This is a genomic window from Collinsella aerofaciens (assembly GCF_041537385.1).
Classification (GTDB): Bacteria; Actinomycetota; Coriobacteriia; order Coriobacteriales; family Coriobacteriaceae; genus Collinsella; species Collinsella aerofaciens_BV.
In genome coordinates, this window is sequence record NZ_JBGORS010000006.1 from 57,672 (window position 1) to 107,137 (window position 49,466).

Genomic DNA, 49,466 nt, shown 5'->3' on the forward strand with positions numbered 1-49,466 from the left:
CGAGACAAACGGGTAGCCCGAAGCAGAATATCTCGATCTGTAACATCTAACCCGGTTTTCTACTCCCAACTGTTACAGATTGAGATAATTCGACGACGCCGACGTTTTAATATACCGTGGTACAATTGTGTCCCAACGCAAAGGAGGTACCCATGTCAGCTTGTGTGCCCGTCCGAGATATGAAGGACACTGCTGCATTCACCACGCTTGTTGAGTCTGAGCGCGACGTCACCGTAACTAAGAACGGCTACGAGGCCATGCACTGCATCAGCAGCGACCAGTATCGCCTCATGCAAGAAGAAATCGCCAAGGCAAAACTGCTGTCTCGTATGATGTTGGCAGAAGACGAAATATCGCAAGGCGACTACAGCGACTACGAATCCTTCGCGGCTTCGATACGAGACAAATATGACCTATAACGTCGTAATCCTCAAAAGCGCGCGATATGAGTACGAGAGTATTGTCGGATACCTTGCTCAAATCCTCAAGAATCCGCGTGCAGCGGGCAATTTTGTCGCTGAGTTTGAATATCAGCTTGATCTGCTTCGCGAGCAGCCGCTTTTACGTCCCCTCTCGCACATGCAAGAGCTAGCGGCACGTAATTACCGATCGTTTCCCGTCAACAACTACGTGTGTCTATACAAGTTTGAGCACGAAACAATCTATATCGCCCACATCTTTCATCAGTCACAGGACTACGCCCGCCTGGTCTAGCCCACAAGCTGAATACCTGGCCCGAGCGCATATGCATGTCATTCTGCGCGCCATTGTGAAGCGGTAATCCCCGCGCCGGCAGAGGGCAGACGTATCGCCTGCAGCGTTAGCTAGCAAATGACCTGCGTGTGCTCCTCGATGGCGGCGCGGTTCTCGGCGGCGATACCCGGTTCGCATACCACGGCGTCCAAGCTGTCCAGGCGGCAGAAGGTGTAGAAGTCGCGCTTGCCAATCTTGCTGGAGTCGGCGATCAGATAGCGCGAGTCTGCCTTGCTAAAGGCGAGCTGCTGGATACGGCCCTCGTCCATGTTGGACGTAGACACGTCGCCATCCAGAATGCCGTTGGCGCCGATAAACGCCGCATCGATGCCCAGCGCGCGCAGGGTATCCTCGGCCGTTGGTCCCACAAAAGCGGCGGTACGGCGACGGTACATACCGCCCACGAGGCACAGGTCGCAGTCCTCGCGCGCCTCGAGCAGGTTAAACACCGAAAGCGAATTAGTCACGATGCGCAGGCGAAACGCCGGCAGCAACGAGGCCATCTGCTCAACCGTGGTACCCGTGCCCAAAAAGATAGTAGAGCCCTCCTCGATAAGCTCCACAGCACGGCGTGCGATCTGCAGTTTTTCCTCGGCATGCTTGGTGCGCTTTTCGCTGTGCGAATACTCATGGCGCAACATAGCGTGGGGACGACCCTGCGCACTGCGGGCGCCGCCGTGCACGCGCTCGATCTCACCCAGACTCGCAAGTTCTTCGAGGTCGCGGCGAATCGTCATGTCCGAAACGCCCAGCGCATCCGAAATCTCCTTGACCGAGACCGTGCCCTGCTCCTCGAGCAGCTGACGAACCTTATCCTGTCGCTCTGCCTTAATCACGATGAATCCTCGCCGTTCTTTGCGCGCATATCATTCAAACAGTAACGAACAAATTGTATCAGACTCGTACGCGTCAAAAATGAACGCCCACACAGCTCCAATCATCACTTTTTTGAGAAAAATACCCCCTGCTTTAGTGGGGTGTAGTGATAATCTTGCCTGTTCGCGCTACAGTTTGTCCGGAATACCTCGATGTTAGGAACTAAATGATCACTTCCGAGCTTTTCGGCACCGCGCCGTGCGGTACCCCCGTTCATCGTTACACCCTCAACGGGCCCGAGATCTGCGTTCGCATTATGGACTATGGCGCCACCGTGTTGGGCATCGACGTGCCCGACATCCCCGGCAACGTGCGCGATGTGGTGCTGGGCTTCGATAAGCTCGAGGATTACTTTGACAACCCCGCCTGCTTTGGCGCGACCATCGGCCCTGTGGCCAACCGCACTGCAGGTGCCACGATCACCATCGCCGGCACGGACTGGCATATGCCGGCCAACGAGGGCGCCAACAACCTGCACAGCGACCTTGAGCACGGCCTGCACAAACGCGTGTGGGATGTTGAGCTCGACGAGGTCCATAACGCCGTGCGCATGACCACCTCGCTTGAGGATGGCGAGCTGGGCCTGCCCGGCAACCGAACCTTTACGGCCGTGTTTACCGTTACGCGCACCGGCGTCTTCCGCATCGAGTATGGCTGCGAGAGCGACCGCGCCACTTACGTGTCCATGACCAACCACACGTACTTTAACCTTGCTGGCCATAACGCCGGCATGGACTGCGAACATTTCTTTGTCGCCAACGCCACCCACTACCTGCCCATCAACGAGCAGAACATTCCCACCGGCGAGATCGCTCCCGTCGAGGGCACGCCGTTTGACTTTCGCGAGCTTCGCCCCGTCGCACCCGGCATGGAGGCCGACGACCCGCAGATCAAGCAGGTCCGTGGCTACGATCACTGCCTGTGCATCGATGGCTATCAGTACGGCCGCAACCTGCGTCGCGCCCTACATGTCGAGGAAATGTGGACCGGCCGCGAGCTGGACTACTACACCACTGCCCCGGGCGCGCAGCTCTACACCGGCAACTGGCTGGGTGACGAGCACGCCAAGGACGATGCTAACTATGGCTGGGGTGCCGGCTTTGCCCTCGAGGCCGAGATGTACCCCGACACGCCGCACCAGCCGCTGTTCCCGCAGGGCATCGTGGGCCCGGGTCACCCCTATAGCAATGTGATCGAGTACCACCTTATGAGACACTAAGCCCATAACGCAGCACATCGCACAGCAGCGCCCGCCGGCACACCGCCGACGGGTGTTTTTCTACCTAGTCATTGGGGACGTTCTTGGATGACTAGTTGGATGGGATCGGGGTCGGAGCTGGGGAGTAAGCGGATTTCTAGCTCTATGCCTAGTTCTCGCAGTTCTTCGAGGGCGGCGATGTCCGTATCGTCTACGGCAACTGCGGGCGTTACGGAGCGCTTGCCCTCCCCTAGCCGCATGTGACCTATGCTGATCTTGGTGATCGGCACACCACCCTTAACCAGCGCGAGCGCATCGTCGGGTGAGGCCACCATGATCAGAATCCATTGACGCGGCGTTGCGGTATGAATGATGTCGATGGTCCTTTGCACCGAGAAAAACCGTGTCCAAACGCCTTCTGGCGCCGCGACCCTCATGGGTGCCCATTGGCGCGAATCCGCTGCGATTTCATCGTTGACGATTAGGACAAGGTTGGAGCCCACGGCTTCGTTCCACAGCTCAACGTCTTGTCCGTAAATGAAACGGTCGTCAATGCGTGTGAGAAGAACCTTGGGTTGAGCCATGGCAGCCCCATTCTGTTTGAGACCCGTAAGAGCAAGACATCGCGTCTCCAATATTAGTGCATTTAAAGTGAGAAAAGCCGTCAGAACCCTTGCGCGGATGTGCGATGTCCCGTATCATAGACAGCCGTTGACGCCTCAGTTGCGTCATCACATGGCCGCCAGCGTAGCTCAGTTGGTAGAGCACCGCTCTCGTAAAGCGGGGGTCACCGGTTCGAGCCCGGTCGCTGGCTCCATTGCACAAGATAGCCGCCTTCGGGCGGCTTTTTTGTTGCCATTTTTGAGTGCGTGTGCGCCAACCCAAACACAACGCTGCCGGCAACTCCCCTACTCAACAAAAAGCCCCGCCAACCGCGGCCTCCCAAACGGGAAAACCGCGATCAGCGGGGCTCAAGCGCGCTCCTCCAAGGGAATCGCGCCATCAGACGAACAGCTCAGCCGAGCAGCGCGCTACTCCTCCCAGTAAGCATCTGCAAGCAGCTTAAAGCAGATCTTCTTGACCGGCTGTGCGCCATCGCCCGGGAACTCGAGCGTGGGCATGTGAGGCTCGCCGGCAACGAACAGTGCAAACTTATCGTCAGCAAGATCGCCGGAAATCGAAGCGTCGGAATCGACCAGATCGTAGTCGTCCTTTTCGTCAAACTCCTGGACCAGCGTCAGGCTGCCCGTGGCAACCTTAAAGGCCTCGCGACCCTCGACATCAATCTGCAGGTCGTGATAGCGCTGATGCGTCTCATAGTAAGCCTCGGCCTCGGGACGCGTCGTGGGAGCCATGACGTTCGCATAGACCTTGTCGCCCAGAATCGGATGGCTGCCGACCTCGAGCTCTGCCGGGTCGTTCTCCTCGAGCCAGTCGATCAGCACGTCGAGGCCCTTGAGCATTCCGCGGTACTCCTCGATATCGCCCAGTGCACCGTAAATCATCTAAATCCCCTCTCGGATCGTTTCCTTGGCGGCTACTCGGCAAACGCATTGCCGACGCTGTTGCCGCCCACACACGTCTCGACCAGAGTAAGGTCGGGACTGAACACGACAAAGCCGGCGTCGCGCCCCGGCATAATGCTACCGCACTTGTCGTCGGCTCTAACCACAAGCAAACAACCGATGCCGGGGTCGACGCCCAAGCTCCTACAGCTCGGTCACGACAACGCCGCTATAAACCTCGTCCCAACGATCCATAACCAAGTGGCCAGTCATGGGATCCATGGCGTTGAGCTTGCCGCAGGTGTTGGCGGTACGCAGTACCGTCTCGTCATCCGCACCAGCAGCAATCGCATGCGCGAAGCCGGCAATGGTCGAATCGCCAGAGCCCGTAGCGTTAACGGCAGGGATATCGGGCGTCTTTGCGCGGAACGCACGGCCGTTATGGAAGCCCACGGAGCCGGCGGCACCCATGGACACGACGACCCAGGGGATATCGGAGAAGCGGGCATCAGAGGCGAGCGCGGCGCGGAGCTCGTCCACATCGTCGGTGGTAAAGCTCGTACCCAGAAGGCCGTTGATCTCGGTCAGGTTAGGCTTGACCAGCTCGGGCTTAATTTCGGACTTAAGGGCGGCCTCGAGCGAGGCACCCGAGGTATCGAGCAACACCTTGGCACCGGCGTTCTCGGCAATGCCCGTGATCTTGGCATAGTAGTCCGCCTCGACACCGCGGGGCAGCGAACCCGAGATGGTGACGACGTCGGCCTTGCTCGCAAGCTCGGTAAACTTGGCGGTAAAGGCATCGAGCTCCTCGGGGGCAATTGTCGGGCCGCTCTCGAGCAGCTCGGTCTGGTTGCCGGCATGAAGGATATTGAGGCAGATGCGGGTCTCGCCCTTGATGGGCACAAAGTCGTTGTTAATACCGTTGGCGTCCATGAGCTCGGCCATGTAGGCGCCCATGTGGCCGCCGAGCAGACCGGTTGCCACAACGTCGTCGCCCAGCTGACCCAGCACACGGGCCACGTTGAGGCCCTTGCCGCCGGCGGTCTTTTCGGGCGTCACACGGTTGACGTCGTCGATAACGAGCTCATCGAGCTGATAGCGCGTATCGACAGACGGGTTCATCGTAACGGTGAGGATCATTTTTAGCTCCTTATCTCGCAGGCTCCTTGTGCCTCGCGATACGAGTCGACAAAACGGAATTACAGAGTCTCAATCGTGAACGAGCGAACGATGGTCTCCTTGGGCTTGGCGACAAGGCAGCCGCGCTTATGCTCAAGTACGTCGTCCTCATCGGAGCAGGTCGAGAGGCCGCCCCAGGGTTCAACTGCCACAAAATCGCCCTCGGGCTTACTCCACACAATGAGATACGGGAAGCCCTCAAAGCTCAGGCGAACGCCCTTGTCCTCGCCCTTCTTGGAAAGCGTGACCTGACGACTCTCGAGTACGTCAAAGATGGTCTCCGCAAAATCGAAGAGCTCATGCGACAGGGGCAGAGTCTTTCCCGCCATGGGGTTCTTGGAGCGGTTCGCCACGTCAATCAATCCAGTCGAAGGGACAGCGGTGCAGAGCTCCGCAGCCTCGTCTTTCTCAAAGCGCAGTTCGTAGTTCGTATAGGCCTCGCCCTCATCGAGCGGACACCTAAAGCCGGGGTGCCCACCGATAAAGAACGGCATGTCCTCGGTGCCCTCGTTGGTCACCTCGTAGGAGACGCGTACGGCGGCGTCCTCGAGCGTATAGCGGGCGACAAGCTTAAACGGATACGGATAATCGCTCAGCAATGCAGCGTTATCCTCGGATGCCAGGCACATCGCCAGCTCGTTCGCGCTTTGGCTCAACAGCTTCCACTCTTGCTTGCGCGCAAACCCGTGGCGAGCGAGCTTTACATGATGCCCGGCAAACGTCATGGCATTGTTGTCTCGCAAGCCTCCGCAAATCGGGAAGCAAATCGGTGCCTGGCCGGACCACACGGCGGGATCGCCCTGCCACAAATACTCGCGACCTCCAGCCTCAATCGAGGTAAACGAACCACCAGCTGTGGACACCTTAATAGAAATCGAATCGTTGGAGAGAGCGTATTCCATTGCCCATCCTTTCGAACAACTGCTTTTTTTGCTCGCAAGAACCCGTCTCGGCCCTAACCAAAGGACAAACCCGCACGTTCATCGATGCGTCCGGTATCCCAGCCATACAACGGGGTACCATACAGACATTGATGCAATTACAGCTGAAAGGCCTTCTTATGCGAACCATCATCCTCTATGCCTCACGCCACCACGGCAATACGAAAAAGCTCGTGGACGCCATCGTCGAGGCACACCCCGAGATCGATACCCTCGACGTCAAGGCGCTCGGTAAAAACGAGTATCCCAACCTGCACGAATACCATCTGATCGGTGTCGCCACGGGCATCTATTACTCCGAGATCGACAAGGACATGGCACGTGTGCTCACTAACGTGCTGCAGCCGCAGGACAAGGTGTTTGGCCTTATGACCTACGGTGGCAAAAACAAGTGGTACGGCAAGGACATCGATGGCATCTGCCGCATGAGGCAGGCCATCTTTATGGGTGTCTACGGCTGCCCCGGCTTTGATACGTGGGGGCCGTTCAAACTCACCGGCGGTGTCCAAAAGGGACACCCGACCGCTGAGGAAATTAAGGGCGCCGTCGACTTCTTCGACAAGATCGAAGACGAATATGGCGACATCATCGTCGAAGAGTACGCCAAGCGTGAGAAGCGCCTAGCATACGAGAAGGAGCATCCTGCGGGAGGTCTTGTGGCCGGCGTTAAGCGCACGGCAAAAAAGATTGCTAACAAGCTGTAACTGTGAAGGTGCTATTGAGCGTTTAACCCATACGGCGGGTCCGAGCAGATTCGGGCCCGCCGTCTTTTTCTATCGTTACTCGGTAAAGGCGTTGCCGACGCTCTGGCCGCCAACATACGTCTCGACGAGGGTGAGCTCATGGTCGAACACGACAAAGTCGGCGTCGCGACCCGGCATGATGCTGCCGCACTTATCCTCGATGTGTGCAGAGCGAGCCGGCACCTCGGTTGCCATGCGAATGGCGATATCGGCGCTGGCAATGCCCCAATCGACAATGTTCTTGACGCCCTGGGCAAGCGTGAGCACCGAGCCGGCAATGCTCTTGCCGTCGGCGAGCCAGCACAGGTTGTCCTTCATGATGACGTCCATGCCGCCGCTGGTGTAGCTGCCCTCGGGCATTCCGCCGCAGCCAAGGCAGTCGGTGATGAGCACCGTGTGCTGCCAGCCCTTTGCCTGCAGCAGTGCCTTGATGGCGGCAGGGTTCACGTGCTTGCCGTCACAGATGATCTCGGCGTAGGTCTCGGGCGTGGACATGGCGGCACCCACGACACCGGGCTCACGGTGATGCAGTCCGCGCTGGCCGTTATAGGTATGCGTAAAGCAGCTGGCACCGGCGTTGATGGCGGCGATGCACTCATCGTAGGTGGCGTCGGAGTGACCGATGCTGGTCACCACGCCCTTGGCGTTCAGAGCAGCCGCATAAGCAGCGGCACCGTCGCGCTCGGCCGCCATGGCGCTCTTAACGATGCGACCACCCGCAGCTTCCTGCCACTGGTCGAAGACCTCCTCGGAGGGATCGATCAGATAAGCGGGGTTCTGCGCGCCCACGTGTTTCATGGTAAAGAAGGGGCCCTCCAGGTAGATGCCCTGAATGCGAGCACCGCAGAAGTCGGGGCCGCGGCCCTCGTCCGCCTGGGCGATGGCGGCGCAGGCGTCCTTGATCTGCTCGACGCCATCGGTGAACGTCGTGGGCAGCCAGCTGGTGGTACCGCGACGGGCGAGTTCGGTCGAGCTGATATCGATGCCCTCGGGATCGTTATCGGTAGTTGAGTGGTTGTAGAAGCCATGGATGTGAGTATCGACCATACCCGGTGCGATCCACGATCCCGTGTAGTCCTTAATCTCGCAAGAGGGCTCATCGGCCTGCCAGGCGCCAAAGACGCCATCCTCGACCATAAGATAGCCGCCCAGTTGCGGGCCTGCCGGCAAGAAGAACTTGTCAGCCTTAATTGCGTACGTGCTCATATGCACTCCTCGCTTCTAAAGCAGTTGACTGTGGTGTTGCTTATACCCAGCTCACGTAAAACAAAAAGCGCCCGCCCGCCGTTATGAGCGGACGGGCGCCCTTACAGGGGGACGCGATTAAGCGGTGAAGGGGTGAATCGTCACGCCCTTAACCACGCGGTTGACCGTGCCGGTGGGGCTCGGCGTATCGGGCGTGTTGCCCACGCGCACGGAGTTGAGCAGGCTGATAGCCTGGGCAAACATCACGAACGGCAGAGCAAGGTAGCCCTCGGGAAGCGCCTCGTAGCCCTTAAAGGTGAAGGACTCACCCTCATAGACGGTGGCACCTTCCTGCTGAACGGCGACGGTGTGCTGAGCGATCTTGTCGCCACCGATCTCGTTGAGGATGTCGATGTCGTACTGACGGGTGTAGGCGTCGTTGTTGACGAACACGAAGACGAGCGTCTTATCGTCGACGAAGGACTTAGGTCCATGACGATAGCCCATGGAGGTGTCGTAGGAAGTAGCGACCAGACCGTGAGCGAGCTCGAGGATCTTGAGCTGGCTCTCCTGGGCAAGGCCACCGAAGGAGCCAGAGCCCAAGTAGGTCACGCGGTTGAAGTCGCCAGCCAGGTAATCGGCGATCTCAGGCTCACGAGCGATGACCTCCTCGCCCATCTTGGCGATGGTCTCGACCCACTCGGCCTTCTGCTCGTCAGAGGCAGTGTCGAAAATAAGGGTGGAGAGCAGGGTCATGCAGGAATAAGAACCGGTCATGGCGAAGCCCTTGTCGTTGGCGCGCGGAATGAGCAGCGTCAGCGCATTGGGATCATCGGCAGACTCAACGGCGAGCTTGCCCTCGGGAGCGCAGGTGATGTTGAGGAACTTGACGTTGTGGACGAGCTCCTTGGCAACGGCAACGGCGGCAAGGCTCTCGGGGCTGTTGCCAGAGCGGGCAAAGGAAACCACGAGCGTGGGATCCTCGGCGCGCAGGAAATCGCGCGGAGCGCTCACGATGTCGGTCGTGGCGATGGGCTTAAAGTCGTAGAGATCAGTGTTGCCAGCGTGACGCAGGTACGGGGCGCAGGTATCGCCAACGTAGTCGGACGTACCGGCACCGGTGAAGACAACGGACAGACGGCCCTCGCCCATAGCACGAGCCTCGGCCAGGAAGGCCTCGATGGCCTCCTTGTTCTCGCGATAGATGTTGAGCGTATCACGCCAAAGCTCGGGCTGCTGAGCAATCTCGGCCGTGGTGATCTGGGCGCCGAGCTCGGTGAGCTCCTCGACACTCTTCTCGAACATTTCTAATACCTCTCTCTAGAAGTAATCCTCTGACGTGCAATTATACACTTCGGTTGGTTATCTGGTAGTAACCAGTTAAATGCAAAGAATCACCATATGGAAACGATGCGGACACTAGTTGCTACGCTGGTGGTAAACCTTGTATTTAAACTGATCGGCACGAGCAACCGAGAGTGTATACTCCACAACCTCGTTTGACTCGTTATACGTAGTCCTGACCAAATCGAGCACAGGCGAGCCCTCGACAATTCCCAAAAGGTGGGCGTCGGTGGGACGGGCTATGCTCGCATAGAACTCCTCTTCGGCCACGCGTATCTTTTGCTGAAAGTCTTGCTCAATCACATCGTAAAGCGGCTTACGCTCCAGCAGCGGTCGCTTTAGGGACAGAAATTGACGAACCGGTAGATAGCTGCGTTCGACCATCATGGGCATGTTGTCGGCAGAACGAAGGCGCTTAAGCTTAAAAATGCGATCACCGATACGCAATCCCATATGCTCGGCCAGATTCTTATCGGCCTCCATCTCGCAAAACTCGAGAATCGTGGTCTCGGGGTCGCGACCCATCGCGCGCATCTGCTCGGTAAAGCTGTAGGACTGCATAAGATTGGTTGCCTTTGCCGAACGGTCGGTCACAAAGGTACCGCGACCGTGCTGCCGAACCACCAGTCCTAAACGCTCCAGTTCCTGCAGAGCCAGGCGTACCGTAGTGCGCGAGAGACCATAGCGCTCCGAAAGTTCGCGCTCGGAAGGAATCATGTCACCGGCGCGATATTCATGGTCAATCTTTTCGGTCAGAATATCGACCAGCTGATCGTACAGCGGTTGCTTACGCGCTCCGATCGCCATCCTATCCTCCCTTTTGCTCGAATTCGGCTAACTACCTAGGGTGTTAAGCATTATCAGTCCGCAACACCCGAATCATCAAGAAAACAAAAGCCGCGCGCTCTTTCGAGCACGCGGCTTTTAACATACACATGGCTTAAGGGGTCGGGGTGTGAGCCGCGTAGGGACACACCCCTCAAGCTAGAGCCTTACCAGATGCTCGGCCAGAGACCAAGCGGGCCAGCGCCCAGGATGCCCAGGACGAAGAGCAGCAGAATGCCCTTGGTCGGGGTCCAGCTGTGCTTAGCGAACATGTAGTAAAGCAGCAGCGTAAGCATAAGCGGGACGAGCTTCGGGACGATGGTGTTGAGGGTGTCGGCAACAGAGAAGTTGACCGGATCCTCGGTGACGGTGCCGTAGGTAACGGACTCCATGCCGTTGCCCAGATCGGTGACGCCGCACTCGACAGCGTTGCCGTCGGCATCGGAAGCGGTGAGGGCGTTGCCGTCCTCATCGGTCATTGCGATGGTACCGGCCTCAGCGGTCTCGGTATCGATGCCCTCCATACCGGTGAAGTTCTCGGCCTCCTTCTCGGAGACGATCACGGTAGTAGCGGAGAGGCCACGGGTGGTGCCGTTGGGGATCTGGAGGTTGATCTGGGTGCCACCCATGGTGACGACCAGGCAACCGACGACGAAGACGCCCATGATGGAAGCGGCACGCGTGAAGGCCTGCATGTTGGCGGTCAGAGCGTCAATAGCGCTGGTGCCAAGCTTGTAGGACCAGTTCATGAGCCAGAAGCGCAGAGCGAACTGGACGACGTTGAAGATCACCAGGAAGATGATCGGCGCAGCGGCGTTACCGTTGATGGCCATGTTGGAGGTGATGCCGGCCGTGATAGGCACGAGCGTCAGCCAGAACAGGGCGTCACCGATACCACCGAGCGGGCCCATTGCGGCGACGCGGACGGCGCGGATCGTGGGGATGTCAACCTTGTTCTGCTCGAGCGAAAGCACGATACCCATAACAAAGGTGACGAGGAACGGGTGGGTGTTGAAGAACTCCAGGTTGTGGCTCATGGAAGCCGCGAGGTCGTTCTTGTTGGTGTGGATCTTCTCCAGACCGGGGATGATGGAGTAAAGCCAGCCAGCGGCCTGCATGCGCTCGTAGTTGAACGATGCCTGCAGGAAGCAGGAGCGCCAAGCCATCTTGTTGAGGGTCTTCTGGTCGAGCTGCGGAGCAGGAGTGAGATCCTCGTAGTGCTCCGGGATCACATACTCATTAGATGCCATCTTCGAAGTCACCTCCGTCAGAAACAGCTGCACCCTTCAGCTCGGTCTGCTGCTGGAAGTCCCAGAAAGCAATGCCGAAGCCGATGAGAGCGAGGATGAGCAGGGCAGGGGTTGCCAGAGAATCGTTGGCAACGGTGATGAGCGCGAGGCCAAAGCCCATGAGGAAGAAGCCCCACATATCGCGGTTCATCATAACCTTGAGCAGGACGGCGAAGCCGACGAAGCGCATCATGCCGCCTGCAGCGGACAGACCGGTCTGCAGCCAAGTCGGGATGGCGGAAGCGATGGTCTGACCGATGGTAGCGCCAGCGATGAAGAACAGGGTGACGACGACAGCGAAGATCAGGCCGAGCAGAGCCATGGCGAAGTAGTTCAGACGCTCGATGCCCTTGGTGTCAGCGTTATGAGCCATGTTGTCCGCGGAGGACATGAGGGGCGACATAAGCGTGAAGACCAGGGTAACGCCGAGCTGACCAAGCAGAGCGAACGGAATGGCAAGGCCGACTGCCGCGTTGGGCTCGAGGCCCGTAGCGATAGCGAGAATGGCTGCCATGATGCCGCCGATGACGGCGTTAGGCGGCTGAGCGCCTCCGATCGGCATGTTGCCGATCGTCATGAGCTGATAGGTACCACCCACGAGAAGACCGGTGTTGAGGTCGCCAAGGATAAGACCGATGACGGCGCCGGTGACGATGGGCTGATAGAGAGACTCGAGGAAGTTGAACTGGTCGATTGCCGCGACGAACGTGACGATGAAGACCAGAGCGACCTGGATGATCGAGTATTCCATCTTGCTCCTCCTTTCAAAATGTATGTACGCACTTTGGATATCACGTACAGAACGTCAGGGTTTCAATCCTGACAACGTGGATCACGAGGATTACGAGAAGAGCTTGCTCGTGTCCTCAACAGGCGTGCTCGGAACGCGCCTGATCTCCAACTCCACCCCCAATTCCTGCAGCTCTTTAAACGCAGCGACATCCTCGTCGTTAACTGCGACGGAGGTGGCGACTTGGCGCTTTCCTTCCGACATGTGCATGTTGCCGATGTTTACCTTCTTTATAGGCACACCGCCCTTGACGAGCGTAAGCACGTCTTCCGGTGTTTCGGCCACGATGAAGATCTTCTGGCGCGGGCTCGCCTTGCCAATGACGTCGATGGTCTTCTGCAGGGAGAAGAAACGCGTAGCGACGCCGGCGGGAGCGGCCATCTTCATGAGGTTCTGGCGCATGGTGTTGGTCGACACATCGTCGTTGGCGACGAGGATGAGGTTGGAGCCCAGGGTGGAGTTCCACTGGGTAGCGACCTGACCATGGACCAGTCGGTTATCGATGCGGGTAAGAAGAATGTTGGGTTCTGCCATGTTGATCAGCTTCCTTTCGTTATTTGCTGACGACAGTTACTTGATCTCCTGAATCGCGTAACGCGAAACATCTACGACGGCACCGGATCGGACTTTGATCTGGACCTTTTCGCCTTCGATGCCCTTGACGGTTCCGTAGATACCGCCGGCGAAAAGAACCTCCTGACCCGGCTTGAGCTCGGTGTGCAGCTCCTTGAAGTACTTCTGCTTCTTCTTCATGTTGATTTGCGACCAGATGGTGTAAATCAAGCCCATGATGACAAGCAGGCCTAAAAGGGCGACCGAGGAGCTCAGGACGTTGGCTCCGAAATCGGCCATTAGATGCCGTCCTCGTCGCCGAAGATATCCTCTTCCTCGGAGCCGGCAACGGATGCGACCGTCTGGGCGGTGACGCCCGTCTGACCAACGGTCACGGCCTGCTCGCCAAGCTCGGCGAGCGTGGCGTTACCGCGAAGGAACAGAAGCTCAATAACCATGGGGAGGTTAGTGCCAGTCAGAACCTCGACGTTGTCGACATCCTGGGCAATCATCATCGACTGATTGAACGGAGTACCACCGAGCAGGTCGGTAAAGACGAGCACGCCATCGCACTCCTCGCGCATGGCGGTAATAGCGGCGCGGAGATCCTCACCGTAGGAAGCAGCCTGGTCGCCCTCAAAAGGAACGACGGTAAAAGCGGGCTGGTCGCCGGCAACCATAGCGATAGCGCTTGCAAGGCCGGGTGCGAACTGTCCATGACCGGTAAGAATAAAGCCAACCATTCAAATTTCCCTTCCGAAGGTGTGTACGATCTGAGTCCGATGATTTTCGGAAGCCAGCGGGCAATCGCCCTTAAAGCTTCTTGGAAAGCGTTCTTTGAAGACCAGTGGTTTCTCAACTGGTAGTAACCACGTGACGTCTTGTTGTCACTATATCACCACAGAAGAGGTCGCTTTCGTTGATTCATACAGTAAAACGTTTTTGCACCGCTCACGGTAAAAAATCGACCGTTTACCGCTCGTTAACACCTCTACCTGCGGTTTTGAAACCGTTTCGAAATGTTTTGGCGAAAGATCGGAACTCTTTTCGTGCCAATACAACGCAGGGCGGCTAAAAATAGCGTAAAGAAAAATTGCAGGTCATTGTGAAGATTTGTGAATTGGTCTTTTTGGCTTAATACCAGTTAGAACCAGTTTTGAGATTATCGGTGAACGGTAGTTTTCGACCGTTCACCGGTTACTTGCAATCGTTTGCAGTTGTTTTCCCAGATGAATTAGAGAAGCCCAATGAAGCACTTGTGCGATCACGGGAAGTTTTGGCATTTGCCCTCATCCCCCGCGCGCCAAACTCCGGCATCCAAAATGAGCTAATAGGTCTCGTTAATCGTTTTCAATCATTACTTACTCAGTTCCGTAATTATTTATCGTTTGTCGTTAATTCTGATATGATACAAGTATCATCCAAAACGCCGGTTGGAGGGGTTATGGTCCATCGAAACGCATCTATATCGAATGAAACCATCAGCCGCGAACAGACGATAGCCAAACTGAGGAAGCTCGCTCGCATCTGCAAATGGGCCACGATCTGCATTACCACCGCGCTCGCTCTGGGACTCCTCGCAGTCATTGCGATTGACCTTCTACTCATATTGCCTAGCCTCTCCCAAGGGTCGTGTCTCCAATCCGTAGAACTTCAAGCCGGCGAAGGGCCGTGCCTTGCTATCGTCGGTACCGATGCGCAAGCCCCACTTATGCTCGTTGCACACGATGGTCACACTGCCATAGGGAGCCTCTTGATGACATGTCTCGCGCTTACCATCGCGATAAGCGTGCGCAGGCTTTTCTTCAACATTGAAAAGGAAGGCAGGCCCTTTGACCTTGAATGTAACCAGACACTTCGTCGAGTAGGACATTTATTCCTTATCGGCGGCGTTGCCGTGAGGCTTCTTGGTGCCGTAATCACAGGAATGATACTCTCAGGATTTGGCGACAGCTTTACGGATGCGTTCGTCGGCAAGCTATTCGAGCCCTCCATGCTCTTTGCAGGCCTGATTATTTGCCTGATTGCCAGCATCTTCCGCTACGGGTATATCCTGCAAAAACAAGATGACGAGTTGCTCTAGGGGGAATCCATGATTATTCTGCGGCTTGACCGCATGCTCGCCGAACGCAAGATCTCATCCAAAGAGCTTGCGGAACGCGTGGGCATCTCCCAGGTCAATATGTCACGCATTAAGACGGGCAAGGTTTCTGCCATACGTTTTTCAACTCTTGACGCGATATGCCGGGCACTCGACTGCCAACCGGGCGATGTGCTGGAATATATGCCTGACGATGAAGCCGATAATCTTTTTGGACTTAAAGATGAATAGCCATAATTAAGCCGCCAATCACGCCCTCAACGCAAATTGCCCGCCAGAACGACTTCCGTACTGGCGGGCAATTTGTTTTCTATCAGCTAGATGCTCGATGAGCCGTGCAACTCTTTACGCAAACAGGCCGTAGATGCTGATGTTGGCCTTGGCGTAGAGGCCGTTAGCATACTCGGTCCACTTGGAGCTGGCGCTCGAAGCCTGCGAGGAATACTGCTGGTAGGCGGTGTAATAGGCGGTCATGGCCTGCTTATAGGTTGCGCTATCGGCCGTAAAGGCATCGTCGGCGAACGCCTTAGCAAAGGTGCTGTCGGCGTCCTTCCAGGTGCCCTTTGAGCTATCCCACTCATCGCCGGCAAGGTTGATGATGTAGTCGGCGTAGTCCTTGCTCGCGGTCTCCTCGTTGCCGTCAGCAGGCTCGGTCGGAGCGGTCGGCATGCTTGCGGAGCTATCGCCCACCTTCTTCTTGTAGAGCTTCTGCAGCGTCGCGGACTGACGGACGATCTGCTTGGCCTGGTCCTTGGACACGCCGTACTGCGTGGCCATGGTCTTGTAGTCGGAGGTGCCGATGGAATCCTCGGCGTACTGCTTCATTTCCTTGGAAGAGACGGTAATGCCCTCGTCCTCGGCAGCGTCCAGCAGAATCTGGTTGCGCACGTAGGACAGGATAACGTCGGCAGACGGAGCGGTGTAGTTGCCGTCATCGTCCTTGACGGTGTCGAGGCTGTACTGGCTCTCGATGGCCTCACGCGCGGTGATGTCGCTCTTCTTGCCGTTGTAGCTATAGCTTGCCACGGTCGAATCGAGCTGGTCCTCGGACAGGGTCGCCGAGCCGACGCCCTTGCCGCCAAAACCACCGTTGCCGATAAAGAAGCCGACCACGGCAGCAATCACGACGGCGACCACAAAAGCGGCAATCATCGTCTTCTTGTGCTTGGATGCGCGGTCGTCTTCGTCGGAACCCAGGATATCGTCGTCCTCGTCCTGCTCCTCGGGCATGAGGTTCTCGTCGGCGGCGTCCGCGGCGATCTTTGCCTCCAGGCGAGCGTCCTCCTCCTCAGCCGTCGTACCGGCGGCAATATGTTCGGCAGACGTACCGGCGACCAGATCGATCTTCTCCTCCTCATCACCATCGGGGCCTTCGCCGCGCTCGATGATCTGGATGCCGTCGATCTCGTCCTTCTCGTCCTTCTTTTGAATCAGACCCATATCAGTTACTCCTTGTTAGGAAACATAGTCCGCAATAGAATACGCCCGACAAAGCGCCGGGCGTATTGATTCTCAGGTTATACGCAAACACTTAAGTACTATTTAGGCGTTTGCAGTCTGCATGCCTTAGGCCAGGTGCGCGATAACGGCATCGGCAAAGGCCTGCGTGCCCACAGCGCCCTCAACGGAGCCGGTCTGGGCACGACGAACGTCGCCGGTAACCTGCTCACCCTCGTCGAGCGTGGCAGAAACGGCGGCGCGAATGCGATTGGCCGCGTCGTTCTCGCCCAGGTGATCGAGCATCATAGCCGCGGACAGAATCTCGGCCGTGGGGTTAGCGATATCCTGGCCAGCGATATCGGGCGCGGAGCCGTGCGTCGCCTCGAAGATGGCGCAGTCGGCACCGATGTTGGAACCCGGAGCCATACCCAGTCCACCTACCAGACCGGCGCACAGGTCGCTCACGATGTCACCGTACAGGTTGGGCAGCACCAGGACATCGAAGTCATTGGGGTTCTGAACCAGACCCATGCAGGTAGCGTCGACGATCTTGTCGTTGAACTCGATATCGGGATAGTTAGCGGCCACCTCGCGCGCCACGCGCAGGAACAGGCCGTCGGTCGCCTTCATGATGTTGGCCTTGTGCACGGCCGTCACCTTTTTGCGGCCGCAGCGGCGGGCATACTCAAAGGCATACTCCACAATGCGGCGGCTCTTGGCGATAGAGATCGGCTTAATTGAGATGGCGGAATCGGCGGCGAAGGTCTTCTGACCCGAGCGCTCGACAAGCTGCGAGAGCTCCTCGACCTCGGCAGCGCCCTCATCGAACTCGATACCGGCGTAGAGGTCCTCGGTGTTCTCGCGCACGATGACCAGGTCGACATCGCGGAAGCGCGAGCCATCGCCCGGCTGCGACAGGCAGGGGCGCACGCAGGCATACAGGTCAAAATGCTTGCGCAGAGCCACGTTGACGCTGCGGAAACCCGTGCCGACCGGCGTGGTGATGGGGCCTTTGATAGCAACCTTGGTCTCGGCGACCGCGTCGAGCACGTGCTGGGGCAGCGGAGTGTCAAACTCGTCCATGACGCCGGCGCCGGCCTCCTGGACGTTCCAGTTGATCTGGACACCAGTGGCCTCGACCACGCGGCGCATGGCCTGCGTAATCTCGGGACCGATACCGTCACCGGGAATCAGGACTACATCGTGCGCCATAATCTGTTACTCCTCGTCTTCGGCGTCGTCAGATTTTTTAACGCTAGCACGCTTCTTCTTTTTGGAGAGATCCAGGCCAAAACGTTTAACAAGCATTTCGCAAATCTCGCTCGAACGGGCCTTGAGATAGCTGCCCTTACCGTTCTCGGCATCGAACTTAAGGCGCAGCGCGAGCTTCTCGGCAACCTCGGCGTCGATCTCGCCCTGGCAAAACTCGTACAGGCAACCGAGCATGTCGCGATACTCAAGGTCGCCGTGGTAGCACTGGATGGCCTCGTCCAGGATGGGCCAAGCCTCGCGCGAACGCTCGACGCTCGTGGCACCCCACACGCACAGCAGGCGGAAGGCGGCATAGCGCAGCGTGGAGGAGATCTCGTCGAACAGTGCAGTCTCGGCGCCCTCAAAGGCATCGCCCAGCTGCTCGGGGCAGGTGGTAGCGAGCGCCGTCAGGGCATCGAGGGCCTCCCAGCGGGTCTGCGCCTCGGGGCGGTCGAGCGCCTCGATCAGCACGGGCACGCAGGGCACGACGCGCTGCGGATCGCGCTCGGCAAGCAGGTGCAGCACACGAGCGGCAAACTGGCGGATGCGGCGCGTGGGGCAGCCGAGCTCCTGGACCAGACGGTCGACGGCGTTCTCGTTCTCCTCTGCCAACTGAAGCTGTGCCAGCTCCTCGTCGGTGAGCTGTTCTTCCTTGTTTTCTGCCATAGTTACCTCTTCTTACTATTTCTTAGCGTGCTTGCCAGCACCCTTGCTGTCATCGGTGACCGAGATGAGCTGTCGGTCGGCCGCGCCATTGCGACGCGCGCGGCGGCGTTCCTCGGCATCGCCCGCGTCGGCGGCGGCGCGGTGTGCCTTGTTGACGTTAAAGACCTCGTCGTGCTTGCGCCACGGGCCGACGGACTCGCCAAAGCTCATCTTAAGGCCGGCGATAAAGCCGCCGAGCCAGCCGATCGGCGCAAACTGCACCAGCGGGAACAGCGAAAACACCCAGGTCAGCAGGACGACTGCCGCCGCTCCTGCAAAATTGGCGATCCAGTAGTCGCGTTTGGTGATGACGCGCTTTTCGCACGCCCACTGGCCGCACAAAAAGCCGATGTAGATCGCAAAGAGAAAGAGCACCAGCGCAAGCACCACGAACGTCCAGCTCATGGTCGCTACTCCCCGTGATGGTGGCCGCAGCAGCACTCGTGGCCGCCGTCATGGCCGTGGCCGCCGCAGCACTCGTGGTCCTCGCCATGGTGGTGGCCACAACCGCACTCGTGGTCGTCGCCATGCTCGCCGCAACCGCAGCCTTCCTCGTGAGCACCGTGCTCCTCGGGACGATACTGTGACCAGTCCAGACCAGCGGCGATGGCATCGGCCTCCTCCTTATAGAGGACCGTGATGGCCTGGGTGCCCAGCTTGGCGCCACCGATGGCGTCGAGCATGTCGTAAAGCGTAAATGCCACGTCGGCGCCGGGCAGCGCAAGCTCGCGGTCGTCGGCATAGGCGAGCGCCAAGCGCAGGTCCTTGATGAAGTGCTCGACCATAAAGCCGGGCTTGTAGTCGCCGTCAAGCGCCTTGGGCGCCAGGCTCTCCATGGCGCCGGACTTACCGGTGCCGCCCAGAATCATCTGACGGGTCTTCTCCAGATCGAGGCCGCTCAGCTCGGCAAATGCCAGCGCATCGGCCATGCCGACCATGCAGGCGCCCAGCGACACCTGGTTGGCAAGCTTGGCAGCCTGACCCTTGCCGGCGCCATCGAAGCAGCAGATGTTTGCCGCAAAGGTGGAAAGGATGTCGCGGACCGGCGCGATGTCGTTCTCGGTAGCGCCCACGATAGCCGTGAGCGTGCCGGCGATAGCGCCCGACTCGCCGCCGGTGACGGGGCAGTCAAACGCCATGCGGCCCGTGACCTGGGCGGCCTCGGCAATGTCGCGTGCCAGCTCGGGCGAGCTCGTGGTGAGGTCGATCAGGACCGCGCCGGGCTTAGTGCACGCGAGCAGGCCGTCGCCCGCCAGGTAGAGCTCCTCGACCTCGGAGGGATAGCCCACCATGGTAAAGACGACGTCGGCGTTCGCCACGGCATCTGCCGGCGTATCGGCCCAGACAGCGCCGCGCTCGATAAGCGCGGCGGCCTTGGACTTGGTGCGGTTGTTGACCGTGACGGGATAGCCGGCATCCAGGATGTGGCCGGCGATGGGGGCACCCATGATTCCGGTGCCGATAAATGCGACGGAGAGCTTGTTTGCCATGAAACCTTTCCTTTTGGGTTGGATGTTGTTACCAGGTTGAATACTCAGCGCCAGCGCTTGAGCTGCGGGGCGCCTGCGGTCGTAGCGCCTGTCTACTGGCCGCGCACGCGGCGGGCGATGCGATCGGAAAGCGACGCTTTCTCGGCGCGGTTCTTACCCCAAAACGCGCAGGCCACCATGCCGGGGCCCACGTGCGAGCCAATGGTGGGACCCACGGAGCCGCGAATGATCGTAACGTCAGCGCAGCCCTCCTCCTTGCGGATGGCGGCTTCGAGCCAGTCGCCGTCCTTCTCGGCATCGGCCGTCATGATGGCGATGGGCATGGTGCGGTCGGGCACGTAGTTCTCGCGGAACGACTTGAGAATGGACTTGAGCGCCTTCTTGCGGCCGCGGTTGACGCCGATCAGCGACAGCGAGCCGGCAAGGTCGTAGGAGAGCTCGGGCTTGACATCGAGCTTTGCCGTGAGCTGAGCCGCCGCGGGCGGAATGCGGCCGCCGGCAGCCAGTGCGTCGAAGCTCTCGAGCGTAAAGTAGCCGTGGACGTAGGTCTTTGCCTCGTTTGCCCAATCGACCAGCTGCTTGGCGGTCAGTCCCGCCGAACGCTGGCGCACGGCCTCGAGCGCCAAGAGCGCGCCGGTCGCGCAGGGCAGAGCGTTGTCGACCACGTACAGCTCAAAATCGGGATACTCGGCGCGCACGGCGTCCGCCGCCTGGCACGCGGAGTTGTAGCTCGACGACAGCGCCGAGGTAAAGCACAGGTAGACCGTGGGCGTGCCCTCTTTGGCGCACTCGGTAAAGAACTCGATATAGCGACCGAGCGACACAGCCGAGGTGGACACGCGGGCACCGGCGCGCATGCGGTCGTAGAACTCCTTGGGTGTGATGCTCGACCAGATGTCATCCGTGCGCTCCTCGCCATCGATAATGAAGGGGAAACCCAGGATATCGACATCGAGGTTCGCGGCGACCTCGGGGCTAAAGTCGCAGCAGGTATCGACGACGATGCGGCAACGGTTCGAATGACCGGCGGATGCGGCCTTGTCCATCAAAGCGACTCCTTACGTAAAAAGGCGGCCACCCGCATGGGATGGCCGCCAACCGTTAACTCATGCAAGTTAACGTATTTTACTCGTCAAGTGTTTCAATGCGGGGCTTGATGATGCCATATCCACCATTCTTACGGTGATACACCACATTGATGAGGCCAGTCGTCGCGTTCTCAAACACGTAGAAGTCGTGGCCGAGCAGATCGGTCTGCACCAGCGCCTGCTCCTCAGTCATCGGGGTGACATCGATGACCTTATCGCGGACGAGCAGGTCGTCCTCCTCCTCGGGCAGCAGCAGGTCGGCCAGATCCTCGACGCGCTCGACCGGTGCGACATCCGCTGCGCTGGCACCGCCCTGGCGGTTGTCCACAACCTTGGTCTTGAACTTGCGCAGCTGGCGGGTGACCTTATCGGCGGAGAGGTCGATGGCGGCGTACATATCTGCGCCATGCTCGGCAACGCGAATCACCGAACCGCGGACGCGAACCGTAACCTCGACGATTGCCGGGTTGGGGTTCGAGGGGTTCTTCTCATAGCGAAGTACAACGTCGACCGTCATGGGCTCGATATCGAAAACCTTGAGCGCCTCGCCGATCTTCTCATCCACATGCGCACGCAGAGCATCGGTTACCGTCGTCTTGCGTCCAGAAACCTTGATATCCATACGTGGCTCCAATCTGCCTCGGGGACTTACTGTACTGGCTATGTACCCATTGCCGTGCATTTAATCACGCGGATTCCTAAAGACCCGAATAACGATTGCTTGATACCGCATACCGAAGTCTCGCACTTTTCTGTGGCAAAGTGCGCTATAAGAGGGCGACGGCGACTTTGGTTATGCACCTAAAAAGTGTCTTTGACCTGCTGGTTTTATGGAAACGAAAAAGCCGGGCTCCCCTGTTGGGAAAGCCCGGCAATGCGTGTTGAAACCGTGAAGAGGCGTCTCTCCTAGCGCATAGGAGACGCCACCCCTAGCAATAACTAGCCATTGAGCTTGTTAATGTCGTCGTCGGTGATAGTGCCCTCCTGGCTGGACGATTTGCTCTCGGAGGACAAGTCATCGCTGCTGGAATCGGAGGATTCATCGCCGGAGGACATGGTCTCGCTGGACTCAGAGTCGCCCGACTGCACGCTAGCGCCCGAAACCGTCTTAGTGGTGAGGTCGTAGGGCATCGTGCCATACCAGACAGAGTGGACCGCCTCGAGCGTGCCGTCGGCCGTAATGCCGTCGAGGGCATCGCTCACGGCACGGCACAGCTCGTCATTGGCAGCAAGGCCTGCAACGCCGAGCGTCGAGGGCGTCTCGAGAGCGCCAACGTAGGAAATCTGGCTCATCAGACGTGCAAGATAACCGCCGGCAGTGGCATCGCAGACCACATAGTCGACCTCGCCGGACTCGAGCGCTTCAAAGCACTCATTAATGTTGGAGAAGGTCTTTTGGTTGGCCGTGACGCTCTGTTTGGCGAGTGCCTCCTGCGATGCCGAGGAAGCCTGAACGCCCAGGTTGGCGGTGTTAAGCGTTTCGGTAGTGACGTTCAACGACTTACCGTCGCTGGTCTTTCCGAACACGGCGGCAGCATCATAGAGGCAGGTGCCAAGCGTGCTGACGTCGCCATTCGTGGAATTGATGTCGCCAATGAAGATGTCGGCCTTTTTATCGCCAAGCGCGGAATCGGCCGAGGACGCGTCGACAAAAGCGACTTTGAGGCCCATGCGGCTTGCAAGAGCGCGAGCGGCGTCAACTGCGTAGCCCGTGAGGTTGCCATCGGCGCCCTGCATGGCCTGCGGGGCATCGGAAGTGTCGAGGGCGACCGTAAGGGTACCGGGAGTGACCAGGGCATCGTCCGACACCGTAGGGGTTACGGTCTCGCGCTCAATCTGGTCGATCGTAGGCGTCGTGAACGTGGACAGCGGGTTGAATGCGCATCCGCTCAGACCCAATACGGCGATGACCGCCGCGGTTCCAGCGCCCAACCGAGCCGCGTGCATCAAACTGCCCCTCACCATGTCCACTACCCTGCCTTCTGTGTCGTATACAATCCGTTCATTGCGCGGAATATCGGGTTGTTCCTACCAGCTGACCTGGTATTTGACCCCACACTTGCGCACCGGGGTGTTTGCTCGGGAGGCCGTAGCCACCTTCACGACTGGCCCGCTCGCCCGCGAGGCGGTATTGCCCCAAAGAAAAATAGAACGGACGGTGCGGCTTACATCTAGGACGCGCCATGATCGCGCCGCGCGCACGCGGTCGCTTACGTGGATCCCTTTGACCGCGTCTGTCTTGGACTAGGGTGGGCATTTCACCCATCCGCAACCACAGCCTGGCAGGAACGTAGCGCATTATAGCTAAGTTCAAGCTAAAGTTTAAGGTTAGGGGCGTCATTCGCATCGCGAGTACAGATTTCGCAGGTCGGAGTGGGCTATTCGTGCCTCTGTGAAGCCCGGAGCTCCCCTATGGGGAGCTCCGGGGCACCCTTCTTGGGGTGCCGTGGCCAAAAAACGGCAAATATGAGTACTGTCACCAATTTAGTAACAGGCAATTTTGGCCTCTCGGACAGATTTTGCGCTCAGTGTCGCCAACCTGATGCTTAGTTATTCTACATTTGTATATTATCTTCTTACTTTATGCCGCCCCCGAGTCCTAAACTCCTTGATTTTGCTGTTACTGATTTAGTGACAGTACTCATATTTGCCATATTTTGGCCAGGGCATATGATTAACCCCCTAATTTCGACGTGAATTAGACCGGCTTAAGCCCAAAACACGCCCGCAGCGTGTTAAGCAACGCCTCTTGCTTCTTCCTGCGGGCATCGACACGATTCCGGTACCGCTTTCGCATACGCTGGTGGATGCGCCATGCGAGTGCTTCCATCGCTTCCATGTCGCAGAGCATTTCGTTGTTGACCGTCGCGACCTCGATTCCCATAGTAATCAAGCCCGTGTTGCGCTTTTCATCATGGATACGTCCCCTCCGAGAGGAATGGCCCAGCTCACCGTTGTATTCCAGGTCAAACCGGGCCGCCTCTTGATACGCATCGCAAACTGCATGAGGCATCCCCGAGATTGCCTGCGCACGGTCATCGAACTCGATCTTGTAGTCGGTCTTAAAAGGTCCGCAGGCAAACCCGCCATAGGAAAACGGAAGCGAAAACAGGGCGAGCATGATGCACTCCATGGGCGAGAGCAGGTTTTCTGACAGGTAGGGACACAGACGCAGCAGCTGTTTGGCCACATTCCCCTTGCATGCCGCAAGGTAATCTGCCAGGCGATCGGGCGTCAGCGCCAGCTCGACTTCAAAGTAGCCCACGTCTGCTGGCTGGTCCTTGTCCTTTGCAAGTTTATTCGTAACAGGCGAGGTGTAGGGAGGCAGATACTTCCCGCGGTCGCTCAGTGAAATCTTAGAGCACAGCTCCTGGGCCAGGGCAAACGCCTGGATGCAGCCGACCTCGCGCGCAACGGCAACACAAAGGGCCTCGGGAGATAGGCTGTACACCCCCGGTTCCACCTCTAGAATCGAGCCGGCGGGCAACCCGGAACACACGGACCAGCCTACGCCAGGCATGCGGCGGCGCTGCGCCGCAGATCCCACCAGCAAGCACAGATCTTCTTGCACCTCGCCACTTTTGGCTCCAATTCGCACCAAGTCAGGAAGATAGATATCCTCGGTCGAGGGCGACGACGTGCGCAGCACACGGCGCTCTTCATCGGGATTAAGGTCCTTCCAGCTGATATAGCCCATCTGCCGGCGCTCGGCGCGCATCATGCGCAGCGCTGAAGCGCCTGTTAGGATTACGGAAGCCGCTAGCTGTTCGCTTGTCGGCTCGTTGCGCCGCTCAATCTTCACTGCCACAAAACCACCCCTACCAAACGCGTGCGATAGCGAGGCCATCAACGGCCGCGGCACCGGCGCGCTTGAGTTCCGCCGAAGCCGCGGCCATCGTCGCGCCCGTGGTGATAACGTCATCGATAAGCAGCAGGCGGCGGCCGTGCACGTCCTCAACCGTCTCGTACATGCCTTGGGCACGCTCGCGGCGCTCCTCACGACCGAGTTCGCGCTGGTCGCCATGCCCGTACTTGACGAGAGCATCGAGCAGGGGAACACCCGACAGCTCGCAAAATGGGCGCGCAATAGCCTCCATATGATCAAAACCACGCCGCCGAAACGCTGCCGCCGTCGCAGGCACAAACACCACCGCATCCGCGCCGGACAGCACACCTCCTAAGCGTTCGGGCGCTACGACCTGGGCATGCAGGGCGGTGTCGTAGAGCAGCTCCGCCAGATACGGCGCCAGGCGTCGCTCGCCCGCGTCCTTGTACGCTTTAATGATGCGCGGCAGCGGATGCGCATAGACGGCGCACGCCAGGCAGCGGTCGAGCGCCTCCGCCATTGCCGAGGACGTGCCCTCGACCGAACACTCAGTGCACAGCAAATCCCCAAACGGGGCGCCGCATCGGGTACAGCTATGACGTGGGTCGATGAGCGTGAGCGCGGCCAGGCAGTCTTGGCAAATAAGCGCACCGGCGCGCTCGCAGCCGGCACATCGTGTTGGCGACAATGCCTCGAGTGCCTCGCGTGCCGCCCGCTCGGCAAACGGCAGCAATTCGTCCGCAAACGGTAGGGCGCCGGCACCCTGCAGACGGCTCAATTTGTTCAGATGGCTCTTCAAGACACAACCCTCCCTACGTTCGGTCGCAGGGAGGGTTGTTGATTCAGCGCTATGGTACCCCGACGCGATTGGGGTAAGGCGGGTTAAATCCGCTCGCGGGCGTTATTCGCCGGCGGGCGGTTGTGGTGCGGCCGAAGACGGGGTCGAGCCCTCGCCACCATTCTGGCGCGGCTTGCGGGAACGGCGACGGCGACGGCGCTTTTGGCCCTGGTCGGCCGAGCCCTCGCCACCGCGATCTTCGCGCGACTCGCGCTCGTCGCGAGCGGCGCCACGCGAAGCCTTGGCAGCCGCTCCCCCGCCATCTCCGGGACGACGGCGCGTGACCTTGACCTCGCCATCCGAGACCTGATCGGCAACGGAGGGCACTGAAGGCTTCTGTTGCGCGCCCGAGGAATGGCGACGGCGCGGACGCGGCGTGCGCTCATCCTCGCCACGTGACTTGCCGCCCTTGTCGGCAGGCGCATCGGAACCCGAGGGACCCTTGGAAGCGGCACCAGCCTCGCGAGCAGCTGCGGCGCGGAAGGCATCCTCGCGCTCCTCGCTCGACAGGTGACGGCGGCGACGGCGCGTGGGGTTCATGCCACCGCCGCGGTTTTGCTGCTGAGGCTGCTGAGTCTCGCGCTCGCGAGCGCCGTTCTTGCCGGCGGCTGCGGCCTCGCCGGCATCGCCCGAGCCCGAGCGCTTGCGACGACGACGGCCACCGGCGGCCTCCTCGGCCTCAGGCGTTGCGGCATTGCCACGGCCCTTTCCGCGGCCACGACCCTCGCCCTGCCCCTGACCGGCGCGAGCATCGGATTCAGCATCGCGACGACGGCGCTTGGGCATCGACGTGCCAGCAAGACGGTCGGCGCTCGACAGGCCATCGCCCACGTCGACGCCGTTCTCGCGGTCGAGCTCCATGAGCGCCAGGCGCATCTCGGGCGACTCGATGCGCTCGAGCACGTCGCGCGTCACGCAGTCGGGGCGGCAGTTGCAGCCCTGCTCGGCGGCCTTCTTTTTGCAGCCCTCCGAGCAGGTCATATCGGCCAGGTTGACCTTAAAGACCTTGCCGTTCTCCAGGCGCAGCACCAGCTGCTCGCGCGGCGTGTCATATTCCTGAATACGCGCCTTGCCGAGCGGCGTATCGATGAGCGTCTTCTTTTTGGGCGCGCGGCTCTTAAAGTCCTTGTAGGCCTCGAACTCGTAGCGCAGGCAGCACATCAGGCGGCCGCACACGCCGCTGATCTTGGAGGAATTGAGCGGCAGGTCCTGCTCTTTTGCCATGCGGATCGAGACGGGCTCAAACTGTCCGCCAAAGCGCGTGCAGCAGAGCTCCTGGCCGCACTGGGCATAGCCGCCCACCAGGCGAGTCTCGTCGCGCACGCCGATCTGGCGCATGTCAACGCGAATGTGCAGCGTCGAGGACAGGTCCTTGACGAGCTGACGAAAATCGACGCGCTCCTCGGCAGCAAAGTAGAACACGGCCTTCTCGCCGCCAAACAGGTACTCGACGCCGACCGGCTTCATCTCGAGGTCGAGCTCTTTGACCAGACGGCGGAAATCGACCATCGCCTCGTCGCCCTGGATGGCCAGGTCATCGGCAAGCTGCAGGTCAATGTCGCTCGCCACACGCAGCACGGGCTTGAGCGGCTGACCGATCTCGTCTTGCGGCACCTCGAAGGGATCGGCCGTGACCAGGCCGATCTCGGTTCCGCGCTCGGTGGAGCAAATGGCATAATCGGCCTCGAGGATATCCAGGTCCTGCGGGTCAAACCACAGGTCGCGCGAGGCGTAGGTAAACTTAACGGGTACGACTAACGGCATTTCAGTGCCTTCCTGATATCGAACAGCATGACCTCGATGGCCAGCTGGGGAGTAACGTTTCTGGCGATGTTGCGCTCGGCGGTCGCGACCGCCTCGAGCGCCTGGGTGGCACCCGCAACATTGGTCGCGGCGGCAAGCCGACCGATCGTGTCGCGCACATCCTCGTTCACCACGTCGGCCGCCTCGTCCTGAAGTGTCAGCAGCACGTCGCGCATGAGCGTCCGCGCGCTCGCCAGCGCTTCCATGATACCCGAACGCTCGCGCGCGTTGAGTTCGCGCTTGTTGCGGTCCTCAAGCTGCTTCAATGCTCCACGCGACAGGTAGTCGGCGTTTTGCTCGAGTACCTTTTCCTGCGTGGACTTGACCTCGGCGAGCGGCGCCTTGACGGCGACAATGAGCGACTTGGCGCGGCTGAGCACGTCGGCCTCGTCGGCGGCAATGAGTGAGTCGATGGCACGGACCATCTGACGGCGGGCGTCCTGGCGCTCGGCGCTCTTAAGAAACTCGATGCCGCGTGTGGGACTTCCCGCCACGGCGACCGCCATGCGGCAACGCGCAGGGTCCTGACCGGTGGCGCGGCTCACGGCCTGCGCGGCGACGGCGGGCGATACCAGCCGAAACGGCACGCACTGGCAACGACTCACGATAGTGGGCAGCATCACGTCGGCCGAGGTACCCAACAGGATGAACATGACGCCCTCGGGCGGCTCCTCGAGCGTTTTGAGCAGCGCGTTGGCGGTGTTGGCGCGCAGCTGCTCGGCACGGTCGATGATGTAGACCTTTGCCTTGGCGCGAATGGGCGCCAGCGGCACGTCATCGAGCAGCTCGCGGGTCTGGGCGATGAGGTAACCCGTGGCGCTCTCGGGCGTGTAATAGTGCACGTCGGGATGCGTATGGCGGGCGACGCGCACGCAGCTATCGCATGAGCCGCAGCCATCCTGCTCGCACAGGAAGGCTTGGGCGAGCGCCCACGCGGCGTCGAGCTTGCCCGCGCCGGGCGCGCCCAAAAACAGGTAGGCGTGCGATGCGCGACCGCTAGCGACGGCATTGGTCAAAAAGTCGCGCACGCGCTCTTGGGTGTCGAGCTTGGCCAGCAGGCTTGCCTGAGCGGGGGCCATGTTACTCGGCCTCCTTGGCAAGCGCGGCGGCGACGGCTTCCTGGGAAATGTCGAGGCCGTACGCGCGAACCTGCTCGACCGTCTTCTCGAAGACTTCCTCGACGGTCGCAGTGGCGTCGATGAGCTTTACGCGGTTTGGCTCCTCGGCAGCGATTGCGCAAAAGCCCTGGTAGACACGCTCCTGGAATGCCATGCCTTTTGCCTCCATGCGATCTGCCGCACCACGGGCTGCCATGCGCAGCGCCGCCTGCTCGGGCGTGATGTGATAGACAAGTGTGAGCGCCGGGTGCGTACCCGCGACGGCCAGGTTGTTGGCGTCGCGCACTATCTGGCGATCGAGGCCATCGGCAAACGCCTGGTAGCAGGTCGTGGAATCGTAGAAGCGATCGCACAGGACCACCTTGCCGGCAGCGAGGGCGGGCGCGATGACCTCGTGCACCAGCTGGGCACGCGCAGCCTCGTAGAGCAACAGCTCGCAGGTATCGCCCATCGTCGTGTTGGCAGGGTCGAGCAGCAGGGCGCGAATCTTTTCGCTGATGGCAGTGCCGCCCGGCTCACGCAGGGTCACAACCTGGTAGCCGGCAAGGTCGAGCGCGCGGGCAAGCAGGCGCGCCTGCGTGGACTTGCCGGCACCGTCGACGCCCTCGAGCGTGATAAAGCTATGTTGAGCAGGCTCAAAAGCCATGAGCGCAGCCCCTTCCTACAAGGCGCGTAAATGCAGATATATCAACCAAGCCATGATACCCCAGTGCTCGGCGCGTCCCCAATGGCTAAAGGCGCCTTTCCAAAGTTGCGATGAAATAGGGACTGATTGAAGCTCTGAGACCGCCAAACAGTCCCTATTTCACCGCAACGTATGATGGGGAATTTTGGATGCTGGGTATAATCGTCGTATTGCATTGAAATGTGGCGAAAGGAGTGGCAATGTCTCGGTATTGCGCCTCGTGCGGCAAGCTTCTTGCAGATGATGCCAAGTTCTGCACCTCGTGCGGTGCACCCGTTGAGCAAACAGCCGCGAGCGATAGCCAGCCCGCTTTTGAGCAGACCGGCTCCCTTGATACGCCGCAAGCCAAGGCGGACGACCCCCTCGCCTATAGCCCCGACCCCGCCGCAAGGACCGAGGCCGTCGAGACCACGCAGCGCATACCCGTCGCGAGCGGCTCGCCCCAACAGCAGCCGGCTCCCGCATACGCGCCCGCTTCGCCACAGACCCCCGCTCCCAAAAAGAGCGGCACCGGGCCGCTTATCGCCGTTATCGTTGTGCTGGTGGCGATCATCATCGCCCTGGTCATCTTCTTTGCAATCAGACCGTTCGACAACGCCGCCACGCAGACGACCGCCGAGGTAGCTAAGCTGCACCATGACGTCGACGACGATGACCTAAAACCTCTCGGCGATCCCAACAGCCTGTACGACGATGATGACGATGACGACGAGGATGGCGGCGAAGCAACGCTCTCCGAGCAGAACCTCTACCGCCGACTGAGCGAATACTACGACCTGCTCGAAGATCTCGACAGCCAGGTCCGTGGCTGCGCGCAGAACTTCAACGGCAACTATCTGGAAGAGGATCGAACCACCCGTCAAAATCTCGCCGACGTCGCCGAGCGCACGGAGGACACCATCGAGCAGTATTACGACATCGTCGAGGACCTGGACGTCCCGACGAGCTCCAAGAACTACAGCTCCTGGAAGGACATCATCGCCCTGTACGACGACCTGGATCACCGCATTGACGCAATCTGTGATGCCTGGGAGATCAGCCTGAAATACGCCAAGCCTGCGGACCACAAGAATGAGATCGTGGCGCCGCTGTCGCGCGACAACGTGGCGGGCACCAATGACAATAAGTACCGCCTAGACTTTGAGGAGCGCTATCCCGGCGCCAAGCCTGTCGAGGTGAACTAGCGCTTTGTCGTTCCCGAGCCGGCAGTTAGGGACGTTCCTAAACTGCCGGCAGAAAAGGAACGTCCCTAACTGCCGGTCAAAAAACGAGCGAGGATCATGGGACCCTCGCTCGTTTTTTGGGCACTGTTTCGACTGCGCCGTTACTTGTCGGCGGCTGCTTTCTTGGCAGTCGACTTCTTCGCGGTCGTCTTCTTGGCGGCAGTGGCTTTCTTAGCCGTCGTCTTCTTGGCCGCCGTCGTCTTCTTCGCCGTGCTCGCCTTGGTCGTAGTCTTGCGGCCGCGGGCGGGCTTCTTCTCCTTGGTCGGGCAGTCCATGTTGACGCAGATACGCCACGGACCGCGCGCCGTGTTGACCACCACGATGGGGGCGCCGCACTCGGGACAGGTCTCGCCCGTCGCCTCGAGCTTGCCACGCGCCGGCAGCGGATAGCTCACGCCGCAGTCATCGTAGTTGGTGCAGCGGATAAAGCGCTTGCCGCTCTTCTCGCTCTTGTGCGCGATCAGGTCGCCATGGCGTCCGGCCTCGGCACACACCTTGCACTCGCCCACTTTAAGGTCGGGCTCGTAGTTGGTGGGGCACGTCGGGTTCACGCAGATCTCGAAAGCCTTCTGGCGGAACGGCTGACATTTGATGCGCGGCGCACCGCATTCGGGGCACACGGCGGCCTCGCCCTCGAGCGGGCTCACCTTGACGCCGCTCGGCACCGGATAGGTCACGTCGCAGTCGGGCCAGCCCATGCAGCCAATAAAGCTACCGCGGGTCTTGGCGCTCGTCTTCATAACCAGGTCCTTGCCGCACTTGGGGCAGGCGCCCACGCGCGCATCGGCCGTGACGGCGTCGCTGATGGCGTCGCCGAGCTCCTGCGTATGCTTGAGCAGCTCGTCGAGCACGCCGGCCAGCAGCGCACGCGAGTGCGTCACGACATGCTCTTCGGTGTCCTCGCCGCGCTCGACGCGAGTCATGTCGCCGTCGAGCTCGCTGGTCATATCGGGGCTCGTGATGCGCGGGGCAAACTGTGACAGCGCATCGATGATGGCAATGCCCAGCTGGCTCGGCTCAACGGGATCGTTTTTGAGGTAGCGCACGGCGTACAGGCGCTCGATGATGCTCGCACGCGTGGACTTGGTGCCCAGGCCGCGCTTCTCCATCTCCTGCACGAGTTTGCCCTGGCTGTAGCGCGCGGGCGGCTCGGTCTGCTTGGCCTCGAGCTTAATGTCGAACACGTCGACCGTGTCGCCCTGCTCCAGCGGCGGCATCTGCTCATCGCGCTTAAGGCCGTACGGATAGGCCTCGCGGAAGCCAGGGGTCACGAGCACGTCGCCCGAAGCCACAAACGGCTCGCCGTTGACGTCGAGCTCGAGCTTGGTGTTCTCGATGGTCGCGGGACCCATGAGCGTCGCCAGGAAGCGGCGGGCGATCAGGTCGTAGAGCTTGCGCTGGCCGCCATCGAGCGTGGACGGATCGCCCTCGCCCGTGGGGTAGATAGGCGGGTGGTCGGTGGTCTCGACTTTGCCGCGCGTGGGCTTCATGGGACCGGCGAGTACCTTTTTGCACACGGGCGCCAGCGCCGGGTTGATCTTTGCCAGGTCACTCACCACGGCACCCAGATCGAGCGTCGCGGGGTACACGGTGTTGTCGACACGCGGATAGCTGATGAGACCGGCCATGTAGAGGGACTCGGCGATGCGCATCGTACGCGCAGGCGAGATGCCCTCGGCCGCGGCGGCGGCCTGCAGCGAGGTCGTCGCAAACGGCGTGGGCGGCTGTTGCTTGCGCGAACGCTTGGTCACCGCGGCGACGGTTGCCGTCTTGGCGCCGTCGACGTGACCATACGCCGTCTCGGCAGCATCTTTGTCGGTAAAACGCGCCGTCTTGTGCGCGATCTTAAAGCGGTCGTCCTCGGCAGCACCCTGAGCGGCACCCATGCCGCGAATCTGCCAATAGTCCTCGGGCACAAACGCCATGCGCTCGCGCTCGCGCTCGACCACCAGAGCGAGTGTCGGCGTCTGCACGCGGCCGGCAGAGCGCACGTTACCAAAGCCGCCAAACTTGGCGAGCGTCAGGTAGCGCGTCAGCACCGCACCCCAAATGAGGTCGATGTGCTGGCGGCTCTCGCCGGCGTCGGCCAGATTCTGGTCGAGCGAGACAAGGTTATCGAAGGCCTGCGTAATCTCGGCCTTGGTAAATGAAGAATACTGGGCGCGGGCGACCGGCAAGTCGGGCGCGACCTCGCGCACCTTGTTGAGAGCGTCCGAACCGATCAGCTCACCCTCGCGATCGAAGTCCGTGGCGATGATGACGCTGTCGGACTTTTTAGCGAGGTTCTTGAGCGAACGAATGAGTTCTTTCTCGGCCGGCAGCTTAATGACGGGCGCCCAGGTGAGATAGGGCAGGCTCTCGAGCTTCCAGCCCTTGATGGAGATACCGTCGGCAAGAAACGGCTTGCGCTTGGTGTCGTAGGGCGGACGAGCCAGACCATCGGGCATGTCGGCCGGCAGCATTTCGCCGTCCTCCGTGACCGAATACCAGCCCAGCTTTTTATCGAACAGCACACTGTCGCAAAAATCGGGCGCCAGGATGTGACCGGCAAGGCCGATGGTCACGCACTCCTCGCCCTTCCACTCAAAACGGTAGATGGCGGTGTTGTACACCTTGTCCTTTTTGGGTTTGCCCGTGGACAGACGCTCGGCAATCTGACACGCGGCGTCGTTTTTCTCGGCGATGATGAGCTTCAAAAGAGGCTCCTATCTCGTATCTCTGCGGCTACGCCCGCCCGTATGGCGGCCGACTTACGCCCTTGCTTGCTCAATCTGCCCGATGAGCCAATCGCACCAGGCATCCATGCCCTCGCCCTTGCGCGCGCTCACGGCAAACCGCGGCGCCTGCGGATTGAGGTCATCGAGTGTCTTAGTATACCTATCCATGTCAAAATCGAAAGCCGGAGCCACATCGACCTTGTTGAGCAACTGCGCGCCGGCGTGTTGGAAGATGCCCGGGTACTTGATGGGCTTGTCGTCGCCCTCGGGCACCGAGAGGATCATGATGGACAGGTTCTCGCCCAGGTCAAAGTCGACCGGGCAGACCAGGTTACCCACGTTTTCGATAAAGATGACGTCGATGTTCTCCAGACCGACGGCCTGGTCGAAGGCGTCGACGGCCTCCATGATCATGTTGCCCTCGAGGTGGCACAGGCCGCCCGTGTTGATCTGGATGGCGGGCATGCCGGCTTCCTTCATGGTGATGGCGTCGACATCCGAGGCGATATCGCCCTCGATGACAGCACAGCGCAGGCCGGCTTTGTCACGCAGGCGCTCGTTGGTGCCCAGAATCGTGGTGGTCTTACCCGAGCCGGGGCTCGACAGCACGTTGATCACGTAGGTGTTCGTCTGCTCAAATCGCTGACGCAGCTGATCTGCCAGGCGCTCGTTGCGCGACAGAATCGGCGATGCAATATCAATCGTTTTCTCGGCCATACTTAGCGCTCCTTACTTTGGCCCCTTTATACCCCATCACCAGATGGCTAGCGGGCTAATCGTCGGGGGTTTCGATTTCGATACTTGCGATATCGAGCTCGCGGCCGTGCAGTAGGCGCACGTTGGCACCACCACACTGGGGACAGCGACAGTGGAAGCGATCGTGGTCGAAGACCTCACCGCAGTCCAGGCATTCACTTTGTGGATGGACCTCCTCCACGGCAAGCTCGCAACCGCTCGTGAGCGGGTCCTCGTCGCGAAACGTCTCCCATGCAAAGTCGAGCGCCTCGCGCACGACTTCTGTCATATCCCCGATACGCAGCGTTACCAAAACGGCGCGCGAGGCCCCCGCCCCACGCGCCGCGCGAATCACTGTATCGAGTATGCCGTTGACAATGCCAACCTCGTGCATACCGATTTACTCCTCGTCGTCCTCGTCGTCCGAGAACAGGTCCAGACGGCTCACGAACAGGCCCTCCTTGCCCTCGCGCGCGGTAATGACCACGCGAGCGATGGCGAGCGAAATCTCGTAGAGCGAGAGCAGGGCGCCATACATGAGACCCAGCGTAACGGGCGAGCCGTCGGGCGTAATCACAGCCGAGCCCACAAGCAGGCCCACGTACACGTAGCGCCAGGCGCCGCGGAAGGCCGCGTAGGACACGATGTGGAAGACGGACAGGTAGAAGATGATGAGCGGCAGCTCAAACGCCACGCCAAAGCCGATCATAAAGAGCAGCTCCATGTTGACGTAGTTCTCCAGGTCGGGCAGCGCCGTGGCGACGGCCGAGGTCTCGCCGATAAGCCACTCAAAGCCCGCCGGGATGATGATGAAATAGCAGAAGATGGCGCCCAGGAAGAACAGCACCGTCGAGGCGAGCACCGTGGGCACGACCCATTTGCGCTCGTTGGGACGCAGTGCCGGCAGGAAAAATGCCAGAATCTGCCAGATGATCATGGGCGTGCACATGACCACGGCCATCTTGATGGCCAGCGAGAAGCGCAGGCCAAAGCCGCCGAGCGTGGTGGTGATGTAGAACTTACCGTCCGGCACAAAGGAGCGGATGGGGTCTTCCAGGATGTCGAGCACCACGGGCGTGGCGAAATACAGCACGATGGCGGCGGCAAACACCGACACGACCACGATGGTCAGGCGGCGACGGAGCTCGCCCAGGTGATCGAAGAGCGGCATGCGCGCAGGTCCGATAGGCATTACTCATCGCCTCCCTTCGGGGCATCGGCGGTGGCAGCCTCGGCAACGGCCTCGTCCTCGGCCTCGAGCTCGCGGGCGAGCTGGTCGACGACGGCCTTGCGCTTGCGGGGACGACGGGCGTAGAGGTCAGCCGTCGTGGGCTCTGACGGCTCGGGCTCCGGCTCTGCAGCAGGCTCGGCGGCAGCGGCAGGCTCGGCGCCCTCGGCCTCGGACTCCTCAGCAGCACCCTCGCCCTCGGCGGCAGCCTCGCTCGCGGCCTTCTCGGCAGCAAGACGGGCGCGACGCTCGGCAAAGGTCTCCTTCTTGGCGGGCGCTGCCGTCTCGGCGGCATCCTTGTCCGCATCGGAATCGTCATCGACGGCAGTCTTCTTGGGCTTGACCGGTGCCGAAGCGGCCTCACTTACCGGATCGATAATCTCGGACTGAACAACGGCCGTCATCTTTTCCTGCGTCTCGCGGAACTGACGGATGGCACGGCCGATTGTGCGGCCCATCTGCGGGAGCTTATCCGGGCCAAACAGCAAAAAGCCGAAGACCACGATGATCGCGAGCTCACCCTCTCCAATACCAAACACACATACCTCCAAGGCTCGATGTGAGTCGAGCCCGCACCGCGCCATTCGGCCGGAACTCGTCTATTCATTCGGTCAAGTATAGCGCCCGGACGCCAAAACGTCCGAGCGCATCACAAACATATGCCAAACGGCACGCCCTTTTGGGGGCAAAGATTATGCCGCCGTGATCGAAATCTCCTGGTCGACGCCCAGCAGCTGAACCACGCGCATCACCTGGGGCTGCACATTAGTGCAGCTAAAGCGCTTACCGTGGTCGACCGCGTGGTGCGCGGCGCCCACGAGCACGCCAATGCCCGTCGAATCGATGTAGCTCACCTGGGCAAAATCGAGCTCAACGGCCTCAGTGGGCTGCTCGAGCGCCAGGTCAATGGCATTGCGCAGGCTATCGGCGTTAGAGATATCGATCTCGCCGGTTACCTTAATGGTGTAGATCTCCGGTGTGGGGTTGGTGGAAATACCCAAATCCATGCATACGCTCCTTTACGTATCGAAAATGCGGATAGTACTGGGCGCGGACTTGCGGGGCCCTAGGCGTTAGGCGCGCTCGGCACGAGCAAGCTCGGCAGCGACGAGCTTGACGGCCAGCACCAGTACGTCGAGTGCTGCCTCCAGGTCCTCGACCGTGGGATAGCTCGGCGCGATGCGGATGTTGGTGTCGCGCGGATCCTTGCCATAAGGCCAGGTGGCACCAGCCGGCGTAAGCTTGACGCCCAGGTCGGCACAAAGCGCTGCGACCTTTTGGGCCGAGCCCTCGGGACCATCAAAGCTCACAAAGTAGCCGCCGCGGGGATGCGTCCAAGTGGCGCAACCCGTCTCGCCCAGGCCCTCGGTGAGCTTACGCTCAACGGCCTCAAAGCGCGGGCGCAAGAACTCGGCATGCTTTTTCATGTGCTCCTTGACCGCCTCGATGGTGGGAAGGAAACGCACGTGACGCAGCTGGTTGAGCTTGTCGGCGCTGATGAGGCCGGCCTTCAGGCGCTTGGAGAACTCCGCGATAACCGCGGGGCTCGCACCGATAAAGCCGATGCCGGCGCCCGGGAAGGTGATCTTGGACGTCGAGGCAAAGGCCACCACGCGATCCTCGGTGCCCGCCGCGCGAGCGAGGTCGAAGATATTGGCGAGCTCGTCGGTCTCGTCGTACAGGTCGTGCACGCAGTAGGCGTTGTCCCAGAAGATGCGGAAATCGGGCGCGGCCGTGGGCATCTCGACCAGGCGACGCACGGTGTCCTCGCTAAAGGTGATGCCCGTGGGGTTGGAATACTTGGGCACGCACCAGATGCCCTTGATGGAGTCGTCGGCGGCAACCAGGCGCTCGACCTCGTCCATGTCGGGGCCGTTGTCGGTCATCGCGACGGGGACGTTCTCGATGCCCAAGTCGGCGGTGATGCCAAAGTGACGGTCGTAGCCGGGAACAGGGCACAGGAACTTGACTTTCTTGCCGTCGTGCGCGGCCTCGTAAGCCTCCCAAGGGTCGCTACCACATGAACCGCAGCGCCAAAACATGCCGGCGATGTCATGCTCGATCAAAAGGCTCGACGAACCCAGTACGAGCGTCTGCTCGGCGGGGCAACCCAAAAACTCCCCCGCTAGCTTGCGCGCCGAAGGAATGCCCTCAAAGCAGCCGTAGTTGGAGCAGTCGACGTTGCCGTCGTGCAGATCGGCATCGGCATTGAGGATATCGAGCATGGGTCGAGAGATGTCCACCTGGGAGGGCGACGGCTTGCCGCGGGCCATGTCGAGCGCCAGGCCCTTGGCCTTGACCTCGGCGACCTCGGCTTTGAGCGCCTCGATGGCGGCATCGAGTTCGGTGGTTTCCATCTTCTGGTAGATCGTCTGCATGGGTGCGACCTTTCACGAAGCGGTACGTTGCAATTCTTCTAAGTATAGACCGCCACCGTCGCAACGTTATGAAGCCGTGATAGATTAAGTCCATCGCAATGAATTACGAATCGCCGCGCATGCCGGCATGAAGCGCCCAAGGAGGCACTATGGAGTACGGATCGTTCCAGGCCGAGGAATTCGGCGACCTTCAGCGCCTGGTCGACGGACTGTTTTACGACCGCCACGCCATCGACCGCCTGGATCTGATCGTACAGGCCGAAATCTTGGACCTGGCGCCCGATCTCATGGAAATCGTGAACCTGCTACCGCCCGGCTATTACGACCGCCAGTCACTTTGCGACCAGCTCAACTCCGCCTTGGCCGCCCACGGCTGGGGCGCCATCTACGGCACCGTGGAATAAACCTAGTCATTGGGGCCTGTGGTCAAAAAATAGCAAATATGAGTACTGTTACTTTTTTAGTAACAGCGATTTTGAATTAAAAAGGCCAGTCTTGGCCTTTTGTGTCCGGTTTTGGAAGGATGCATCAGCATTTTTCGTCCAGCCACGCAATCGTTAATGCACAGACAGAATAGATTTGTACATTATTTTTCGCGCCTAAAATGAAACGCCGTTTGTGACAGTACTCACAAACGGCGTTTTTTGGCCACTGGGGTGTCCGGCAGGTGGCAAGTACCACTCAAAACCGCGTTTTGCACGCGCTCGAGCAGGCTCTGGCGTCTGTTTCTACGCGCCTACTCGTTCTTGGGCGCGGGGTGCTTGCAGATCACACTCATGTAGATCATGCCAAGTACGGCCGCGGTGACAGAGCCGGCGAGAATAGCGGCCTTGGCGGCCAGAACCTCAAACTGGGCCGTCGGGAAGGCAAGGCCGCTGATGAGGATCGACATGGTAAAGCCGATACCGCCCAGAATGCCCACACCGGCAATCATGTGCCAGTTGACATTGCGCGGCAGCTCGGAGATCTTGAGCTTAACCAGGGCAAACGTCATGCCAAAGATACCGATCGGCTTGCCCAGCAGCATGCCAAAGTACACGCCGAGCGTCACCGGGTCGGTGAGTAGCGTGCTCATGTCCACGCCCACTAGGCGAACCTGTGCGTTCACGAACGCAAAGATCGGCAGAATCACAAAGTTGACCGGCGTGGAGATCAGACGCTCCATGCGGATGAGCGGCGGGGTCACGCGGTGCATGACGCGCTCGACCTTGGTGGTCGAGACGGTAAAGTCATGCTGGCCCAGGATGTGCGCCTCGTCGTCGTAGCGGTCATCGAGCAGCGGCAGGCACTCCCCCAACCAATCGGTAAGGCTGTCGAGCTTAACACCGCACTTGGCCGGGATGGTAAAGGCCAAGATGACGCCAGCAAGCGTGGCATGTACGCCGCTCTTGAACATGCAGAACCACAACAGCAGGCCCAGTACCGAATACGGGGCAAGGCGGTAATGCTGCGTCTTGTTGAGCCACACGAGCGCGCAGGTCACAAGCGCGGCGGCGCCCAACCAAAACGGATTGGGGCTCTGACCGTAGAAGATGGCGATGGCGGCGATGGAGATGAGGTCGTCGGCGATGGCGAGCGTCGAGAAGAACACGCGCACGCCGTTGGGCACACGGTTGCCCAAAAGCGACAGCACGCCCAGTGCAAAGGCAATATCGGTTGCCATGGGAATGGCCCAGCCGTTGTGCGCGCCGGCATGGTTAAAGATCAGATAGATGCAGGCGGGAACGACGACGCCGCCCACGGCCGCCAGCATGGGAAGCATGGCCTGGCGCGGGTTTTTGAGCTCGCCGACCGTCATCTCATACTTGAGCTCAATACCCACCAGCAAAAAGAAAATCGCCATGAGGAAGTCGTTGACGAAAAGCTCAACGGTGAGACCGGCCGTAAGGTTGCCCAGGCCCACATACAGCGGGGTCTCCAAAAAGTGATGGATGGCCTCGTAGGCATCGGTATTGGCGCAAATGACGGCGGCGATGGCGGCGAAGACCATGACGGCGGCGGAAATCGTGCCGTTCTCGGCGATGCGCTCCCAGATGTCGTGACGTTCAAAGCGCTTGCGCTCACGAACGTTGAACAGCTGCTCAGTTGCTGCCATGGGCGGCTCCTTTCACGGGAAAGCTCCCGTCTTAAAAAAGCACGGCCCGCCCAAGTGGCGGCGCCGCGCTCTAACGTATTACGCTTGCATCTAGCCTACCCTGCACGACAAGCACGCAGGCGCGGCCGAAAAGCGGAACCACAGGTTGAACATTATTTGCTCAACGGCACGGGCACGCCTGTCCAAGAGACGACGCGGCGCCGTGCACAAAAAACGACCGGAGCGCGGGGCGTCCGCGATCCGGTCGTAGCGTTTGGTCAACTAAACCTAGCAGACGGCCATGATGGGGGCAGCAACCTGCTTCTTACGGGAGAGGACACCCGGCATCCAGACGCCGTCGTGCTCGTCGGCAATGCCCAGGCCCTTCTGAGCGGCCTCGGTCTCGCCCTCGAGCAGGACCTGCGAGCCCTCCTCCATGATGTCGGTGATGCACAGGACGATGCCGTCAGCACCCTTCTCGGCGGCGTAGGCGCGCATGGCCTCGCGAATCTCGTCGATCATGCCAAGCGCACGGCTCTTGTCGACAGTCTCGTACTGGCCGATGAGCAGCTTCTTGCCGGCAGGCTCGAACATCTTGATGTCGTTGCCGACCATCTCGGCTGCGGTGAAGGAGCCGGACGGACGGGTGAGGAAGACCTCCATGCCAAACTTGACCGGGTCGACGCCCACCTGCTCGCCGAGCTTGGCGGCGACGGCGCGGTCGACATCGGTGGTGGTGGGGCTCTTGAGCATGAGCGTGTCGGTCATCATGGCCGAGAGCAGCAGCTTGGCCTGAACGTAGGAAAGCTCAACGCCGAGCACGCCGGCGAGCTTGGTGACGATAGTGCAGCTGGAGCCCCAGGGCAGGCAGATGTAGTGCAGCGGGCCGGCGGTCTCGAAGTCGCCGATGCGGTGATGATCGACAACGCCAAAGACCGTGGCGTCCTTAAGGCCGGCGACGGACTGGGCAGACTCGTTGTGGTCGGTGAGGACGACGAGCTGACCGGCCTCGACGGAATCAATCACGCGGGGCTCGGCAATGCCGGCGTCGGCGAGCAGCTTGGCGGACTCGGCCGGAAGCTGGCCTAGGGCGCAAGCCTCGTAGGTGTTGCCGGCATACTCAACCTGGTTGAGCAGCTGGGACAGGACGACGGCGCTCATGATGGCGTCGTTATCGGGGTTCTGGTGACCAAAGACAAGAACGTTTGCCATGGATATCCTCCACTTGATATGTGTACTTGGACGTAGCTATGGTAGCACGCCGATGCCGAGCCTTCGCAGACGGAAGGGCTACGGCATATTTTGTGGCAGGTATGGGGGCCAAGGCTGTCCCTTTTGCACCATGTTGGTGCAAAGTAACCTGACCCCCTTGCACCAGCTATTTACCGGCGGCGCGCAGGGCTACGTAGGCGGCACCGATGATGCCGGCGTCGTTTCCGAGCGAAGCGACCTTAATGGGCGTCTCGCGCGAGGCGGAAAGCGCGTAGCGCTGGAAGTGCTCGCGAACCTTATCGAGGTAGACATCGGCCGAAGCGGACGCGCCGCCACCGATCAGGAACATCTCGGGGTCGACCACGTTGGCAATAAGCGCCAGGGCACGGCCGAGATAGTCGGCCATGGTGTCGGCCGCGGCCAGCGCGAGCTTGTCGCCCTCGCGGCAGGCCTGGAACACGTCCTTGGAATCGGAGGGGCCGGTGAGCTCGATGGGCTCGACGCCCGCCTTCTTGCACTCGGCCAGGTAATTGCTCACCACGCCGGTGGCGCTGGAATACTGCTCCAGGTGGCCATGGCCGCCACAGCCGCAGGTGCGCTCCTCGGCCGGGTTCAGGCACATGTGGCCAATCTCGCCGCCGGCACCCACAACGCCCGATACCACGTCGCCGTTAACGATAACGCCGCCGCCCACGCCGGTACCGATGGTGACCATCACCACGTTCTGCACGCCCTTGGCAGAACCGAGCCAGGCCTCGCCCATGGCAGCGGCGTTGGCATCGTTCTCATACTTAACGACCGCATCAGGGCAGTGCTCCTGGATGGCGATCTTGAGCTCGGGCAGGTTAATGGCAATGTTGGCCTTGACCTTGGCATCGCCCGACGCCGGGATGGGGCACGGAACGGCCAGGCCAATGCCTGCCACAAAGGCGCGCGGAATCTGCGCCTTGGCGACCACCTGGTCGATAGCCTCGGTCACCGCGGCAAAGCCCGCAGCGTCAACGATGGGAGGCGTGGGCACGCTGGCCTTGGCCAGCAGATTTCCGTCCTCGTCGAACAGGCCCTCCTTAACCGAAGTGCCGCCGACGTCGATGCCGATGTAGTACTGCTTGGGTTCCATGGGGGCCCACCTTTCTCGTTTAAACATTGCCTGTATGGTACCGCTCCCAAAGCAAAAACCTACCAAAAAGGGACAGGTTTGTTTTGGCAGGTTTTATCTGGGGAAACGCAAATGGCCGCTTAACACGACATTACTCATATGTCTATCTATTTAGAGCGCTCTGATTTATATGCAAAGCGACTTTTAATTATATCTTTCTCGAACTTTTTCAATATATAATAGGGATGCTTAGGTGTTAACTATACTTTCTTTTATACTCAATCAAGTTGGAAAGGAGGTTCCATGATTCCCAAATACGAGGCGATAGCTGCAGATATTCGTCGAAGTATCGAGGATGGCGCTCTTAAACCGGGCGACAAGCTTCCCACCGTCGTTGAGTTCTGCGAGCTCTATAGCGTTTCCAAAATCACCGTCAAACGAGCTATCGAGCAAATCACCGAGGAAGGTCTTATTACCAGCCGTCGTGGATCGGGTACCTACGTTAAGGACACGGCGGGGCTTCCCGGCCAGGCGTTTTTCCAGGGCAAAAACGACCGTGCCCAGGGTTTTTCGTATGAGCACCGCGGGGAGAAGGTGACCTCGGTGGTCTACGATTTCTCGATTGTTAATCCACCAGCGGACATCGCAGCCCAGCTGGGAATTGCCGAGGATGACTTTGCCTATCACATCGTGCGCGTGCGTCAGGCCGATGAGAAGCCCATCGTTATCGAGAACACCTACATGCCGCTCGAGCTGATTCCGGGCCTTAAAAAGAAGGACCTGTACGGATCGGTCTACCGCTTTGTCCGCGAGCAATGTGGGCTGAAGATTTCGAGCTTCCACCGTACCATTCGCGCCGTGGCAGCAACCGAGGAAGAAGCCGAGCGTCTGGACACCAAACTTGGCTCTCCCCTGCTCGAGCTCACCCAGATTGGCTTTTTGGACAGCGGCGCCGCCTTTGAGTATTCGATCTCGCGCAACGTTGGCGATCGCTTTGAGTTGCACAACGTAACGTTGGCATAGGTTTTTGTAGTCACGCGGGCGCTCGTTTTGAGCCGTCTTACGCGGCACCCGCACAACCTTATGGGAGTATGCACATGTCCGATTTGATTAAACTCACGCCGATCTTCCACGAGAAGATCTGGGGCGGCCGCCAGTTGGAGACCGTGTTTGGCTACGACATTCCCGAGGGTCCCATCGGTGAGTGCTGGGCCATCTCGGCCCATCCCAACGGCGACTGCCAGATTGCAGAGGGACCGTACACCGGCCACACGCTGTCGTGGCTGTGGGCCGAGCACCGCGAGCTCTTTGGCAACTGCGAGGGCAAGGAGTTCCCGCTGCTCATCAAGATTCTGGACGCCAAGGACGACCTTTCGATCCAGATTCATCCCAACGACGAGTACGCCGCCAAGCACGAGAACGGCAGCCTGGGCAAAACCGAGTGCTGGTATGTACTGGACTGCGAGCCCGGTGCCACGATCATCGTCGGCCAGCGCGCGCACGACCGCGCCGAGGCCGCGCAGATGATCGAGGGGGGCCGTTGGGACGAGATGCTCAACGTGCTGCCGATTCACAAGGGAGACTTTTTCCAGATCGACTCCGGCACCGTTCACGCCATCAAGACCGGCACGCTCATTTTGGAGACGCAGCAGTCGAGCGACGTGACATATCGCCTGTACGACTACGACCGTCCCGGCACCGACGGAAAGTTGCGCCCGCTGCACATTGAGCAGAGCCTCGACTGCATCGACTTTGATGCTCAGGCTCCGACCGACGGCACGGTGACCGCGCCCGAGGTGGACGGCGTGACCGAGCTCGAGTCCAACCCCTGCTACACCGTCGATCGCGTGCGCGTCAACGGCAGCAAGACCCTCGACCAGCGCTGGCCCTTCATGTGCCTGTCGGTCATCGACGGCGAAGGCACCGTCTGCGGCGACCCCGTCCACAAGGGAAGCCACCTGCTGGCCCCGAGCACCGTCAGCTCCATCGACCTCGAAGGCAAGATGGAACTGATCGTCTCGCATCTGTAGATCGCACCAACAACCCAAACGCAACAAGGGGCTCCCCCGTCCACCAACGGGGGAGCCCCTTGTCCATATATATCAGCCCACCCGGCTCTCCAGATCAAAAAAGCGGACGAGCAGAGCGACGTTCGCAAGCAACGTTATCTAAGGACCTGGACGGGCGTATGGGGCAACATCGATCGCGAGTTCCGCACGAGCCGGAGAGCACTTAATGTGCTCTCCGTGCGAGCAGGACTGCCCGAGCAGGCGATGTTGCCCCATACGCCCGCCCAGGTCCGCCGGGATCACGACAGCTTGACGATCGGAGCAAAGCCCTTCATAAGCTTTTTGGTCTGGCCGGTCTTTTCGAATTGAACCTCGATCATGTCTCCGACGACCGAGATCACGGTACCCGTGCCAAAGGTCTTGTGGCTCACGGTATCACCCGCGGCAAAGTCCTGCGATGCGCTGGCACGATCGACCTTGCGCTCCACCGTCGGGGACACCTTGGACGACGGCTTTTTGACGCGCGGCGCGCCCGAGCCAAAGGTCGAGGCAACACGGCCGGCGTCGGGCGAGACCCCACGATGGCGCTCGGTTCCGTAGCTACTGCCGCCAAAGAAGTCGTCGAAGCTCGATCCGCCGCGCGAACCGGAACCGCCGGTCGAGCGCGTATGCGAGCCAAACACCTTGCCGCCGTACATATCCGAGCCCATGCCCGAGCCAAAGGTACCGTGGCGGTCGCCGCGCTTCTCCCAGCCCGTGCCCTCAAAACCGGCAGAGCCGATACCGCTAAACTCGATATCCTCAAACGGAATCTCGTTGAGGAAGCGCGAGCGCGGGTTGGCAGAAGTCGAGCCGTAGGTGCGACGCGTGGCCGCATAGGTCAAGAACAGGCGCTTACGGGCACGCGTGATGGCGACGTAGGCCAAGCGACGCTCCTCCTCGAGCTTGCCCGGATCGTCACTACCGCCAAAGTCGTGCACGTGCGGGAAGATGCCTTCCTCCATGCCGGCCACGAACACCGCCGGGAACTCCAGGCCCTTGGCGGAGTGGATGGTCATCATAGTGATGGCATGCGTCTCGCCGGCCAGGGAATCCAAGTCGGAGCGCAGAGCCAGCCACTCCATGAGTGCAGGCAGCGCCTTGCAGGTGAGCGGGCCGTAGGTGCGCTCGATCTCGTCGGCATGTACGGCACCCGCCGGCAGCTCTGTCGGCGCGGCATAGGCGTTGCCCGCGATGGCGGCAGCCAGGGCATCCTGCGGCGAGAGCGCCGGGGCCGCCAGGCTGTCGAGCGAATTGGAACCCGCGGCATCACGCGCGCCAACGAGCGCCTCAAACGAAGACACGGGCGCAGACGGGCCGGGCTCGGGCGCAGGCGCGCTCACCACAACGGGCTCGGGTTCAACGTCGGCGGGCACATCGGCAACACCAGCAGCGCGCAGCTCTTCCAAGCTCTCGAGCGTACCTTCGATATCCTCGTGCGTCTCCTCAAATTCGGCGGCGACGCCCAGGAATTCCTGGATGTTCTCGGCGCGGCTCTCGGACTCCATGGTGCCCTCGGCGCGGAAAGCCTGCAGCAGGCCCGTCTTATCGACGATCATCTCGACGACGTCCTTGAGCTCGCCGTCCATGCGGCGACCCTCGCGCACCAGCGCCACAAAGCTCGACAGGCCGTTGCGCACCTTGGCGCTAAACATGCCCGTCTCGGCTGTTGCGATCTCGCAGGCTTGGAAGAACGAGCAGCGGTTGTCGCGTGCCAGCTGCTCAATCTTTTGAATCGAGGTGGAGCCGATGCCGCGGCGCGGCGTGTTGATGACGCGCTTGACGCTCATCTCGTCGGCCGGGTTCACAATCATCTTAAGATAGGCCATGACGTCGCGGATCTCGGCACGGTCGAAGAATCGCGTGCCACCCACGATCTTGTAGGGCACGCCTGCGCGCAGGAACATATCTTCGAGAATACGCGACTGAGCGTTGGTGCGGTAGAACACGGCGATGTCGTCGTAACTCGTGCCCTTGGAGTGCAGCTTCTCGATCTCGCCGGCAATCCAGCGGCCCTCGTCGCGCTCATCGCTTGCCTGGAAGGCCTGGATCTTCTCGCCATCGCCCTCGGCCGTAAACAGGCGCTTGTCCTTGCGCTGCGAGTTGTGGCGCACCACGGCGTTGGCGGCGCTCAGGATATGGCCCGTGGAGCGGTAGTTCTGCTCCAGCTTAACGGTCTTGCAGTTTTTAAAGTCCTGCTCAAAGTCCAGGATGTTGGTGATGTCGGCGCCACGCCAGCTATAAATGGACTGGTCATCGTCGCCCACGACCATGAGGTTTTGGTACTTGGCGGCCAGCAGGTTGGCGATCTCGTACTGGACGTGGTTGGTGTCCTGATACTCGTCGACGCTAATGTAGCGGAAGCGCTCCTGGTACTTGTCGAGCACCTCGGGGCGGGTGCGCAGCAGCTCGAGCGTGCGCACGAGCAGGTCGTCGAAGTCCATCGCGTTGGCGGCGCGCAGGCGGCGTTCCAGCTCCAAGTAGACCTGCGCGGCCTTTTTGTCGTTGGGGCTGTCGGCGGATTTGAGCATGTCCTCGGGGCCGATCATGGCGTTTTTGGCCGAACTGATCTTGCTGCGGATCATGTTGATGGGGAATTGCTTTTGCTCGATACCGAGCGCCTGCATAATATCGCGCACCATGCGCTTGGAATCGTCGTCATCGTAGATGGTGAACTGACCGGTGTAGCCCAGCAGGTCAGCGTCCTCGCGCAGCATGCGCACGCACATAGCATGGAAGGTGCACACCCACATGCCGCGGGTACCGCTGGGGATGAGTGCCGCCAGACGCTCGCGCATCTCGGCCGCGGCCTTGTTGGTAAACGTGATGGCAAGGATCTGCCAGGGCTTAACGCCCAGGTCGCCGAGCATATGTGCGATACGGAAGGTCAAGACGCGGGTCTTGCCCGAGCCGGCGCCGGCAAGGACCAGCAGCGGGCCCTCGGTGGTCAGGACCGCCTCGCGCTGAGCGGGATTAAGGCTGTCGATGTCGACGAGCGGCTTGGCGGGCTTGGGCGCCGGCGCGGGAGCGTCGTAGATGTCGAGCGGAACGAGCTCGGGCTCCGGCGCAGCAGGGGCGGTGTATGCATCGAGCGGCACGGGTTCCGGCGCGGGCGGCACAGGTACCGCGACATTCTTTTCCCAGGGCAAGGGCTGGGTCATGGGCGACTCCTCATCTGACGGACGGCGCGCCTGCGGGCAGCGCCATAGTTTGAGCCGTACCAGTATACCGAGCCGCGCGGACACCGACGCAAATCACACCACGACTCCGTGCGCCACCGTCAGGCCCGCCCCAGCGGATTTGGTGCAATGGAGCCACCGATGTCATGGCAACGGTAGCGAGCGGCGGCCGGGGCGAACAAATTGGCATGAAAAAGGGGGCGGCATAGACCTTTTGGTCATGCCACCCCCTTTGAATGACAAGTTGTCGCCCCGGCCGCCGCGCAGCGTCGACTAAGTTAGAGGCCGAGCATCGGCTCCAGAACGAAGAAATATGCAAGCACTACGATGCCCAGGATGATGCGGTAAACACCGAAGCACTTAAAGTCGTGACGGCGCACGAAGCCCATAAGCCACTTGATGGCGATGAGCGAAACCACAAAGGCCACAACGCAGCCCACGCCCAAGATAGCGACCTCGTTGGCGCCGAACGTACCGCCCTTGATGAAATACTTGACCAGCTTGAGCGCACTCGCGCCAAACATGACGGGGATGGCCAGGAAGAACGTAAACTTGGACGCCACCGAACGCGTGCAGCCCAAAAGCAGGCCGCCGATGATAGTAGAACCGGAGCGAGACGTTCCAGGCACCAGCGAAAGCACCTGGAAGCAGCCGATACCCAGCGCAGTCTTCCAGCTCAGGTCCTCGAGCGTGGCGATGGAGCCAAAGTCCAGATTCTCGTCATCGTCCTCATCCTCAGCGGTAGCCGCGGCAGGCGCCGCAAAGTGCGCACCGGCGGGACGTCCGCCCGACACCACAGCACGCGAACCAAACGAACCGGCAACGGCCATTTCCCCGCGCTTGTTCGCGCGCCAGTTCTCGATCACGATAAACAGCACGCCGTACACAATGAGCGCCAGCGCCACGACGGGAGCATTGTAGAAATGCTCCTCCATCCAGTCGTTGAGCGGCAGGCCGATCGCCGCGGCGGGAATGCAGCCGAGCACAATCTTGCCCCACAGCACCCAGGTGTCGCGACGGCCCTCCTTGCCCTTGCTGGGCGAGAACGGATTGAGCTCATGGAAGAACAGCACACAGACGGCCAGAATGGCGCCGAGCTGAATCACGACCAGGAACATATTCCAGAACGTCTCGCTCACGTTCATCTTGACGAACTCGTCCACCAAGATCATGTGACCGGTCGACGAAACAGGCAGCCATTCGGTGATGCCCTCGACCAGGCCCATGAAGGCAGATTTTAGAAGCTCGATAATATCCAAAGGGACCCCCTCGTTAGACACCCGCCGATATTGTTCTGCGGACGGTGCGGGCGATGTCCCATTATCAACCGTTCGGGCGCGTCTATGCCTACCCTTACCAAAAAACTCGCCCGTTCACAGAATTGCGAGCGGTCAAACCCAAATCCTTGGGTATAACTGCAACAAGATAGAGTGTCCGGCGGCCAACGCGCCCGCGCCCGCCCGATGCACGAGCCCCGCGCCCGTGCGATAGACCAAGGAGGAAACCATGAACGAGGGCTACACCAAGGTATTTGTTTCACTCGACGGTACTGAGCAGCAGGATTTTGTGCTCGCACGCGCCATCAAGGTCGCCGCGAACAACGGCGCCAAGCTGATAATCGGCCACGTTATCGATTCCACGGCGCTCGAGAGCGCCGGTTCCTATCCGGTCGATCTGGTCAACGGCCTAGAGGAGGCATTTAAGAACTCCATCGCCAAGCAGCTCGAAGAGGCTAAGGCCAATCCCGATATTCCCGAGGTCGAGGTCATGATTCGCGCCGGCCGCATTCGCGAGACGCTCAAGGACGAGATGCTCGACGTGGTTAAGCCCGACCTGGTGCTCTGCGGCGCCCGCGGCCTGTCCTCGATCAAGTATGCGCTGCTGGGTTCGATTTCGACGTTCCTGCTGCGCAACACGGACTGCGACATCTTGGTCGTGAAGTAGCGTTGCTCCCACCGGCCGCGGGGCCTGCGGGGTTTCCACGGGCACGTCCTCGCCGCGTTGCGGCTGCGGGATGTGCCCTTAGGAAACCCCTCCCGGCCCCGCGG

Annotated in this window: 50 protein-coding genes and 1 tRNA gene; 12 read left to right on the forward strand and 39 right to left on the reverse strand. The window is 60.3% G+C overall.

The annotated features are described in order from the left end of the window. Positions 1 to 152 precede the first annotated feature (152 nt). A complete protein-coding gene (locus ACEG18_RS07915; RefSeq protein WP_117564761.1) occupies positions 153 to 419 on the forward strand; it encodes a type II toxin-antitoxin system Phd/YefM family antitoxin in 267 nt (88 codons plus the stop codon). Continuing rightward, positions 409 to 714 (forward strand): type II toxin-antitoxin system RelE/ParE family toxin, encoded by a 306-nt coding sequence (locus tag ACEG18_RS07920; RefSeq protein ID WP_117583553.1) that lies wholly within the window; start codon positions 409 to 411, stop codon positions 712 to 714. Before ACEG18_RS07915 ends, ACEG18_RS07920 begins: the two co-directional genes overlap by 11 nt. A gap of 110 nt (positions 715 to 824) precedes the next feature. Here ACEG18_RS07920 and ACEG18_RS07925 read toward each other — a convergent pair whose 3' ends face one another. Further along, positions 825 to 1,589 carry a DeoR/GlpR family DNA-binding transcription regulator gene (locus tag ACEG18_RS07925; RefSeq protein ID WP_372542193.1) on the reverse strand — a complete coding sequence of 255 codons (765 nt, stop codon included), beginning with the start codon at positions 1,587 to 1,589 and terminating at the stop codon, positions 825 to 827. A 206-nt stretch (positions 1,590 to 1,795) separates the two neighbouring features. On the opposite strand from ACEG18_RS07925, the gene ACEG18_RS07930 reads away from it, so the two are divergent. After that, positions 1,796 to 2,848, forward strand: a complete 1,053-nt coding sequence (locus ACEG18_RS07930; RefSeq protein WP_372542195.1) for an aldose epimerase family protein — start codon at positions 1,796 to 1,798, stop codon at positions 2,846 to 2,848. Positions 2,849 to 2,916: 68 nt separating this feature from the next. Here ACEG18_RS07930 and ACEG18_RS07935 read toward each other — a convergent pair whose 3' ends face one another. Continuing rightward, positions 2,917 to 3,411 carry a PTS sugar transporter subunit IIB gene (locus ACEG18_RS07935; RefSeq protein ID WP_372542197.1) on the reverse strand — a complete coding sequence of 165 codons (495 nt, stop codon included), beginning with the start codon at positions 3,409 to 3,411 and terminating at the stop codon, positions 2,917 to 2,919. Between the two features lie 157 nt (positions 3,412 to 3,568). Between ACEG18_RS07935 and ACEG18_RS07940 the strand changes: the two genes are divergently transcribed. Next, positions 3,569 to 3,644 (forward strand) — tRNA-Thr (locus ACEG18_RS07940). 214 nt (positions 3,645 to 3,858) lie between these two features. Here ACEG18_RS07940 and ACEG18_RS07945 read toward each other — a convergent pair. Genes ACEG18_RS07945 through ACEG18_RS07960 form a run of 4 tightly spaced genes read right to left on the reverse strand, consistent with a single transcriptional unit; the run spans position 3,859 to position 6,413 of the window. Continuing rightward, positions 3,859 to 4,332 (reverse strand): NanQ anomerase/TabA/YiaL family protein, encoded by a 474-nt coding sequence (locus ACEG18_RS07945; RefSeq protein ID WP_372542198.1) that lies wholly within the window; start codon positions 4,330 to 4,332, stop codon positions 3,859 to 3,861. A gap of 32 nt (positions 4,333 to 4,364) precedes the next feature. Continuing rightward, positions 4,365 to 4,532 (reverse strand): hypothetical protein, encoded by a 168-nt coding sequence (locus ACEG18_RS07950; protein WP_372542199.1) that lies wholly within the window; start codon positions 4,530 to 4,532, stop codon positions 4,365 to 4,367. A 4-nt stretch (positions 4,533 to 4,536) separates the two neighbouring features. Continuing rightward, complete coding sequence (locus tag ACEG18_RS07955; RefSeq protein ID WP_372542201.1) at positions 4,537 to 5,472, reverse strand: hexose kinase; 936 nt, start codon at positions 5,470 to 5,472, stop codon at positions 4,537 to 4,539. 59 nt (positions 5,473 to 5,531) lie between these two features. Then, the gene (locus ACEG18_RS07960; RefSeq protein WP_372542203.1) at positions 5,532 to 6,413 is read right to left on the reverse strand and encodes an aldose 1-epimerase family protein; all 882 of its coding nucleotides are present in this window, start codon (positions 6,411 to 6,413) and stop codon (positions 5,532 to 5,534) included. 158 nt (positions 6,414 to 6,571) lie between these two features. Here ACEG18_RS07960 and ACEG18_RS07965 point away from each other — a divergent pair, with 158 nt between their 5' ends. After that, complete coding sequence (locus ACEG18_RS07965; protein ID WP_035137672.1) at positions 6,572 to 7,156, forward strand: NADPH-dependent FMN reductase family protein; 585 nt, start codon at positions 6,572 to 6,574, stop codon at positions 7,154 to 7,156. 75 nt (positions 7,157 to 7,231) lie between these two features. Here ACEG18_RS07965 and nagA read toward each other — a convergent pair whose 3' ends face one another. From nagA to ACEG18_RS08005, 8 genes are all read right to left on the reverse strand, one after another. Then, complete coding sequence (nagA, locus tag ACEG18_RS07970; protein ID WP_022094606.1) at positions 7,232 to 8,401, reverse strand: N-acetylglucosamine-6-phosphate deacetylase; 1,170 nt, start codon at positions 8,399 to 8,401, stop codon at positions 7,232 to 7,234. A gap of 117 nt (positions 8,402 to 8,518) precedes the next feature. Beyond that, positions 8,519 to 9,685 carry an AgaS family sugar isomerase gene (locus ACEG18_RS07975; RefSeq protein WP_372542205.1) on the reverse strand — a complete coding sequence of 389 codons (1,167 nt, stop codon included), beginning with the start codon at positions 9,683 to 9,685 and terminating at the stop codon, positions 8,519 to 8,521. 114 nt (positions 9,686 to 9,799) lie between these two features. Further along, on the reverse strand, positions 9,800 to 10,531 hold the full coding sequence (locus ACEG18_RS07980; protein ID WP_117806791.1) for a GntR family transcriptional regulator: 732 nt from the start codon (positions 10,529 to 10,531) through the stop codon (positions 9,800 to 9,802). Positions 10,532 to 10,716: 185 nt separating this feature from the next. Continuing rightward, positions 10,717 to 11,799 carry a PTS system mannose/fructose/sorbose family transporter subunit IID gene (locus ACEG18_RS07985; RefSeq protein WP_022094609.1) on the reverse strand — a complete coding sequence of 361 codons (1,083 nt, stop codon included), beginning with the start codon at positions 11,797 to 11,799 and terminating at the stop codon, positions 10,717 to 10,719. Further along, positions 11,789 to 12,589 carry a PTS mannose/fructose/sorbose/N-acetylgalactosamine transporter subunit IIC gene (locus tag ACEG18_RS07990; protein ID WP_089572403.1) on the reverse strand — a complete coding sequence of 267 codons (801 nt, stop codon included), beginning with the start codon at positions 12,587 to 12,589 and terminating at the stop codon, positions 11,789 to 11,791. The genes ACEG18_RS07985 and ACEG18_RS07990 overlap by 11 nt, the downstream gene beginning before the upstream one ends. Positions 12,590 to 12,679: 90 nt before the next feature. Further along, positions 12,680 to 13,162, reverse strand: a complete 483-nt coding sequence (agaV, locus tag ACEG18_RS07995) for a PTS N-acetylgalactosamine transporter subunit IIB (protein ID WP_089572404.1) — start codon at positions 13,160 to 13,162, stop codon at positions 12,680 to 12,682. 36 nt (positions 13,163 to 13,198) lie between these two features. Then, complete coding sequence (yajC, locus tag ACEG18_RS08000) at positions 13,199 to 13,480, reverse strand: preprotein translocase subunit YajC (RefSeq protein WP_022094612.1); 282 nt, start codon at positions 13,478 to 13,480, stop codon at positions 13,199 to 13,201. Next, positions 13,480 to 13,923 (reverse strand): PTS sugar transporter subunit IIA, encoded by a 444-nt coding sequence (locus ACEG18_RS08005; RefSeq protein ID WP_035137680.1) that lies wholly within the window; start codon positions 13,921 to 13,923, stop codon positions 13,480 to 13,482. Before ACEG18_RS08005 ends, yajC begins: the two co-directional genes overlap by 1 nt. Positions 13,924 to 14,348: 425 nt before the next feature. Between ACEG18_RS08005 and ACEG18_RS08010 the strand changes: the two genes are divergently transcribed. Then, positions 14,349 to 15,263: a hypothetical protein gene (locus ACEG18_RS08010; RefSeq protein WP_372542207.1), complete on the forward strand. Its 915-nt coding sequence runs from the start codon at positions 14,349 to 14,351 to the stop codon at positions 15,261 to 15,263. A gap of 9 nt (positions 15,264 to 15,272) precedes the next feature. Continuing rightward, a complete protein-coding gene (locus ACEG18_RS08015; RefSeq protein ID WP_372542209.1) occupies positions 15,273 to 15,512 on the forward strand; it encodes a helix-turn-helix domain-containing protein in 240 nt (79 codons plus the stop codon). 114 nt (positions 15,513 to 15,626) lie between these two features. On the opposite strand, the gene ACEG18_RS08020 is transcribed toward ACEG18_RS08015, so the two are convergent. The 13 genes from ACEG18_RS08020 to tmk all read right to left on the reverse strand — a co-directional run bounded on the left by ACEG18_RS08020 (position 15,627) and on the right by tmk (position 29,486). Further along, positions 15,627 to 16,721 (reverse strand): hypothetical protein, encoded by a 1,095-nt coding sequence (locus tag ACEG18_RS08020; protein WP_372542211.1) that lies wholly within the window; start codon positions 16,719 to 16,721, stop codon positions 15,627 to 15,629. 126 nt (positions 16,722 to 16,847) lie between these two features. Beyond that, complete coding sequence (locus ACEG18_RS08025; RefSeq protein ID WP_195232801.1) at positions 16,848 to 17,933, reverse strand: isocitrate/isopropylmalate dehydrogenase family protein; 1,086 nt, start codon at positions 17,931 to 17,933, stop codon at positions 16,848 to 16,850. A 6-nt stretch (positions 17,934 to 17,939) separates the two neighbouring features. Further along, positions 17,940 to 18,638, reverse strand: coding sequence for a HEAT repeat domain-containing protein (locus tag ACEG18_RS08030; RefSeq protein ID WP_372542213.1), 699 nt, complete (start codon positions 18,636 to 18,638; stop codon positions 17,940 to 17,942). A gap of 15 nt (positions 18,639 to 18,653) precedes the next feature. Next, positions 18,654 to 19,082 carry a hypothetical protein gene (locus tag ACEG18_RS08035; protein WP_055310425.1) on the reverse strand — a complete coding sequence of 143 codons (429 nt, stop codon included), beginning with the start codon at positions 19,080 to 19,082 and terminating at the stop codon, positions 18,654 to 18,656. Between the two features lie 5 nt (positions 19,083 to 19,087). Beyond that, entirely contained in the window at positions 19,088 to 20,167 is a 1,080-nt protein-coding gene (locus tag ACEG18_RS08040; RefSeq protein ID WP_372542215.1) for an NAD(P)-dependent oxidoreductase, read from the reverse strand. A gap of 92 nt (positions 20,168 to 20,259) precedes the next feature. After that, complete coding sequence (locus ACEG18_RS08045; protein ID WP_372542217.1) at positions 20,260 to 21,213, reverse strand: DegV family protein; 954 nt, start codon at positions 21,211 to 21,213, stop codon at positions 20,260 to 20,262. A 79-nt stretch (positions 21,214 to 21,292) separates the two neighbouring features. Continuing rightward, positions 21,293 to 21,877, reverse strand: a complete 585-nt coding sequence (gene hpf, locus ACEG18_RS08050; RefSeq protein ID WP_372542219.1) for a ribosome hibernation-promoting factor, HPF/YfiA family — start codon at positions 21,875 to 21,877, stop codon at positions 21,293 to 21,295. Positions 21,878 to 22,194: 317 nt separating this feature from the next. Further along, positions 22,195 to 23,202: a substrate-binding periplasmic protein gene (locus tag ACEG18_RS08055; RefSeq protein ID WP_372542221.1), complete on the reverse strand. Its 1,008-nt coding sequence runs from the start codon at positions 23,200 to 23,202 to the stop codon at positions 22,195 to 22,197. 751 nt (positions 23,203 to 23,953) lie between these two features. Beyond that, a complete protein-coding gene (locus tag ACEG18_RS08060; protein ID WP_372542223.1) occupies positions 23,954 to 25,063 on the reverse strand; it encodes a hypothetical protein in 1,110 nt (369 codons plus the stop codon). 10 nt (positions 25,064 to 25,073) lie between these two features. Then, complete coding sequence (locus tag ACEG18_RS08065) at positions 25,074 to 25,880, reverse strand: double zinc ribbon domain-containing protein (RefSeq protein ID WP_232049577.1); 807 nt, start codon at positions 25,878 to 25,880, stop codon at positions 25,074 to 25,076. A gap of 102 nt (positions 25,881 to 25,982) precedes the next feature. Then, on the reverse strand, positions 25,983 to 27,683 hold the full coding sequence (locus ACEG18_RS08070; protein WP_372542225.1) for a PSP1 domain-containing protein: 1,701 nt from the start codon (positions 27,681 to 27,683) through the stop codon (positions 25,983 to 25,985). Next, positions 27,674 to 28,801 (reverse strand): DNA polymerase III subunit, encoded by a 1,128-nt coding sequence (locus ACEG18_RS08075; protein WP_196022278.1) that lies wholly within the window; start codon positions 28,799 to 28,801, stop codon positions 27,674 to 27,676. Before ACEG18_RS08075 ends, ACEG18_RS08070 begins: the two co-directional genes overlap by 10 nt. Before the next feature lies 1 nt (position 28,802). Beyond that, on the reverse strand, positions 28,803 to 29,486 hold the full coding sequence (tmk, locus tag ACEG18_RS08080; protein WP_372542227.1) for a dTMP kinase: 684 nt from the start codon (positions 29,484 to 29,486) through the stop codon (positions 28,803 to 28,805). Positions 29,487 to 29,725: 239 nt separating this feature from the next. Between tmk and ACEG18_RS08085 the strand changes: the two genes are divergently transcribed. Then, complete coding sequence (locus ACEG18_RS08085) at positions 29,726 to 30,709, forward strand: zinc-ribbon domain-containing protein (protein WP_372542229.1); 984 nt, start codon at positions 29,726 to 29,728, stop codon at positions 30,707 to 30,709. A 140-nt stretch (positions 30,710 to 30,849) separates the two neighbouring features. Here the strand turns inward: ACEG18_RS08085 and ACEG18_RS08090 are convergent, their stop codons facing one another. The 7 genes from ACEG18_RS08090 to ACEG18_RS08120 form a co-directional block, all read right to left on the reverse strand. After that, positions 30,850 to 33,444: a DNA topoisomerase I gene (locus ACEG18_RS08090; RefSeq protein WP_372542231.1), complete on the reverse strand. Its 2,595-nt coding sequence runs from the start codon at positions 33,442 to 33,444 to the stop codon at positions 30,850 to 30,852. Between the two features lie 54 nt (positions 33,445 to 33,498). After that, complete coding sequence (gene hypB / locus ACEG18_RS08095) at positions 33,499 to 34,182, reverse strand: hydrogenase nickel incorporation protein HypB (protein ID WP_117640380.1); 684 nt, start codon at positions 34,180 to 34,182, stop codon at positions 33,499 to 33,501. 55 nt (positions 34,183 to 34,237) lie between these two features. Further along, positions 34,238 to 34,594, reverse strand: a complete 357-nt coding sequence (gene hypA, locus ACEG18_RS08100) for a hydrogenase maturation nickel metallochaperone HypA (protein ID WP_372542232.1) — start codon at positions 34,592 to 34,594, stop codon at positions 34,238 to 34,240. Positions 34,595 to 34,600: 6 nt separating this feature from the next. Beyond that, positions 34,601 to 35,392, reverse strand: coding sequence for a twin-arginine translocase subunit TatC (gene tatC, locus ACEG18_RS08105; protein WP_022093860.1), 792 nt, complete (start codon positions 35,390 to 35,392; stop codon positions 34,601 to 34,603). Continuing rightward, positions 35,392 to 35,967, reverse strand: a complete 576-nt coding sequence (locus ACEG18_RS08110) for a twin-arginine translocase TatA/TatE family subunit (protein ID WP_349091582.1) — start codon at positions 35,965 to 35,967, stop codon at positions 35,392 to 35,394. The genes tatC and ACEG18_RS08110 overlap by 1 nt, the downstream gene beginning before the upstream one ends. 153 nt (positions 35,968 to 36,120) lie before the next feature. Beyond that, positions 36,121 to 36,435 carry an STAS domain-containing protein gene (locus ACEG18_RS08115; protein ID WP_117769921.1) on the reverse strand — a complete coding sequence of 105 codons (315 nt, stop codon included), beginning with the start codon at positions 36,433 to 36,435 and terminating at the stop codon, positions 36,121 to 36,123. A gap of 66 nt (positions 36,436 to 36,501) precedes the next feature. After that, a complete protein-coding gene (locus ACEG18_RS08120) occupies positions 36,502 to 37,806 on the reverse strand; it encodes an aspartate aminotransferase type Ic (protein ID WP_349091584.1) in 1,305 nt (434 codons plus the stop codon). 149 nt (positions 37,807 to 37,955) lie between these two features. Here ACEG18_RS08120 and ACEG18_RS08125 point away from each other — a divergent pair, with 149 nt between their 5' ends. Next, entirely contained in the window at positions 37,956 to 38,210 is a 255-nt protein-coding gene (locus ACEG18_RS08125) for a hypothetical protein (protein WP_055285533.1), read from the forward strand. 332 nt (positions 38,211 to 38,542) lie between these two features. Here ACEG18_RS08125 and nhaA read toward each other — a convergent pair whose 3' ends face one another. From nhaA to ACEG18_RS08140, 3 genes are all read right to left on the reverse strand, one after another. After that, positions 38,543 to 39,901, reverse strand: coding sequence for a Na+/H+ antiporter NhaA (gene nhaA / locus ACEG18_RS08130; protein WP_372542235.1), 1,359 nt, complete (start codon positions 39,899 to 39,901; stop codon positions 38,543 to 38,545). A 267-nt stretch (positions 39,902 to 40,168) separates the two neighbouring features. Then, positions 40,169 to 41,092: a manganese-dependent inorganic pyrophosphatase gene (locus ACEG18_RS08135; protein WP_372542237.1), complete on the reverse strand. Its 924-nt coding sequence runs from the start codon at positions 41,090 to 41,092 to the stop codon at positions 40,169 to 40,171. Positions 41,093 to 41,258: 166 nt separating this feature from the next. Then, positions 41,259 to 42,212: an ROK family protein gene (locus ACEG18_RS08140; RefSeq protein WP_226812558.1), complete on the reverse strand. Its 954-nt coding sequence runs from the start codon at positions 42,210 to 42,212 to the stop codon at positions 41,259 to 41,261. Positions 42,213 to 42,494: 282 nt separating this feature from the next. On the opposite strand from ACEG18_RS08140, the gene ACEG18_RS08145 reads away from it, so the two are divergent. Next, complete coding sequence (locus tag ACEG18_RS08145; RefSeq protein WP_372542239.1) at positions 42,495 to 43,214, forward strand: GntR family transcriptional regulator; 720 nt, start codon at positions 42,495 to 42,497, stop codon at positions 43,212 to 43,214. Positions 43,215 to 43,288: 74 nt separating this feature from the next. After that, positions 43,289 to 44,221 carry a mannose-6-phosphate isomerase, class I gene (gene manA / locus ACEG18_RS08150; protein ID WP_372542241.1) on the forward strand — a complete coding sequence of 311 codons (933 nt, stop codon included), beginning with the start codon at positions 43,289 to 43,291 and terminating at the stop codon, positions 44,219 to 44,221. A gap of 278 nt (positions 44,222 to 44,499) precedes the next feature. On the opposite strand, the gene ACEG18_RS08155 is transcribed toward manA, so the two are convergent. Then, positions 44,500 to 47,400: an ATP-dependent helicase gene (locus tag ACEG18_RS08155; protein WP_372542243.1), complete on the reverse strand. Its 2,901-nt coding sequence runs from the start codon at positions 47,398 to 47,400 to the stop codon at positions 44,500 to 44,502. 296 nt (positions 47,401 to 47,696) lie between these two features. Then, on the reverse strand, positions 47,697 to 48,677 hold the full coding sequence (locus ACEG18_RS08160) for an undecaprenyl-diphosphate phosphatase (RefSeq protein ID WP_372542245.1): 981 nt from the start codon (positions 48,675 to 48,677) through the stop codon (positions 47,697 to 47,699). Between the two features lie 247 nt (positions 48,678 to 48,924). Here ACEG18_RS08160 and ACEG18_RS08165 point away from each other — a divergent pair, with 247 nt between their 5' ends. Beyond that, positions 48,925 to 49,362, forward strand: coding sequence for a universal stress protein (locus ACEG18_RS08165; protein ID WP_006235921.1), 438 nt, complete (start codon positions 48,925 to 48,927; stop codon positions 49,360 to 49,362). Positions 49,363 to 49,466: the final 104 nt, after the last annotated feature.

What these genes read in the sequence shown, in the direction of transcription:
- ACEG18_RS08135 (WP_372542237.1), bottom strand. Translation starts at nt 41,092, where the DNA reads ATGGCAAACGTTCTTGTCTTTGGTCACCAGAACCCCGATAACGACGCC.
- ACEG18_RS08140 (WP_226812558.1), bottom strand. Translation starts at nt 42,212, where the DNA reads ATGGAACCCAAGCAGTACTACATCGGCATCGACGTCGGCGGCACTTCG.
- ACEG18_RS07975 (WP_372542205.1), bottom strand. Translation starts at nt 9,685, where the DNA reads ATGTTCGAGAAGAGTGTCGAGGAGCTCACCGAGCTCGGCGCCCAGATC.
- ACEG18_RS08075 (WP_196022278.1), bottom strand. Translation starts at nt 28,801, where the DNA reads ATGGCCCCCGCTCAGGCAAGCCTGCTGGCCAAGCTCGACACCCAAGAG.
- ACEG18_RS08005 (WP_035137680.1), bottom strand. Translation starts at nt 13,923, where the DNA reads ATGGTTGGCTTTATTCTTACCGGTCATGGACAGTTCGCACCCGGCCTT.
- ACEG18_RS07965 (WP_035137672.1), top strand. Translation starts at nt 6,572, where the DNA reads ATGCGAACCATCATCCTCTATGCCTCACGCCACCACGGCAATACGAAA.
- ACEG18_RS08045 (WP_372542217.1), bottom strand. Translation starts at nt 21,213, where the DNA reads ATGGACAAGGCCGCATCCGCCGGTCATTCGAACCGTTGCCGCATCGTC.
- yajC (WP_022094612.1), bottom strand. Translation starts at nt 13,480, where the DNA reads ATGGCCGATTTCGGAGCCAACGTCCTGAGCTCCTCGGTCGCCCTTTTA.
- ACEG18_RS08040 (WP_372542215.1), bottom strand. Translation starts at nt 20,167, where the DNA reads ATGGCAAACAAGCTCTCCGTCGCATTTATCGGCACCGGAATCATGGGT.
- ACEG18_RS08070 (WP_372542225.1), bottom strand. Translation starts at nt 27,683, where the DNA reads ATGCCGTTAGTCGTACCCGTTAAGTTTACCTACGCCTCGCGCGACCTG.
- ACEG18_RS07985 (WP_022094609.1), bottom strand. Translation starts at nt 11,799, where the DNA reads ATGGCATCTAATGAGTATGTGATCCCGGAGCACTACGAGGATCTCACT.
- nhaA (WP_372542235.1), bottom strand. Translation starts at nt 39,901, where the DNA reads ATGGCAGCAACTGAGCAGCTGTTCAACGTTCGTGAGCGCAAGCGCTTT.
- manA (WP_372542241.1), top strand. Translation starts at nt 43,289, where the DNA reads ATGTCCGATTTGATTAAACTCACGCCGATCTTCCACGAGAAGATCTGG.
- ACEG18_RS08155 (WP_372542243.1), bottom strand. Translation starts at nt 47,400, where the DNA reads ATGACCCAGCCCTTGCCCTGGGAAAAGAATGTCGCGGTACCTGTGCCG.
- ACEG18_RS07915 (WP_117564761.1), top strand. Translation starts at nt 153, where the DNA reads ATGTCAGCTTGTGTGCCCGTCCGAGATATGAAGGACACTGCTGCATTC.
- ACEG18_RS07990 (WP_089572403.1), bottom strand. Translation starts at nt 12,589, where the DNA reads ATGGAATACTCGATCATCCAGGTCGCTCTGGTCTTCATCGTCACGTTC.
- ACEG18_RS08145 (WP_372542239.1), top strand. Translation starts at nt 42,495, where the DNA reads ATGATTCCCAAATACGAGGCGATAGCTGCAGATATTCGTCGAAGTATC.
- ACEG18_RS08085 (WP_372542229.1), top strand. Translation starts at nt 29,726, where the DNA reads ATGTCTCGGTATTGCGCCTCGTGCGGCAAGCTTCTTGCAGATGATGCC.
- ACEG18_RS08115 (WP_117769921.1), bottom strand. Translation starts at nt 36,435, where the DNA reads ATGGATTTGGGTATTTCCACCAACCCCACACCGGAGATCTACACCATT.
- ACEG18_RS08015 (WP_372542209.1), top strand. Translation starts at nt 15,273, where the DNA reads ATGATTATTCTGCGGCTTGACCGCATGCTCGCCGAACGCAAGATCTCA.
- ACEG18_RS07920 (WP_117583553.1), top strand. Translation starts at nt 409, where the DNA reads ATGACCTATAACGTCGTAATCCTCAAAAGCGCGCGATATGAGTACGAG.
- ACEG18_RS08030 (WP_372542213.1), bottom strand. Translation starts at nt 18,638, where the DNA reads ATGGCAGAAAACAAGGAAGAACAGCTCACCGACGAGGAGCTGGCACAG.
- ACEG18_RS07955 (WP_372542201.1), bottom strand. Translation starts at nt 5,472, where the DNA reads ATGATCCTCACCGTTACGATGAACCCGTCTGTCGATACGCGCTATCAG.
- tmk (WP_372542227.1), bottom strand. Translation starts at nt 29,486, where the DNA reads ATGGCTTTTGAGCCTGCTCAACATAGCTTTATCACGCTCGAGGGCGTC.
- ACEG18_RS08035 (WP_055310425.1), bottom strand. Translation starts at nt 19,082, where the DNA reads ATGAGCTGGACGTTCGTGGTGCTTGCGCTGGTGCTCTTTCTCTTTGCG.
- ACEG18_RS07980 (WP_117806791.1), bottom strand. Translation starts at nt 10,531, where the DNA reads ATGGCGATCGGAGCGCGTAAGCAACCGCTGTACGATCAGCTGGTCGAT.
- hpf (WP_372542219.1), bottom strand. Translation starts at nt 21,877, where the DNA reads ATGGATATCAAGGTTTCTGGACGCAAGACGACGGTAACCGATGCTCTG.
- ACEG18_RS08020 (WP_372542211.1), bottom strand. Translation starts at nt 16,721, where the DNA reads ATGGGTCTGATTCAAAAGAAGGACGAGAAGGACGAGATCGACGGCATC.
- agaV (WP_089572404.1), bottom strand. Translation starts at nt 13,162, where the DNA reads ATGGCAGAACCCAACATTCTTCTTACCCGCATCGATAACCGACTGGTC.
- ACEG18_RS08025 (WP_195232801.1), bottom strand. Translation starts at nt 17,933, where the DNA reads ATGGCGCACGATGTAGTCCTGATTCCCGGTGACGGTATCGGTCCCGAG.
- ACEG18_RS08165 (WP_006235921.1), top strand. Translation starts at nt 48,925, where the DNA reads ATGAACGAGGGCTACACCAAGGTATTTGTTTCACTCGACGGTACTGAG.
- nagA (WP_022094606.1), bottom strand. Translation starts at nt 8,401, where the DNA reads ATGAGCACGTACGCAATTAAGGCTGACAAGTTCTTCTTGCCGGCAGGC.
- ACEG18_RS08055 (WP_372542221.1), bottom strand. Translation starts at nt 23,202, where the DNA reads ATGCACGCGGCTCGGTTGGGCGCTGGAACCGCGGCGGTCATCGCCGTA.
- ACEG18_RS08120 (WP_349091584.1), bottom strand. Translation starts at nt 37,806, where the DNA reads ATGCAGACGATCTACCAGAAGATGGAAACCACCGAACTCGATGCCGCC.
- tatC (WP_022093860.1), bottom strand. Translation starts at nt 35,392, where the DNA reads ATGCCTATCGGACCTGCGCGCATGCCGCTCTTCGATCACCTGGGCGAG.
- ACEG18_RS07945 (WP_372542198.1), bottom strand. Translation starts at nt 4,332, where the DNA reads ATGATTTACGGTGCACTGGGCGATATCGAGGAGTACCGCGGAATGCTC.
- ACEG18_RS07935 (WP_372542197.1), bottom strand. Translation starts at nt 3,411, where the DNA reads ATGGCTCAACCCAAGGTTCTTCTCACACGCATTGACGACCGTTTCATT.
- ACEG18_RS07930 (WP_372542195.1), top strand. Translation starts at nt 1,796, where the DNA reads ATGATCACTTCCGAGCTTTTCGGCACCGCGCCGTGCGGTACCCCCGTT.
- ACEG18_RS08125 (WP_055285533.1), top strand. Translation starts at nt 37,956, where the DNA reads ATGGAGTACGGATCGTTCCAGGCCGAGGAATTCGGCGACCTTCAGCGC.
- ACEG18_RS07960 (WP_372542203.1), bottom strand. Translation starts at nt 6,413, where the DNA reads ATGGAATACGCTCTCTCCAACGATTCGATTTCTATTAAGGTGTCCACA.
- hypA (WP_372542232.1), bottom strand. Translation starts at nt 34,594, where the DNA reads ATGCACGAGGTTGGCATTGTCAACGGCATACTCGATACAGTGATTCGC.
- hypB (WP_117640380.1), bottom strand. Translation starts at nt 34,182, where the DNA reads ATGGCCGAGAAAACGATTGATATTGCATCGCCGATTCTGTCGCGCAAC.